Genomic DNA, 57671 nt, shown 5'->3' with positions numbered 1-57671 from the left:
CCAACTGATGAAAATTGGTGGTGCCGGTAGCGAGATGATGTCTCGCTTAGGTGAAGCCCACCATGGCCGCTTAGGGATCCCTACTCCTGTATGCGTGCCGCAGAACAAAGCCGAAGGTAAAGGTATCCTGGTTACCGGTCACGACCTTGAACTGCTAGAGCGTCTGCTTATTGCGACCGAAGGTAAAGGTATCAATATCTATACCCACTCAGAGATGCTACCTGCGCACGGCTATCCGGAACTACGTAAATACAGCCACCTGAAGGGTAACGTAGGTAAAGCTTGGTTCGACCAAAAGCAGCTATTCCAAAAGTGGAACGGTACCATTATCGTGACCACTAACTGTATTGTTCCGCCAACAGGCCGCGCAGATTATGCCGATCGTCTATACAGCTACGGTATTGTCGGCATCGATAACTGCCGCCAGCTTGAAGACGACTTCGGTCCACTGATCGAACAGACACTGAGCCTACCGGATATCGAAGGTTTCGACAGTGAAGAAACCCTGATGACCGGCCATAACTACAAGACGATCCTTGGTTTGGCACCGCAGATCCTGGAAGCGGTCAACGAAGGTAAGATCAAGCAGTTCTTCGTCGTAGCAGGTTGTGATAAGCCAGGTAAACCTAATGATTACTTCCGTGAATTGGCTCTGTCGATCCCGGACGATTGCATTATCCTGACCTCTTCATGCGGTAAGTTCCGTTTCAACGACCATGACTTCGGTACCGTCCCGGGTACAGAGATCCCACGCTATCTAGACCTTGGTCAGTGTAACGACAGCTACGGTGCCGTAATGATCGCGCTGGCACTGAGCGATGCGATGGGTGTTGCCGTTAACGATCTTCCGGTGAATATCGTTCTGTCTTGGATGGAGCAAAAAGCAGTACTGATCCTACTGGCCCTGTTCAACTTGGGTATTCAGAATATTTACCTTGGTCCTAACCCACCAGAATTTGTTAACGAAGATATCTTTGCCTTCTTGCAGCAGCAGTTCAACCTGCAGCTAACAGGCGATGCCAAAGATGACTTGGCCCGCATGCTAAACCCTCAACCACAACTAGACGTGGTTGAAGTGTAAATCGCAGTAATGCCCTCGGGCCGGCCCTCTGCTACCACTAGGGGTCGGCCCACCCTATTAAAAAAATCAAAAAACGCAGCAACCTGTTTGCCTGTGTCGATTACCTGTACCTGTTAGCCCGATGGAGCTAGTCATGTCTACTCATCAAAAAAGCCAATCGCAGTTTGTTACCATGGACGGCAATGAAGCCGCCGCGTCTATTGCTTATCGCTGCAATGAAGTGATCGGTATCTACCCTATCACTCCATCTTCTCCAATGTCGGAAGCCTGCGAGACATGGGAATCCCAGCAGCAAGAAAATATCTGGGGCCAAGTACCCCGAGTGATCGAAATGCAATCCGAAGGCGGGGCTGCCGGTGCCGTTCACGGTGCCTTGATGGCTGGCGCCATGTCGACCACTTTTACATCATCACAAGGGTTACTGCTTAAGATCCCTAACATGTACAAAATTGCCGGGGAGCTTACCCCCTTTGTCATGCATGTTGCCGCCCGTACTCTTGCTACCCATGCATTATCGATTTTCGGTGATCACTCAGATGTTATGGCAGTACGTCAGACAGGTTTTGCTATGTTGGCAGCAGGTAGTGTCCAGCAAGCCCATGACTTTGCACTCATAAGCCAAGCGGCAACATTGGAAAGCCGAGTCCCTTTTGTGCATTTCTTCGATGGTTTCCGTACCTCGCATGAAATCAATAAAATCAAACTGATTGATGATACGACGCTGCACACCATGGTGGACAACGAGCAGGTCAATGCCTTCCGCGAACGCGGGCTAACTCCTGATGCGCCGAGCATCCGAGGCACCGCGCAAAATCCAGATACTTTCTTCCAGGCCCGAGAAGCATCAAATTTGTTCTATCAGGCATGTCCTGATATCGTGGCGAGCAAAATGGCCCAGTTTGCCGAACTAACCGGCCGCGAATACCGTCCATTCGATTACTACGGCCATCCGCTGGCCGATAACGTTATTGTGGTAATGGGATCAGCCTCTTCAACGGTAAAACAAGCCGTTGACCACCAGCTTGCCCTTGGCCAAAAAGTCGGCGTGGTCACCGTACACCTATACCGACCGTTCTCTTTAGCGCATTTGATCGAGGTGCTACCTACCTCAGTCACGAACATTGCCGTGCTTGATCGCACCAAAGAACCTGGCGCGATGGGCGAACCACTGTACTTGGATGTCATGGCCGCCTTGCAGCAAGCCGTTGCCAACCAGCAGTACCCACATATGCCAGCAATTGTGGGCGGCCGTTATGGGCTTTCTTCCAAGGAATTTACCCCATCCCATGCCGCGGGTATTTTCAATACCATGCTTGACCAGCAACTCAAGCATTCATTTACCGTGGGGATCGTCGACGATATCACCCACCTGTCACTGCCGCAGCCAGCCTCTATTGATGTCGAGCCGGCAAGCCGTTTACGTGCATTGTTCTATGGTCTAGGTGCCGACGGTACAGTCAGTGCCAATAAAAATACCATCAAGATCCTCGGTGAAAATACCCCGCTGCACACCCAGGGGTACTTTGTCTATGATTCAAAGAAATCAGGTGGCATTACTACCTCACACTTGCGAATCGATCCTCAGGCGGTTGAAGCACCCTACCTGATTGAACAAGCAGACTTTATTGCCTGCCATCAGTTCCAATTCATCAACAAATTGGAAATGTTCGAAAAGTCCGCACCCAAAGCGACCCTGCTTCTCAACAGTCCATACGATGCTGAGAACATATGGCAACACCTGCCGCGTGAAGTCCAGCAGGTCATCATCGGTCGCCAGCTTAAACTGTATGTCATTGATGCTGTTAAACTCGCCCGCGAACTTGGGCTGAAAAACCGCATTAATACCATCATGCAAGCGGGCTTTTTTGCCCTTAGCAACCTCATGCCTATTGATGACGCTTTGAGCCAGCTTAAAACGGCTATTGAGAAGAGTTATAGCAAACGCGGACCGGCCATTGTTGAGGCAAACCACGCTGCCGTTGATGCTGCAGTTGCCCATCTGCAGGCCGTAGACATTCCTGATGGCGTCACCAGTATTTTCCGCCGCCCGCCGATAGTGAGCGAAAACGCACCAGAGTTAGTCAAGCGTGTCAGCGCAATGATGATGGCCGATAAAGGTGATCAACTGCCGGTCAGCGCCTTCCCGGTAGACGGATGCTGGCCAACGGCCACAACCCAATGGGAAAAACGCAACATTGCGCAGGAAGTACCGGTTTGGGAAGAAGATTTATGCACCCAATGTAATATCTGTACCTTAGTATGCCCGCATGCCGCCATCAGAGCTAAGGCAGTCGCCCCCGGTGAACTTACCGATGCGCCTGACGGTTTCAAGCATACCGACTACAAGCAACGTGATTTCAAAGGCCAAGCCTATACCTTGCAGGTGTCGCCGATGGATTGTACCGGTTGTAACCTGTGTACTACCGCGTGTCCTGCCAGTGACAAAGACAACCCGGCCCGCAAGGCCATCAACATGGTACCGAAGCAGCAAGTCATTGAGCAGCAAAGCACAAACTATGATTACTTCCTACAGCTGCCGGAAGTAGAGCGGATCGACATCAAGCGTATTGATGCCCGTACCAGCCAGCTTCTCCAGCCGTTATTTGAGTATTCGGGTGCTTGTTCGGGCTGTGGCGAGACATCGTACGTCAAGCTGCTCACTCAGCTGTTCGGTGACCGGTTACTGATCGCCAATGCGACCGGTTGTTCGTCGATCTATGGCGGTAACCTGCCGACCACCCCTTATGCGGTTAACAGTGAGGGACGTGGTCCGGCTTGGGCCAACTCACTATTTGAAGATAATGCCGAGTTCGGCTTGGGGATGCGTCTGGCATTAGACAGCAAACGCCACCACGCCCTGTCACTGCTCGACACTGCCCGCGATATTATTCCTGCAGATTTGATTGAACAGATCCGCAAGGATGCCTTCGACAGCAGCGAAGCAGCTGTCGTCCGCCAGCGTAGTAACCTAACCCGCCTGCGGGCAGCACTGCCTTATTCGCTGCGCCAGCTTGATACCTGTGCGGATGATTTGGTTGCCAAAAGCAATTGGATTGTCGGTGGTGACGGCTGGGCCTACGACATCGGTTATGGCGGTCTGGATCATGTCCTTGCCGGGGGTGACAACGTCAACGTTCTGGTAATGGATACCCAAGGCTACTCCAATACCGGTGGCCAGCAATCCAAAGCCACACCGACCGGTGCCGTTGCCAAGTTCGCAACCCAAGGTAAAACCAGCCAAGGCAAGGATTTGGCGCTTAACATGATGATGCACGGCAACGTCTATATCGCCAAAATCGCGCTGGGCGCCAATATGAACCAAACCATCAAGGCCCTTCAGGAAGCTGAAGCCTATCCGGGGCCATCCCTGGTGATCGCCTACTCGCCTTGCATCACCCATGGTTTTGACATGGCGGAAGGTGTTGAGCATCAGCAACTGTTGGTCGACTCCGGCCTGTGGCCATTGTTCCGCTTTGATCCTCGCCGGATAGCCAAAGGACGCGCAGCACTGCAAATGGACTCGAAGCCAGCGAAAAAAGACATCGAAGAGCTGATCGGCCGTGAAGCCCGCTTCACCCAGATCAAACGAAGAGATCCGGCGCGCTATGAGCAGAACCTCAACCGCCTTCGTCAGCAGGTCAGCCACAAACATCAATTGCTTGAACAGCTAGCCCAGTGGAAACCGGCGCAAGACCAAGACGCAAGCAATTAAGTAACCAATACAAAATTATTAGCAAACCCAAAGAACACAGTGCGGCTGGCCAAACAGTTTTACAATTTGAAGCCAGCCTGCACCAAAAGTTAGGAGACATAAATAATGGCTAACATCGGTATTTTTTTCGGTAGCGACACCGGCAACACTGAAAAAGTCGCAGAGAAAATCGCAGCGAAACTGGCATTAGACCCTCAGGATATTGCAGGTAACAGTAGCGATATTTTTGATGACTATGACCTGCTTATTCTTGGCACACCAACAGCTAACTACGGTGAAATGCAGCCAGATTGGGACTATTTTGTGCCGGAAATGGAAGATGCCGACCTTACCGGTAAAAAAGTGGCGCTATTTGGTCTTGGCGATCAGGTAGATTACCCAGATAGTTTCCTTGATGCCATGGGCGAACTGGCAGAAATGGTCGAAGAAGCCGGTGGTGAACTGATTGGCGAATGGCCGACTGACGGCTATGAATTCAATCATTCCCGAGCAGTGAAGGATGGAAAATTTGTCGGCCTGGCCCTTGATGAAGACCGTCAACCAGAGCTTACCGATGATCGCATAGCAACTTGGCTTGCAACTCTTGGTCTGTAGGACAGCGTCGGCAATAGCTTTAAGATAATAAGGGCTGCACTGTGCAGCCCTTTTTAGATCGGGTTGTCCAACGTCTTAGCCAATAGCAAGCAAAAAGGTTATGTAAACGTAAGCTACTGCTGCAAAGAAGATGAAGAAGTATCAACCTGCTCGCCGCGACGCAAACAGTCAAACTTGAATTTTAATGTTTGAAGTGGACGCCGCCATACCAGTTTAGGCATAGCCCAACGCGACACATGGTTGAAGTGCAAACGTTTAGCAGGTTGATAGCAGTGGTTTTTACACTGGGCGCAGCTAGGCTTTTCATTACCGAGACGGCATTTTTGTACGCGGTGTTCGACATATTCAATTAACCCTTCACATTCAGGGCACATAATGGCACCACGGTGCAGCGTTTTGCAGTAAAGGCGAATCATCGCCTTTGCGGTATCCAACTCACGCTGCTGTCGAGCTGGACCAGAAGTTTGAACGATCATAGGGGCGCTATTATCCACTGCCGCGACTGCATTTATATGATCTCGATCAATTCAGGCTGGCGAACCAAACAATCACCAGTCTAAAGTGAACTTAACTAGCACAATAACCTGCTAGTAAAGTTTTCACCCGATACCTAAACACCGATCGTCGTTTTGGCAAGATAAGCCTCGGCACTGGCAATCGTCTGGTTCAATACCATCTCTATCTCCCGACACTCTTCGACTGATACCGGCTCATTATTTTTGAATTTCGTCTCTGCCACCCCGCAGCACCTACGCAACGGTTCCGCGCTCAGGTTTGCCGCCACCCCCTTCAATGCATGAACAATATTCAGTGCATGCTCTTGCTGCCCAGCCTCTGACACTGCCGCCACCAACACCTGCCCCTTACCGGCGTTATCCTCAATGAAGATTTCCAGTAACATGCACACCGTCTCTTCATCACCGTCCATTGCTTCGCGCAGTGCGTTGACATCCAACCACCCCTCAGGCTCTGCACCGTTATCAGAGCTCTCTTCCTGAGTCTGTTCTTGTATGGAGCCGCTATCCGATACAACGACATCGACTATCTCTTCTTTAACCGGTCTTGAAACTATTGTTGACTTGTCTTGCTGGGGTATCTCTTGGCTGACTGCTCCTGAGACGGATGTTTCTTGGGTGAGAGTTTCTTGGGTGAGAGTTTCTTGAGTGAAGGTTTCTTGGGTAGATGTATGTTGACTGGGTACCATTTGGCTCAGTGCTGCTTTGTGATTTTCCTTTAGCGATTGGATTTTGGCACCTTCATCGAGAAAAGATTGGATTTCCAATGCGGCTGGCGTGAAGACCATCTTCAATAGCTCACACAAATTTTCCAGCTTTTCACTATCAGCCTGAGTTTTGACCTCACGCTCAACCTGCTCGGCCAATGCATGGATCTGCTCGGTGCCTAAACTGGCGGAGACCCCTTTCAGGCTATGGGATAGCATCTGAACTTGATCTATATCGCCGGCTTGGAGTGCCTTTACGATTTTATGACCATCATCAAAATGCTCATCGACAAACACCTCTAGTAGCATAGTAACCATATCACGGTCACCATCCATGGTATCAAGCAGGTAATCACTATCGAAAACCGTCAAGGACTCAACTTCTGTGGAAAGACTCAGTGTTTCATCTGCCGTGTTGGGATTGGTCTCTAGCAGAGATTCAGACACGGTTTTCGGATCACCGCTCTCTTCGTCTTTCGGCTTAAGCAGGAAACTACTGCCAATGCCTAACGCAGCAACTAAGGCCATAACAGAAAACACAATCAGAGCATTTCCTAGCACACCAGACAGAGAGATCCCCAAATATAAACTCGGTAATGCCGCGACAATCAATGCAATGCCAATCAAGCTTTTCGTTGAACTGTGGGATTGACTGGTAGATGCCGCTCTTTTGCCTGACGTTTTTTTCATGGTCACTCCTGTCCATTACACCCCATAGCAATACGCCGTACCCTAGCCAAGGTATAAAAAATAATCAGAAAAGTATGGAAAACTATACAAAACTTTAGGCAAAAAAATTAGAGAGGTACAACCAAAATCAGGAATTGGTTAAAGAAGCAGTAAAAAGAAAGCGCTAAAAGCACGAGCAGCGAGAATAGCTGCCCGCACTATCAAAGAGTTAGCTGTCGCTATTTAGACGACGCAGCAGCTGATCCTTCAGATTTGGCGGGGTCCCCTTCAAGGTCAGCGTATCGGTATCCGCATCATAGAAGATACGCTCACCAAGCAGCATGCCATCAAAGTTGATGGTTACGCCGCCACCTGAGCCAACGAACTTGGTCAGTTTACGCATGGCCGTTCTATCCGCAGGAAAACTTTCCTCCAGCTCATAGCCTTGCTGTGACGTGAACTGGTAGAAATCTGTGCCATCATCAGACTCAGGTAATTCAGCGGCCAGTTCCTTGACCGTCACTTCATCGCCTGACTGCAACTGACCGTTGCAGTAATCATAAACCTGCTTGCGATACTCCTGCTTTTCTTCTTTATCCATGCGCGAATCGGCACAGAAATCTTCCACCGCCTGCATCAATACCTGATTCTGCTCTTTAACGTCCAGACCTACTTCGGCCTGCAGGAAGTCGAGGAAAAAGTCCGCAATCTTGCGACCAACGCGCCCTTTAATGTAAGTCAGGTAGCGGTTCGAATCCGCGTCGGTTTCCCACGATGACAAATCAATACGGGCAACAATATCCATTTTCGACACATCAAGATAATCGGTCGCACTGATATCCAACTGCTCAGTCACCTTCATGCTGTGACAGGTAGGAAGCAGGCCAATAAAGAGGTAATCCGTGGCTAAAGATTGGTACTCTGCAATGACCAAAGTGCCGGATTCTGCGAACGGATATTTCACCAACTCAGCCTGAAGACGCTGGGCTGATTGGTTAGAAAATGTAAGAAAGTCCAACTCGCCACGACGAGACTGTTTCAGCCAATGGCCAAATTCGCTATCTTCAGAGAAGTGACCAAACCCTTTTGCTCCCTTGCTACTGTATACTCGATGTAGCTCAGAAACCAGTTCCTCGGTTGCGGTATTGTTTTCAAGGGATTGTTTTCTAAGATGAATTTCCAATTCATCGTTTTCATTCTTAACTAATTGATGAAGAATGACGTTGGAAAGTGTGAGGCTCATAATGGAAAAATTTCAGTTAATCTAAAGTGTAGGTTATTATAAGTCGCTTTCCTTAACATTAAACAAGATTAAACAAGACTTCCTATGCCAATTACTTCAAAATACACCAATAAAAAAGTTGAACAAATCATTGATGATATGTTCGATGTATTAGAGAAGCATGATGCTTCTGCAGAACTCGCTCTGATGATCGTGGGCAACATTGCGACTAACATCATCAATGCCGATGTTCCTGCATCGCAAAGGAAAGCAATTGCAGAAAAATTTGCGCACGCTCTACAGTCTTCAATCAAAGAAGACTAATCTTGTTTGCTGTGCCACAGCTATATAGGACTGGGAAACACTGACATCTATGGTCTCCAGCGGTAACAATTACAAAGACAAAGTCTCTCAGCTTATCAGCTGGGGACACTGGTTCAGTTTTTTCAATATTATCGCCGCCATGCTTTTGGGGTCGCGGTATATTGTCCATTCCGAGTGGCCAGCGTCTCTGATTGGCCAATTCTACCTGCTACTTAGCTGGGTTGGCCATTTTGGCTTTTTGGTATTCGGATTTTACATCCTGATACTCTTCCCAGCCAGTTTCCTGATCCCATCACAGCGCTTGATGCGGCTTTTTGCCGTGCTGGTGGCCACCACCGGCCTGACTGTATTGCTGCTCGACACCCACGCCTACGAAACGCTGGATCTTCACCTGAGTCCTCTGGTATGGGATCTGCTGCTGAGCGGAGAGCGCACCGAGCTCAACGCCCGCTGGCAATATCTGTTTATTACCGTTCCGGTGATATTCCTGCTCCAACTCGTGCTTTCTGAGTGGCTGTGGCGCAAACTCAGAAAACTTACCCGCAAACACGTCGGGGTACCTATCGCAACGGTCTTTGGGATCTGCTTTATCAGCAGCCATTTAATGTACATCTGGGCGGATGCCAATTTGTACCGTCCCATCACCGCACAACGATCTAATTTCCCGCTGTCCTACCCAATGACAGCGAAAACCTTCATGGAAAAGCATGGCTTGCTTGACCGTGAAGAATATGCCGAACGCCTCAATGCCCAGGGGGTGGAAACCAGTGAACAGCTGCGCTACCCACTGGAAAAAATGACATTTGATGACCCTGGTACTGGCAAAAACCTGTTGGTCGTGGTGATTGATGGGCTACGAAGCGATATGGTCGAAGCAGAAACCATGCCTTACCTGTCGGCTTTTGCCACCCAAAATATGGATTTCGAGAACCACTACAGCAGTAGCAACGAAAATACAGCGGGTATCTTTGGCCTGTTTTACGGTTTGCCAAGCAGCTATATCAACAGTGCCCGTTCGAGCAATACCAAACCACTGCTGGTCAGCACGCTTGAAAAACGCGGGTACCAATTCGGCTTATTCGGCGGCGATAATCTCAGCCAAGATCCCATTTATACCGAAGCAATCTTCAACGGCCTAGCGCTGGAAGAAATAACGGCTACCAATAAAGATGCCGAAGCCGTGGATAACTGGGCTTCATGGCTGGAATCTGAAAAGACCAACACCCCATGGTTTAGCTATATCGAGCTAACCTCAGTACAAAACTTTGAGGAAGGCGGTGATTACACACCAAAATTTGAACCGTCTCTGGGCTCAAATAATATCTCGGGCCAGAACACGAATCTGATTTTGAAAAATAGCTATCGTAATGCCGCCTATTTTATTGATGAGCAGCTGATCCGTATTTTTGACCACTTAGTCGGCCAGCAACTGATGGACGATACCATTGTCATTATTACGGCCAATCACGGAACGGAGTTCAACGAAACCGGTAGCAATAGCTGGGGTGCCAACAGCAACTACAGCCAATATCAATTAAAAGTACCATTGGTGATCCATTGGCCCGGCAGCGTCTCGTCAGTCAGTGATAGGCTAACCAGCCACCTCGATATCGCGCCAACACTGATGGAGTCAATGTTTAATACCACCACGCCAGCGACTGCCTACAGCAGTGGCAACAGCTTGTTTAGCAATTCGACCAAGCGTCGCTGGATCTTAGCCGGTAACGAAAAAGATATTGTGATGATCCAACCTCGGTCCACGACTGTTATCGATAAATACGGTAACTACTTGGTGTATGATCAAGACTATAAGCGGTTGGATTCGGCCAAGCCTAAGCTCTCCACACTGATGCAGGCAATGCACGAGATGAAGCGCTTTTATAACGCTGACTAATCACGCCTCAACAAATGCAGAGGGCAGCCATTGGCTGCCCTTTTTCTATATCGACTACTGGGTACTAGAGGTAATCTTTGTTGTCGGCATAGCATTGCTCGTAACCATCCAGCCAACCGTAAGCATATTTATTTTCCGCTTCCATCCTTTCCGGATCTTGACGAAAGCCGTCCAGATGCGTAGCCGGCTCATTCGTGCGGCTATAACATCCATCTTGATAACCATCTAGGTATGGTCGGGTAAAGCCCAGCTCGGACAGTGTCTCATGGCGGGTATCAGCACAGCCGGCAAGTATCGTGACAGTGAAGGCGACACCCACATACTTTAGTGAAAAAATCATAAATATCCATATATGAATATAAACACCTAAAATGTAGCGGAGCACACCGTTTAGCCCTGTCTTAGATCCGATACTTTCGCTATCTTAATAACAAGCTGAGCTATATTGTCGTTGGCAAGCCAGAACATTAGAGCTCTCGGTACTGTCCCTCTACGCTGTATATTAAGGATAAAAAATGACCAAGACCGTCTTAATAACTGGTGCAAACCGTGGGGTGGGACTGGCACTCACCGTGGCCTACCTAGAGGCTGGCTGGCTGGTGTATGCCAGCTGCCGCGACATTGCCTGCGCAGATGAGTTAACTCGCAGGCAAAACATATTTCCTAACCTAACCATCGTTGAGCTGGATGTCACCGACCATGACGCGATTTTGCACTTAGCGCAATCGATGGAAACGACTCATCTCGATCTCCTTATCAATAACGCGGGTTATTACGGCCCCAAAGGATATGGCTTTGGTAATACCGATGCCGATGAATGGCGAAAGGTATTTGAAATCAATACGATTGCGCCGTTAAAAATGGCAGAGGCTTTTTATCCCCAGCTCAAACAAGGCTCGCCCGGTGTCATTGCTTGCCTCTCCTCAAAAGTTGGCAGCATGGCCGAAAACACCAGTGGTGGCGGTTATATCTACCGCTCTTCCAAAGCGGCGCTCAATTCCGTGGTCAAGAGCCTGTCTAACGACCTGCAGCCTGAAGGCATTATTGTTATTGCTCTGCACCCGGGCTGGGTGCAAACCGAAATGGGCGGGCCCAATGCACTTATCGAAGCCCAGGCATCAGCCGCGAGTCTGAAAAAAGTCATCGATAACCTCACCTCGGCTGATTCGGGTTTATTCATGGATTATCAAGGTAACTATTTACCTTGGTAAAACTATTAACCTTGATAATCCTGATGTTGCCTTGACCACAAAGGTGGCGACGACTTAACCCGTGCCATTGTCACAATCTCCCTTACTTTTAGCTGGCTGAGCAATTAGCCAGTTGCACCTAGCCGTGTAGTTCGTCGCATTTTCTGCAACCAATCCATAAAAAACCACTAATTTGCTGTATCCATAAGCCTTTTATCGCAAAAATTTCGTAACAATAGTATGAAACAAACTGCAATAGCGGCTATATAAGCCCATAGCCACGCCGAATACACAACTTCAGGGGCACCTAGAGTGCTTCAATGTGGTTATGTAACAAATCGATATCAACTATTTGGGAAGGTCACTTGACTCAAGGTTCTCACATTCAAGACTTTTACGACCGGGTGCTCTCCCTCTCAGGAAAGTCACACGGTTTAAGAGCTACCTGTGAACAAATTTGCAGAAACCTTCTGCTAAGCTTTTCCGTGCAGGAGGCCACCTTGGTTATCGCAGACGGCGCAGAATGGAAAAAGCTGCTGACCATGGATGATGCTGGGATCAATTACCTATCCCCGCCCATTGAGTACCCAGAAAGCAATGAGTATCAAGATACAAGGGCATTCCCGCTTTATAAGATCACCGAGGCCGTACGGCTCCAAGTGGCCACCATTACCGAGCTAGACAATGCCTACCGGCTTTCTCTCCCGCTGGAAAGACGTTCGAGGATCATCGGCTGCTTCATGGCCGATTTTCCCAAAAACGAGGTATCCAAGCACTTTAACGCCAAGGACTTCAGCTTTCTGGGCGTTTTGCTTGCATCTGAACTCAATGCCTCGATGACCGATGCCATCATCCAAGATGAGCACAGTGGCCGGCGTATTGCAGAACGTGAGCTGAAAATTCGTCAGCACGAACAGCACAGTTTGCAGAAACAACTCCAAGCCCTACATGATATCTCGTTCAGGCTATGGCGTGCAGACTCTATCAACCGCATGCTATTTACTGCTGTTGATGAGGCCAAAAAGCAACTCAATATCGACAGGATGGCGATATTTCTATTCAAACCTGGCAACCGGATGCAGGGCACTTATGGTACCGATATCCATGGGAAAACAGTCAACGAGTATTATTTCGAGACAGAAATTCCAGACCTGTGGTTTTCGGTCCATGCCCTACAGAAAAATGAAGAATATTTGGCGATAGAAGAAAACACCCCGCTGTACCATAACCTAAAGGTGGTTGGGTTTGGCTGGAGCGCCTATATCTCACTGTGGGATGAAGACACGCCAATTGGTTGGATTGCCTGTGATAACTTACTCAGTGGGATGCCGCTGCCTTCCCATTTACACCAACTGTTCAAGCAATTTGCCTTCATTGTCTCCCAGCACTTGGTCAGACGACAAGCAGAAGAAAAGCTTATCCAGCTCAATACCGAACTGGAGTTAAGGGTGGCCGAGCGCACCCGCGCGCTGCAACAGGCCAATGAAAAACTAGAAAAAGTCTCCCGTGAAGATCCGCTGACCCAAGTTGCCAATCGCCGCCAGTTTGACGAACGTTTTTCTGATGAGTGGCGACGAGCCGAACGCCATAGTCTACCTATCTCATTGCTTATTATTGATGTCGACCACTTCAAGGACTACAACGATAGCTTCGGCCACGCAGCGGGCGATCAGTGCTTAAAAATCATTGCTACGGCACTTGCTCCGCTGGAGCGTCGGGCCGGCGCGCTTTTTGCCCGCTATGGCGGCGAAGAGTTTGTCTTGCTACTGCCGGGTCAAGACCAGCATGCAGCGCAATATGCCGCCGAACGGGCCTTGGAAGCCACTAGGGCACTCGCCCTACCTAGGGGGGCACCAAAGCGAGACATCGCCGATATTGTCACCATCAGTATCGGTGGCTGTACCCTTATACCTTCAAGCAGCAGTTCAGCCGATGCCTTCTTCAAGTTAGCCGATAATGCCCTGTACGAAGCTAAATCCTGCGGACGAAATCAACTATTTATGATGAATGAATAGCCCGCGCCATGCCAGCCACGGCTATCTTAGTCCGATTTTTTCGCAGCACGGCGACGAGGAGCCCGAGCTTTACCAGATGAAGAATTTCCCGAGGCAGCCTTACCACCACTAGTGCCAGCAGACTTACGGCTTCCCTTGCCGCCACCTTTGCTATAACGGCGCTTCTTAAAGGGTTCTGGAGATTTCAAGTCACGCAGGCTCTGGGGAACCTCACTGGTTTTCACCTTTTCCATCAATTGTGTTACCTGCCCTTCCAAAGCGTCCATAAAGGGCTTGTAGGCGCATTTCTTATCGGCCATATCCTGCAACTGGTGCTCCCAATGTGCCGTCATATCCGGATAAGTCGCTTCATTGGGTAGAGCATAGATTAACCCTTTACCCGCCTCCGTCGCATGGATGCTTTTACCTTGCCGCATCAACAGTTGCCTTTTGAATAGAATATCGAGGATCCCGGCACGGGTTGCCTCCGTGCCCAGTCCATCGGTATCACGGAGAATTTTTTTCAGCGAACTGTCAGAAACAAAGCGGGCGATCCCCGTCATCGCCTGTAACAAGGTGGCTTCGGTAAACGGTTTCGGCGGCTCCGTCATCTTGTCCAATATCTCGCCATCGCGGCAGGTCAATACCGTCCCCTTATCCAGCGGCGGCACTTTATCAGCCAAATCTGCCTCTTTATCCGTAGGCTCATCCCGCCCCAGTAATGCACGCCATCCAGCAGACATCAACTGGCGACCGCGAGCAACAAACAGCCCGCCGGCAATGGTAAATTCCAACTTGGCCTCGCTGTATATCGCCGCCGGGTAAAACTGCATCAGGTATTGTCTCGCGACCAACTGATACACTTTCTGCTCGCTGCCACTGAGGCTGGTACTACTGACCGATTTAGGGGTCGGAATAATGGCATGGTGAGCATCGACTTTTTTATCATTCCACGCTTTCGACTTCAAACTAATATCCGCCCCCTCCACCGCATTGACCAGCTTATTATCGGTGTTGGCAATCGCTTGGCACACATCCCCAGCCTGCTTGAAATGATCCATTGGTAAATAACGACAGTCAGAACGCGGATAAGTGATCACCTTGTGCTTCTCATAGAGCGACTGACAGGTGGCTAGAACATCAGCGGCACTCATGCCAAAACGCTTGGCGGCATCAATCTGAAGGGCCGACAGCGAATAAGGTAAGGGAGGAGCCTGACGGGTTTCCTTGCGCTCGGACGCTGTGACTTCTGCAGGCTGGCCTTTTATTCGGCTGACCACGTTTTCACAAAGTTTGCGGTTCAGGATCCGGCCATCTTCATCCTGCCAGGGTTTGCACGACTCACTCGGCTTCCATCTCGCCCGGATCTCTTGCTGCTGGTAAGGGAGCAAGGCAAACAACTCATAGAAGGGCTTCGGTACAAAATTGGCAATTTCATCATCGCGACGAGTCACCAAGCCGAGTACCGGGGTTTGTACTCGGCCAACCGATAACACACCTCGATAGCCTCCTTTCTGGCCGAGCAAGGTATAAGCGCGCGTCATGTTCATGCCATACAGCCAGTCGGCACGGGATCGGGCCAGCGCTGATACGGATAGCGGAATAAAATCGCGGTTACTACGCAGTTTCCCCAGCGCACGCTTCACCGCGGCAGGGTTGAGATCTGAAATCAGCAGCCGTTGCATGGCTGCCTTTTTGCCTTGGGCTAACTTGACATAATCAATTACCTCATCCACCAGCAACTGCCCTTCCCTGTCCGGGTCTCCCGCGTGGATCACTTCGCCGGCCTGCTTGCACAGTTTGCGAACCACACCCAACTGTTTCTTGGCTGTTTTACGGGGCGTCAACTGCCACTGCTGCGGCACTATCGGCAAATCGAGGATATTCCATTTTTTGTATTTCTCGTCATAAGCATCCGGCTCAACCTGTTCGAGCAAGTGGCCGATACACCAAGTGACGATATCACCGTTGCCCGCCTCAATATAACCATCATGGTTCTTGTGGGGCCTGGGCAACACGGCGGCAATGGCACGCCCTAAGCTGGGCTTTTCTGCAATATATAGACGAGACATAGTTGGAATTCAGTTGAATAGCGTTGGCAAGTATTGGCTGAACTATAAGAAAAAAGTACGGAGAGAACAAGAAAATACTGGATATAGATACAGTCTTGGCTTTAATGAAAAGGAGCCCAGTCGCAGGTACTGGGCTCTTGCTTATGAAGTTAGGCGCAATTTTCCGCCAACCAAGCTTTAACCTCGGCATATTCACCACGGTAGGCAATGCGGTCTGCTTTTTTGCTTAGCTGATAGGTATACATCGGATCGTAGTACTGCTCGAGCAACAAGCTAAGCCAGTCATAATGGCCTGACAGTTCACCGCTGGACTGCATAGCTTTGACGGCCTGTTGCTGCACCAATAGCAGCTCCTCGTAGCGTTGATAGCCAAGGCGCTTGCGGATACTGAACATACCGCGCTCAAGGTACTGGGCAAAACGCTCCCAACCTTCCTGTTCACCGAATTCAGCACAGTAATCACGCTGCATTCTTACCACGTAGTCGTCCAGCAAGCGCTCGAGCCTAACATCAAGCGGGTCGTCAACAATCGCTATCGGTGCCTCCTGCATCGCCTGGACAATAGGTAGAGGTACACCGACCGAGCCGATGATCTTCCCTTCATCTTCATAGACAAAGTGCGACACGCCGGTAGCCTGCTTCTTTAGCATCGATATCGCCAGCACATTTTCGAAATTAATCTGGGTACGCTGGGCTGATACGTAGCGGCCAAACGATGAACCACGGTGATTCGCCGCACCTTCCAAATCGATACCATTTGCCAGCTCATTGACCATGATCGTCTTGCCGCAACCGGTATTGCCGCCAATCAAGGTCATCGGCTTGGTGGCAACATCATCGATAGTCTCGATTAAGAAACGTCTTAGCGCCTTGTAGCCACCCTCGACAAACGGATAGTCAATTCCCGCTTCTTTCAGCCACTGCTGGGTAATGCGCGAGCGCAACCCGCCACGGAAACAGTACAGATAACCGTTTGGGTTAGCCTCACAAAATGCTTTCCACTGCGCGATACGCTCGGCTTTGACCTCACCGTTAACCAATTCATGGCCGAGTGAAATCGCCGCTTCCTGACCTTGTTCTTTATAACAAGTCCCCACCGCTTTGCGCTCTTCGTCCTGCATCAAAGGGAGGTTGAGGGAAGAAGGGTAAGCACCTTGTGCAAACTCCACTGGCGCACGCATATCCATCAACGGGGTATCGTTAATGAATAGCTGGCGGAAATCTTGGCAATTAGGACGCGACATATTTAGCAGATCTCGATCAATACAGTGTCATCGGCTGCGGCTGCAATCAACTCACCGATAGCATTGAGTTCAATGTCATGTTGTTGTGCTAAAGCTTTCACCTCAGCTTCAGCATCAGGCGTCACAGCCAATAACAGACCACCAGATGTCTGGGGATCACAAAGCAGGGCTTTTTGCTGGTCGGTCATGTTACCCAAACGGTGACCGTAACTCGCAAAGTTACGCTCGGTCCCCCCCGGGACACAGCCTTGCTCGATATAGTCAAACACATTCGGCAAGTGTGGCACCTGAGCGAAGTCCAGCTTAGCTTTCAGACCACTGCCTTCACAAATTTCATTAAGGTGCCCCATCAAGCCAAAGCCCGTCACATCAGTCATGGCTTTCACGCCTTCGACGTTGGCAAAATCAGCGCCGGGCTTGTTCAGCTGGCACATCCAATCGCGGGCCAAACCACGGTGTTCATCACGCAATTTGGATTTTTTCTCAGCGGTTGTCAGGACACCAATGCCCAGCGGCTTGGTCAAATACAGCTTACAGCCGGCTTCCGCTTGGTTGTTGCGCTTGACGCGATCAGTATCGACAATACCGGTCACCGCCAAGCCGAAAATAGGCTCCGGTGCATCAATCGAGTGGCCACCCGCCAATGAAATCCCTGCTTCGCGGCAAACCGCACGTCCGCCTTCAATCACTTGTTGGGCAATTTCAGGTGCCAGTACATTGACCGGCCAGCCAAGAATCGCAATCGCCATAATTGGCTTACCGCCCATGGCGTAGATATCGCTAATTGCATTGGTTGCAGCAATACGGCCAAAGTCATACGGATCATCAACGATCGGCATAAAGAAATCAGTGGTACTGACCACTGCAGTACCATTACCGAGGTCGTATACCGCGGCATCATCCTTACTTTCATTACCCACTAGCAGGTTAGGGTCGGCAAACGGAGCGAGCTGCGTTCGTAGGATAGTATCAAGAACTTGAGGAGAGATTTTACAACCACATCCTGCTCCGTGGCTGTATTGAGTTAGGCGAACATTTTCCATGACACGCTCCGATAATTTTACAAGAGCGATGGATTCTACTCCTGCTGTCAGATCCTGTCATCAACCTGGATCAAAAAGGGAAGCCTATTGGCTCCCCCTCTTTAATCAATCAAATAGCGGCTACAGGTATTCGACAAATTGGGCAAGATCCCGCTCTGGCGCTTTTGCATCGCGGCAACCGGGAGTTCCCAGATACAAAAATCCGACAATCATATCATCACCCTGTACCCCCAAAGCCTGACGAACAACAGGGTGATAGGCCCATTTCCCGGTACGCCAAAATCCAGCATACCCCTGAGCTACCGCCGCCAATTGCATCGCCTGTACCGCACACCCCGCCGATAAATGCTGTTCAACCACAGGTACTTTGTCATGCTCACAGACTTTAGCGACGACAGTAATGACCATCGGCGCCCTAAAAGGGGCTTTGCTCGCTTTCTGCAAGGTAAGCTCATCGGCCCCCTCACTGTTCGCCGCCTCAGCCAAGATTTCAGCAAGCTTTTGCCGGCCATCGCCTTGCGCACCGTCTTCTTGAGAAATAATAAACCGCCAAGGCGTCAAGCCGGCATGGTCCGGTGCCCGTAGGCCAGCTCGGAGAATTGCTTCCAATGCTTCTCCCTGTGGTGCGGGTGCCACCATTTTGGGCAGCGACCGACGGTTGAGCAATAAGGTAAGTGCGTCCATAACAACCTCGTAGAAATCTATTTCTTATTATGACGATAGCATAGTTTTGATGCGGTAAATCCATGGTAAGCATGCGGGATTATGGCGTTGAGATCCTAGAACCTAGATCCTGGTTCCTAGAGAGCAAGGAACATGCTTTGCTCTTCCTAGGAACTAGGATCCAGGAACTCGTTTCTGATGTTAAAGCTTCGCCGCGAGCTCAACCCCTTGGCGGATCACCCGTTTGGCATCGACTTCGCCGGCGACATCGGCACCACCAATCACATGAACATTGATATCCTTGGCCTTGAGTGCTTCGGAAAGTTCGTCTACCGACGTCTGCCCGGCACACAACACTATATGGTCAACATCCAACACCCGCGACTGACCTTCGACAGTAATGTGCAGGCCCTGATCATCCACCTTGTCGTAACTCACTCCGCTGAGCAGTTCAACCCCACGCTTTTCCAGCACTTTCTTGTGGATCCAGCCAGTGGTTTTGCCCGGCCCTTTCCCCATCTTGCCCGGACGACGCTGCATCAACCACACCTGCCGCTGGCTGACATACTCTTCATGCGGATACAAGCCACCGGCATGTTCAATCGACTTATCAATTCCCCAGTCTTTCAGCCAGTCGTCCAAGTTCTGGTGCTCAGGCTCCGTCAACATCGTTGACACATCAACGCCGATCCCCCCAGCACCAATCACAGCAACTCGCAAACCCAACTCGACCTTGTCACGGATCAGGGTCTGGTAATCAACCACCTTTTCATGGTCGATACCCGGGATCGGCGGACGGCGTGGCTGAACACCGGTGGCAACAATCACTTCATCATAACCGCTCAGCTCATCAACCGAGACCGCTTGGCCTAGCTTCACACTCACGCCCGTTTGTTCAAGACGACGAGTGAAATAGCGGATTGTTTCCTTGAACTCTTCCTTGCCCGGGATCTGCATCGCCAAATTGAACTGGCCGCCGAGGTGATCATTCTTCTCGAACAAATCAACATTAAAGCCCCGCTCGGCAGCTGCAACTGCCGTTGCCATACCAGCCGGCCCCGCTCCGACAATCGCAATACGGCGCTGGCTCGCCGCTGGAGACAATACCAATTCGGTCTCGTAGCACGCCTGCGGGTTGACCAAACAACTGGCTCGCTTTCCAACAAACACATGATCCAAACACGCTTGGTTACAGCCAATGCAAGTATTGATGTCATCCGCCCGATCTTGCTCAGCCTTCACAACGAAGTCCGGGTCAGCAAGAAACGGTCTTGCCATCGAGACCATATCAGCCTGGTTACTCGACAAAATATCTTCGGCCACCTGCGGGTTGTTGATCCGGTTGCAGGTCACTAACGGAATAGAAATTTCAGACTTGAGCTTTTCGGTTACCCACGCAAAAGCGGCTCTTGGCACCTGGGTCGCAATCGTTGGGATCCTGGCTTCATGCCAGCCAATACCGGTATTGAGGATCGTCACACCCGCTTGCTCTAGCTGTTTGGCAAGCAGCACCACTTCCTCGTGGGTACTGCCCTGCTCGACCAAATCGAGCATCGACAAACGGAAAACAATAATGAAGTCGCGACCAACCCGAGCGCGTACTGCCTTGACTAATTCTAGAGGGAAGCGCATGCGGTTTTCATAACTGCCGCCCCATTCATCGTAACGGTGATTCGAGCGTTTACAGATAAACTGGTTGATTAAGTACCCTTCCGATCCCATCAACTCGACCCCGTCGTAACCCGCCTCTCGAGCCAGCTCTGAACTGCGGGCAAAGGCCTCAATGGTTTTATTTATTTGTCGGGTACTCATTTCCTTAGGCGTAAATTTCGAGATAGGCGCCTTAATCGCCGAAGCACTGACGGCGAAAGGGTGCATGGCATAGCGACCGGCATGGAGCAGCTGCAAGGCAATTTTCCCACCCTCTTGATGCACGGCATCGGTGATCGCACGGTGTGCCCTTGCGGCCCGACCCGAGCTAAACTCAGCACTTAGCGGGTGAAGGCGACCGCGGAAATTCGGCGAAAAGCCACCAGTAACAATGAGTCCGACACCACCCTTGGCCCGGGCTGCGTAGAAAGCAGCCAGTTTTTTGAATCCATCACGGGATTCTTCCAGACCAGTATGCATCGATCCCATCAACACACGATTACGTAATTGAGTGAAACCAAGTTCTAGCGGCGCTAACAGATGAGGGTAAGATTTATCGTCCATGGCTTCCATTCTTTATGTTGTTATGGTCAGACCAGTATACGAACCCATCAAACATATTTCAAACAATCGTTTACATAAATGCAACAATATATTGATTTAGATCTAACTCTCTGTATAAAAACACTCCGTTATCATTTTACTGATGACTGCCACGCATTTGTACGGCTAAGTCTTTAACCTAATTCGATTACTTACTGTAATTACTCGTTTAGTCGGTTAGCATATACAGTTATAGACATACCCAAGCCACTTGGGTACAGAACTAAATCAGTATTATTACGTCCAATCTTATATAAATTGAGAAAGAAGCAGGCCACTGGCCCTTGCGAAATATCAGGAACCTTCATGAAAGTGATCTTTAAAGGAATTGGAAAACTCTTCCGTTGGATATGGAAACTGCTCAGCTTTACCCGCCAGCTGATCATCAACTTACTTTTCCTCATTATCATCGGCGCACTTTTCTTCGCCTTTACCGAGAGTAGCAAAGAGCCAGAACTCCCTGAGCAGGCAGCATTAGTCTTGGATATCTCAGGACCAATCGTTGAGCAACGCAGCTATTCAAGCCCGCTAGATAGCCTCACTAGCAGTGCCTTTGGCAATGAGCAGACACAAGAAAACGTGCTGTTCGATATTGTCGACACACTGCGCACCGCAGCCACTGACGAGCGTATCACCGGGCTGGTGCTCAACTTGCGTGATATGAACGAAACCAATCTGACCAAGCTGCGCTATATCGCCAAAGCGCTTGAGGAGTTCAAACAATCGGGCAAACCTGTCTATGCAATTGGCGATCATTACAAGCAGAGCCAGTACTACCTGTCGAGCTATGCCGATAACATCTTCATGTCACCGGATGGTGGTGTGATGCTAACTGGTTACGGCAGCTACACCCTGTACTACAAAAGCCTGTTCGAGAAACTGGACGTCAACACTCATGTATTCCGTGTCGGCACCTACAAATCCTTCGTTGAACCTTACACTTTGGACGGCATGTCTGACGAAGCCCGAGAGGCAAACACCGCGTGGCTCAACCAGCTCTGGGGAGCCTATACCTCTGACGTTGCCAGTAATCGTCAGATTGAAGCCAGCACGCTGACACCTGAACTTGATCAGTTCGTGACCGAGCTGAAAAGTGTCGACGGCGATTTTGCAAAGCTGAGCAAAAAAATGGGCTTGGTCGATGAACTGGTCAACCGTCCGCAGCTGCGCCAGCAGCTCATCAACGCCTTTGGCGAAAACGACGATCACAGCTTCAACCAAATCAGCTACTACGATTACCAGCCAACCATAGGTGACATCCAGCTACCGAGCGACAACCAAATTGCGGTTGTAGTAGCCAGTGGTGCCATCATGGACGGCACCCAACAGAGAGGCAATGTCGGTGGTGATACCACGGCAGCCCTATTACGCGAAGCCCGCCTTGATGACAAGGTGAAATCAGTGATCCTCCGTGTCGATAGCCCAGGAGGCAGTGCCTTTGCCTCGGAAGTGATCCGCAACGAGGTTGACGCACTGAAAACGGCCGGCAAACCTGTTGTGGTCTCGATGTCGAGTGTCGCAGCATCGGGGGGTTACTGGATTTCGGCCTCTGCTGACAAAATCATGGCCCAGCCAACCACGATCACCGGTTCGATCGGTATTTTTGCTATCCTGACCACTTTCGAGAAAGGGTTGGAGAAAATGGGGATTTACAGCGATGGTGTTGGCACCACCCCATTCACGGGCGTCGGTGTCACCCGTGAGCTGCCGCAGGGCATTGCCGACATCTTCCAGCTTGGTATCGAAAATGGCTACCAACGTTTCATCGGTTTGGTCAGCCAATACCGCGATATGACACTAGAGCAAGCTGATAGCGTAGCGCAAGGCAGGGTCTGGACCGGCCAGGATGCCCTTGCACTTGGTTTGATTGATGAACTCGGCGACTTTGATGATGCCATTACCAGTGCTGCAGAGCTTGCTACCCTCGGTGACGATTACGAGGTTCGTTGGATGGCCAAGCCATTGAGTACCGCCGAGATGTTCATGCAACAATTCAGTTCTGAAGCCAAGGTATTCTTCCACCAGCTCGTGTGGGGAGAGCTACCTGAAGCAATGCAACCTGTTACACAAAAAGTAGTAACAGATCTCTCCACCCTTAGTAACTTCAATGATCCAAAAGGGCAATATACCTTCTGTGTAAACTGCCCGGATCTATAAAAGTGAGATCAGCCCGGCGTCGCCGGGCTTTTTTTACGCTACATACCCCGTATAATGCGCCCACCAAACCGATAATTCTGTACCCTCATATGGAAAGAAAACACATTTACATCGCCTACACTGGCGGCACAATTGGTATGCAGAAGTCAGACCATGGCTACGTACCCGTTGCTGGTTTTATGGAACAGCAATTGGAAAGCATGCCAGAATTCCATCGTGCAGAAATGCCAAAGTTCACCATCCACGAATACGATCCCCTGATCGATTCGTCGGATATGACGCCAGCGGATTGGCAGCGCATTGCTGATGATATTAAAGCGAACTACGACAAGTACGACGGTTTTGTGATCCTACATGGTACGGATACCATGGCATACACCGCCTCAGCCTTGTCTTTCATGTTCGAAAACCTCGACAAGCCAGTGATTGTCACCGGATCGCAGATCCCGCTTGCGGAACTGCGTTCTGACGGCCAGAGCAACCTGCTCAATGCCCTTCACGTTGCGGCAAACTACCCGATCAATGAAGTCACTGTGTTCTTCAACAACAAACTGATCCGCGGTAACCGCAGCACCAAAGCCCATGCAGACGGATTCGGTGCCTTTATTTCACCTAACCTACCGCCACTGCTGGAAGCGGGCATTAACATCCAAACCAATAATGTTGAAATCGACAAGAAACCAGAAGGGCCGTTCAAGGTTCATAACATCACGCCTCAACCGATTGGCGTGATCACTATGTACCCGGGGATCTCACCAGAGGTGATCCGTAACACCTTACGCCAGCCAGTCAATGCAATGATCCTGCTAACATTTGGTGTGGGCAATGCCCCGCAAAACAAAGAATTGCTGGAGCAGCTAAAAGAAGCTAGCGAGCGTGGTGTTATCGTGATGAACCTGACCCAATGTCTATCGGGCAAGGTCAACATGGGCGGCTATGCAACGGGCTGTGCCCTTGCCGATGCCGGTGTCCTTAGCGGATATGACATGACACCAGAGGCCGCATTGGCCAAGCTACATTTCCTACTGAGCCAAGATCTACCAGTAGAAAGCGTACGCAGCCTGATGCAGCAAGATTTGCGAGGCGAGCTAACGCTCTAAGCCTCCATATCGCATTCGTTCTGAATAAAACCGGCAGCCATTGGCTGCCGTTTTTTCTAGTTCTTCCCGCATAAACAGCAACTCGGCTACACTTTGACTATTCCTGTCAGCGAAAGGCCGTACGCACATTATGATCCTACATGGCTCCTCGATTTCACCCTTTGTTAGAAAAATCATGCTGGCCCTTGCCTATAAAGGGATCACCTATGAGCTGCAGCCCCTCAACCCTTATGTCGAAAAAGAGCTGGCACAAAAGCGCCATCCGCTGGGGAAAGTGCCGGTACTGGAAGTCGAGCAACACAGCATCATGGACTCCACGGTGATTGCCCATTACCTCGATGACCAATACCCTGTCCCACCATTGTACCCCGGAGATGCTATCACCAGAGCCAAAATCCGTTGGCTGGAAGAGTATGCCGATACTCGCCTCACCTCACTGATTGGCGGTGTGCTGTTCTACCAAAAAATACTCAGGGGAAAAATGCTCGATAAAGACGTCGATGAAGAGGCTGTCGAGCAGTGCCTCGAAATCCACCTACCGAGGGCAATACAATACCTCGAAGAACAACTGCCAGAACAAGACTACATTGGTGATCACCTGTCGATGGCTGAGATAAGCCTATGGAGTGTATTGCGGAGTGGTTGGATGGCAGGGCTGAGGTTTTCGCATTACCCGCGGTTAGATGGCTACCTCTCACGCATTGAGCAAGAGCCTTGGGTTGCTAATCTTATCGGCGAGGAAGACCACGAGCTAGCAAGCTTCTATTGCCCGCCCGTGGTACTCGCCAGCATCAAATAACGCAGTTTGGGTATAGGGCGATACCTCAAAGTTGATCGTGGTCGAAGCGAGCAATATCGTCTGCCGCCATGTCAGCGGTTGCTGCATTATCGCCTGCAAATTCCTTTTTCAATTCGGCCTTCGACTTAAATTTTATCTCCCCCCCTTTCTCAACCGTCATATGGGCCGCATCGGCATTATGACGCGACTGGTATAACATTACCGCCTGCATTGAATAGTCGCGCTGTTCTGGGGTCAATGGCGTCCCATCAGGCCACTTACCCGTTTCAACCGCAGATGACAGTCGTTGGTAAACCTCTGGGGTCATGGCGTTGAGCAAAATTTCAAGATCCATTGCGTTTCACTTTTTCCATTAAATATTGTCGTTGCCCGCAGTAATAACAGTTTCTATTAAAGCTCGCCAAGGATACGTCGATAAACTGCTTGGGGGATCACACTGCTGAAAACCGGCGGCCCGCCGCAATCTTTTATCTCTTTTTTGATAAACTCGTTAATTAAAGTCACCTTTGCCGAAGTCACTGAAAAGCCGAATGAGAAAAGCCACGTTAAAACTTAGCCTACTGCTGGCCAGCATTGCATTCCTTAGCGGGTGCTTTGAACGCCACCGCTCAACCGACAGCCTGTGTCAGGCCGAGCCACAGCTTTGTGCCGATACCAACCTCAATGATGGCCAGTGCCGTCTGCAACGGGTCAACCTCATTTGGCAACGCTACGATGTACTAAAAGATCCCACCGACAAAGAGAAATTTAAAGAGCTGCAATATACCTATGCTTATCAAAAGTGCCTCGAATATGCAGCTCGGATCGAGCCTACGGAATTGAAAGAGCGCAAAACCCACCGCACCCAAGCCATGCTCAGTGCCTATGCCTCGATCAAACGGCTCAATGATGAGCTTGCCGAATCGAACGATCCTGAAATCCTATATTTTCGTTGGAGTCAGGGAGATAAAGAAGCGCTGCGGAAATTCTTGAGGCTTGAGGGGTCTTCAGAAATGGAAACACCGGAGATGCAGCTGGCATTAGCCACTTTCTATACGTCGAAGGATCAGGAGAAAACCATTCGTCTGCTCAAACGAGCGCTTGAGCTCTATTCTCGCCAGCCGAAGATAAAACCAGAAATCCTCCAAGGCTTGGCCACTTTATCTCATCAGCAAGGTGCTACGGAACAAGCTTACCTTTGGGCCAAAGTCGGGGAAGCGTTGGCGATGCCGGTTGCCAACCAGGACAAATTGAATGCGTTCTACCCGATGAGCGACGAGCGACGTAATGAATTGAACGGCCAGGCAGAGAAGATTGCTCAGGCACTTTATGACGGCGATTTCAGCGCCAGCATGGCTGAGTAGCACCAATCCGCCGACTGACTATCAGGTATTTCGCAACGACGCCCCGCGTAGGATGCAGGGCGTCGCATTGAGCATTGGCATGAATACTCAACAGATGACTACTCACCCTGCTGTTCGGTATCCGCATTCTCGTTATTAAAAATTAAAGAGACCGAATTAACGCAATATCGCTCCCCTGTGGTTTTTGGCCCATCAGGAAAAACATGGCCAAGATGGCTATCGCATTGAGCACAGCGGATCTCAATCCGGTGCATGCCGTGGCTGTTATCTTCAATATATCGAATCGCATCACGCTCAGCCGGCGCATCGAAACTCGGCCAGCCGCAGCCGGAGTCATATTTATTGACCGAGTGGAACAATGGGGCCTGACAACACGTACAGCTATAAACACCGGTTTCACGGTTGTGCAGTAACTTGCCCGAGAAGGGCGCCTCCGTACCTTGTTCCCGACAGATGCGATACTGCTCTTCCGACAGCTTATCACGCCAATAAGAATCTGATTTAACTGACATTATATTCCCTTCACTGAATTTTCACGTTATCTATCTGAAAAATGGTTGCCATTTACATCAACTGTGGCACATACTTTCTGCTCGAAAGGATTTTACATCTTCACTGCTCATTTAAGCATATTTTGGGTGAGCTTCGTGTTGATATTAAAAGTTAATAACAGCAATGATTGATATTCATACAACTTCTGTACGAATTTGCAGCGTTGTAGTGGGAATGTAAAAAAGATCCGAACTTTTTTTTGACCTCACGCAATTTAAGTTCGTTTTTCACTTGCAGGGTCACGTTATATTCTGTAATTTTACTACCAGTTATCTTTCATTAGAAATTAAGTTGTGGAGCAACTGTAATGACTATCAAAGTAGGTATTAACGGTTTTGGCCGTATTGGACGTTTTGTTTTCCGTGCTTCTGTAGAGCGTAACGACATCGAAGTTGTTGGTATCAACGACCTAATCGACGTTGAGTACATGGCTTACATGCTTAAGTACGATTCAACTCACGGCCGCTTCAACGGTACTGTTGAAGTTGAAGGTGGTAACCTAATCGTTAACGGCAAAACAGTTCGCGTAACTGCAGAGCGTAACCCAACGGACCTTAAGTGGGACGAAATCGGTGTTGACGTTGTTGCTGAAGCAACAGGTATCTTCCTAACTGACGAGACTGCTCGTCAGCACATCACAGCTGGTGCGAAGAAAGTAGTTCTTACTGGTCCATCTAAAGACGCAACTCCAATGTTCGTTATGGGTGTTAACCAAGAGTCTTACGCTGGTCAAGACATCGTTTCTAACGCTTCTTGTACTACTAACTGCCTAGCGCCAATCGCTAAAGTTCTTAACGACAAGTGGGGCATCGAATCTGGTCTTATGACTACTGTTCACGCTACTACTGCTACTCAGAAGACTGTTGACGGTCCTTCTGCTAAAGACTGGCGCGGTGGCCGTGGTGCTTCTCAGAACATCATCCCATCTTCAACTGGTGCTGCTAAAGCTGTAGGCGTTGTTCTTCCAGAACTAAACGGCAAGCTAACTGGTATGGCTTTCCGCGTACCAACTGCTAACGTTTCTGTTGTTGACCTAACAGTTAACCTAAAAGAAGCTGCTTCTTACGACGAAATCTGTGCTGCTATGAAAGCTGCTTCAGAAGGCGAAATGGCTGGCGTTCTTGGTTACACTGAAGATGCAGTTGTATCTCAAGACTTCATCGGTGAAGTTCAGACTTCAGTATTCGATGCTAAAGCTGGTGTTGCTCTGACTGACAAATTCGTTAAAGTTGTATCTTGGTACGACAACGAAATCGGTTACTCAAACAAAGTTCTAGACCTAATCGCTCACATCTCTAAGTAATGTAAGCTTTTAGCTAGATAATAAAAGGCGACGCTACGGTGTCGCCTTTTTTGTATCTGGCTTTATAACCAACCTCAGCCTTGATAACAGCACTTTTTAAACACAAATACTTGATCAACTGCTTATCTAGGTTGGTTTTCGTGTCCCCCGGGCTTAGAAGCAGCAAATACCCGCTAAAATTTAATTACAAATTTAACAAATATTTTTTAATAGTCATTGTTAATTTTTAAATAAAAATAAGTGTGCAAATAACTGTTACTTTTACGTCAAAGTGGCAATTATTTATACATTGCTACAACCAAAGGATAGTCTGATGGATTTGAAAACTCTTCCAGCAGTGGCAGCCTTATCGGATGCTGTCACCATCTGTGAATACCAAGGGATCAAGATTGTTAGAATCAACCATGCCCAAGCAGAAGCCGGGATTTCCCTTCATGGCGGCCACCTTATTTGGTTTAAACCGCAAGGTGAAGAAGAAGTAATTTGGCTGAGCGAAAAAGCAGAATTCGATACCGCCAAAGCAATTCGAGGCGGGATCCCTGTCTGCTGGCCTTGGTTTGGCAAAGCCGCAGCACCGTCTCACGGTTTCGCCCGTAACAGCGAGTGGACGCTTCACGAACACCGTGAAAATGACAGCGGCGTGATTGTCGCCCTGACGCTGTCCGACTCAGAAGCAACCCGCGCTATCTGGCCACATAAATTTAATAATGTGCTGACCTTCGAAATAGGTACGACCCTGAAAGTCTCTCTGACCTCGACCAATACGGATGATGCAGCATGGCACTTCTCAGGTGCGCTACACACTTATTTCAGTGTTGCAAATATCCGCGAAACCCAAATTACCCAGGTGGGAAGCGAGTACCTAGACAGTACTCAGTCAGGCCTGGCCTGTCAGGGCGACGCACAGCTAAGCTTCGACGGAGAAGTGGATCGCGTCTATACCCAGCCAGAGTCAACGGTAATGATCCATGACGACGGTAATAACCGTAAACTTGCAATCACCAATAGCGGCCACAATGCTGCGGTGATCTGGAATCCGTGGCAGGCGCTGTCAGAAAGCATGGGTGACATGGCCAACAACAGCTTTGAAACCATGGTATGTGTTGAGTCAACCATCCATAACAGCCAAAGCATAACCCTTGCACCAGGTGAAGCGCATACGCTTACCACGGAAGTCAGCGTAAAGCGCTAACAACCGTTACAGGCTACCGAGCATGATCGGCATATTGAATACCTGTACGGCACTTTGCCGTCAGGTATCTTTCGCGGCGAAAACAAGCCCCGCGAAACCAAGTCAGTAAGATCAAGGGCTTTAATCCCCTGATGCTGTTGTGATGCATCAAGCTAGCATCTGCGAGTTCGCTTCAATGAGTACCCAGCCATTACCATCAGGATCGGCAAAGGTCGCAAAACGCCCCCCAATCAGGGTCACAATCTCCGACAACGGCACTCCCCGGCTTGATAGCTCATCATAAGTCGAGTGGATATCGTCTGTCTGCACCACCAGCCCCTGTACAGATCCGGCTTTCATCCCTCCAAAGGGCATCACCAAGCTGATTGTCGTCTCTGCCCCTTTCGGTGCCAGTTGGATCCAACGCTTATGCTTATCCGCTTGGTGATCACGTATCAGCTCGAAGCCCAGTGCATCACGATAAAACGTCAATGACTGGCTTTGATCAGATACCGGGATCGAAACAGTATCAACACGAGAAATACTCATTAATTAGCCTCCCCCCAAATATCGGCACTTTTTTAGCTTAAGCCAGAGTTTTTGATTTAGCTCTCAAAATAACTCCCGATCGCATTATTTTGACACTTACGCTAGACGAAAATACCACCACATAATTACTTTGGACTTCCCGCTTTTTTGCAAGAATCAGCACGGTAAATCTGTCATTTTGCAAAAAAGCCACCATGCACTGCCCAGACATCATTTATTACCCGTTTGCAGTAATGAAATCCTTTACATTCAGTAAATAGCTCTGCATTGGAAATAAAATTCACCATTTATGACTGTCTATTTTGGCAAGCTGGAGAGATCACAACATATCAACATTTTTGTGATTTTTTTTAAACACACCCTCTTGCAGAACCTGATTTATAGGAGGATAGTAAACAAATGAGCAAAATTTATTCAGCTTGTAAGGAACACCGAAAAAGGAAATTTAGTTTATAAACCAACAACTCAGTCAAGCACTTTAATCAGTTAGGTCTAGTCTTAAGATATGGGGGATGTGAAAGATTTGTGTTTTCGTCCTTTCTAATTGATTAAAGAACGATTCAGGGGGCATACCATGAGTATTTTTGACCACTATCGTCAACGCTATGAAGAATCCAAGGATGAAGAGCTTTCATTGCAAGAGTTCCTTGAGATCTGCCGTAACGATCGAAGCGCTTATGTCAACGCAGCAGAACGTCTGTTGATGGCTATCGGCGAACCCGAAATGATTGACACCGCTCAAGATCCGCGCTTGAGCCGCCTTTTCTCCAATCGCGTAATTTCCCGCTATAAAACCTTTGAAGATTTTTATGGCATGGAAGAAGCGATTGAGCAGATCGTTTCCTATTTAAAACATGCCGCACAGGGCTTGGAAGAGCGTAAACAGATCCTCTATCTATTAGGTCCTGTGGGCGGGGGTAAGTCATCACTGGCTGAAAAACTTAAAAGCCTAATGCAGAAAGTTCCCGTTTATGTACTGACTGCAAATGGCGAGAGCAGCCCGGTAAACGACCATCCATTCTGCCTTTTCGATAAAACGGAAGATGGCGATATCCTCAAGAAAGAATACGGGATCCCCGAACGCTACCTCAACAATATTATGTCTCCTTGGGCTGCTAAGCGCCTTCATGAATTTGGTGGCGATATTACCAAATTCAAAGTAGTGAAAGTACGACCATCCATTCTTGATCAGATTGGTATCGCCAAAACCGAACCAGGCGATGAAAACAACCAAGATATCTCCTCGCTGGTGGGTAAAGTGGACATTCGTCAGCTTGAACATTTTGCCCAAGACGACCCAGATGCCTATAGCTACTCAGGTGCACTGTGTAAGGCCAACCAAGGCTTGATGGAGTTCGTCGAGATGTTCAAGGCACCATTGAAAGTTCTCCACCCGTTGCTAACCGCAACGCAGGAGGGTAACTACAACGGTACCGAAGGCCTCTCTGCCCTACCCTTTGACGGCATTATCTTGGCTCACTCCAATGAATCCGAGTGGCAGACGTTCCGCAATAACAAGAACAATGAAGCCTTCTTGGACCGAGTCTATATTGTTAAGGTTCCATACTGCTTACGGGTTTCAGAAGAAATTCGAATTTACGAAAAACTGCTGCAAAGCAGCGAGCTATCAGCAGCACCTTGCTCGCCAAGCACACTGGAAATTCTGGCCCGCTTCACCGTACTCTCTCGCTTGAAAGAGCCTGAAAACTCGAGTCTGTACTCGAAGATGCGAGTCTATGACGGCGAAACACTCAAAGATACCGATCCAAAAGCCAAGTCTTACCAGGAATACCGCGATTACGCCGGTGTCGATGAAGGGATGGCCGGGCTATCAACCCGTTTCGCGTTCAAGATCCTATCACGCGTGTTCAACTTCGATCATTCAGAAGTGGCTGCCAACCCTGTTCACCTCTTCTACGTACTGGAACAGCAGATTGAGCGTGAGCAGTTCCCGCAAGAACTGGCTGAGAAGTACCTTGAGCACCTAAAAGGCTACCTAACACCGAAATACGTCGAATTTATCGGTAAGGAAATTCAAACCGCTTACCTCGAATCTTACTCCGAGTACGGCCAGAATATCTTTGACCGCTATGTCAGTTATGCCGACTTCTGGATCCAGGATCAGGAATACCGTGACCCAGAAACTGGCCAGCTGTTCGACCGCTCTGCATTGAACAACGAATTGGAGAAAATCGAGAAGCCCGCCGGGATCAGCAACCCGAAAGATTTCCGAAACGAAATCGTCAACTTCGTGCTCCGTGCCCGTGCCAGTAACGCAGGTAAGAACCCGAACTGGACCAGCTACGAGAAGCTACGTACGGTCATCGAGAAGAAAATGTTCTCGAATACCGAAGAGCTACTTCCAGTTATTTCATTCAATGCCAAAACATCAACGGATGAGCAGAAGAAACACGACGACTTCGTTGCTCGTATGATGGAGAAAGGCTATACCCGCAAACAGGTCCGCCTACTTTCTGAGTGGTACCTGCGCGTTCGTAAGTCTTCATAAACTGAGTGGATGGGATGAATAAGGGGAGAGCTTATGGCGCATTTTATAGACCGCAGGCTCAACGGTAAAAACAAAAGCACGGTAAACCGTCAGCGTTTCCTGCGCCGTCACAAGCAACAGATTAAAGAATCTATTGCTGACGCGGTAAACAAACGCTCGATTACCGATGTGGAAAGCGGTGAGGATATTACTATTCCAAACCGCGACATCCGCGAGCCAAGCTTTCACCAAGGCCGTGGTGGACAACGTGAAGTTGTCCACCCGGGCAATGACCAGTTCAGCCCCGGAGACCGTATTGAACGCCCCCAAGGAGGGGGCGGACAAGGCGGCGCCGGTGAAGGACAGGCCAGCCCCGATGGTGAGGGCCAGGATGAATTCGTGTTCCAAATCTCCAAAGATGAATATCTCGATCTACTCTTTGAGGATTTGGAGCTGCCCAATCTTGAGAAAAACCAGCTCAACAAAATTGTTGAATGGAAAACGTTCCGCTCGGGCTACAAGTCGTCCGGCGTACCAGCCAATATTGCCATTGTAAAATCGCTCCAGAACTCACTGGCGCGCCGTACCGCAATGACAGCAGCCAAACGCCGCCAGCTGCGTGAGCTTGAGAAAACACTGGATCTATTAATGAACACCGAACCAGCCCAACCTTTCGAGGAAGAGCGGGTGAAAAACGAGATCCAGGGATTACGCCAGAAAATTAGCAGCGTACCGTTCATTGATACCTTTGACCTACGCTACAAAAACTACGAGCGTCGGCCACTGCCTAGCAGCCAAGCCGTTATGTTCTGCTTGATGGATGTATCCGGTTCGATGGATCAGGCAACCAAAGATATCGCCAAGCGCTTTTATATCTTGCTTTACCTGTTCCTCAACCGGACCTATAAAAATGTCGACGTGGTCTTTATTCGCCACCACACACAGGCTAAAGAGGTAGATGAACATGAGTTCTTCTACTCTCAAGAGACTGGGGGAACCATAGTGTCGAGTGCACTAAGGTTAATGAATGAAATTGTGAAGAAACGCTACTCCCCTGCCGAATGGAACATCTATGCGGCACAAGCATCAGATGGGGATAACTGGGCAGATGATTCACCGGGCTGCCGTGAGCTATTGGACAAAGAGCTCTTGCCGGTAACCCGTTACTACTCATACATCGAAATTACACGCCGGGCACACCAAACACTGTGGCGGGAATATGAGGCGCTACATGCCAGCCACAGTAACTTTGCGATGCAGAACATAAGGAGTGTGGAAGACATTTTCCCTGTATTCCGGGAGCTTTTTAAAAAGCAAGTCAGTTAACGTCGCTTTAGGGGGAATGTGCTATGGAGACAGTCGCTAAATCAAAGACACTCAGTGACGGCCCAGATTGGACATTCGATTTGTTGGATCAGTACCACAAGGAAATCAAGCGGGTAGCCGACCACTACCGGCTTGATGCCTACCCCAACCAAATCGAGATCATCACTGCCGAACAAATGATGGATGCTTATTCCAGTATTGGTATGCCTATCAACTACCATCACTGGTCATTTGGTAAGCGCTTCATCGAAACCGAACGAGGCTACAAACACGGTCAAATGGGCCTTGCTTATGAAATCGTGATCAACTCTGATCCCTGTATTTCATATCTGATGGAAGAGAATACCATCACAATGCAAGCGCTCGTTATGGCCCATGCGTGCTACGGCCATAATTCGTTCTTTAAAGGTAACTATTTATTCAAGACATGGACAGATGCCAGCTCCATCATCGACTACTTGTTGTTTGCCCGTAAATACATCACCGAGTGTGAAGAGAAATATGGCGTAAATGACGTTGAAAGGTTGTTGGACTCCTGCCATGCATTAATGAACTATGGCGTCGACCGCTACAAGCGACCACAGAAGATCTCTATGGTCGAAGAAAAGGCGCGCCAGAAAGCCCGGGAAGACTACTTGCAAACGCAAGTCAACTCATTGTGGCGTACCATTCCGGTTCACCATGAGGAAGAAGTCGAAACGGAAGAGGTTCGATTCCCAGCGGAACCGCAGGAGAATATCCTCTACTTCATCGAAAAGCATGCCCCTTTACTGGAGCCATGGCAGCGTGAGGTGGTCAGGATTGTGCGGAAAGTAAGCCAGTATTTCTACCCGCAGAAACAGACTCAGGTGATGAATGAAGGGTGGGCAACATTCTGGCATTACACCATTCTAAACCACCTCTATGATGAAGGCTTGGTAACTGACCGCTTCATTATTGAGTTTTTGCACAGCCATACCAACGTGGTGGCACAACCGGACTACAACAGCCCGTACTACAGTGGTATTAACCCCTATGCGCTGGGGTTTGCGATGTTCCAGGATATCCGCCGGATCTGCGAGAACCCAACCGAGGAAGATAAATACTGGTTCCCAGATATTGCTGGCACAGATTGGCTAGATACCCTTCACTTCGCGATGGAGAACTTTAAAGACGAAAGCTTTATCAGCCAGTTCCTGTCACCGAAAGTGATGCGTGACTTCAAACTGTTTGCGGTCAATGATGACGATCGACATAACTATGTCGAAGTCAGTGCGATCCACAATGAGGAAGGTTACCGGGCTATCAGGGAGAAGCTCTCGTCACAATACAACCTCAGCAACAATGAGCCGAATATACAAGTATGGAATGTCGCCCTGAAAGGTGACCGCTCGCTAACCCTGCGTTATGTACCGCATAATCGCATCCCGTTAGCCGACAGTCACCAAGAGGTTCTGAAACACATGCACCGGCTATGGGGCTTTGACGTCACACTAGAGGAAGAGCTCGCCGATGGCCGTTCCCATATATTAGGGACCTGCCCAAACCGCGCGCAGTATAATACGGAAATCTGATCTAAAGATTAATTTGCCTGTCTGCTTTTCTAAACAACGCAAAATAATCACCGTATAATTGCTACATACTTTTTAATACTTAGAAACAAAAAGGAGATGCCTTGGCATCTCCTTTTCTTTCTTCCGTCTTGATTAGCTTGGCTTACTGTTCTTCTTCGTACAAGTAGCGAGCAATTTCAATGCGGTTTGCGTACCAAATCGCCCCACTCTCACGACCGTATTTGCGGATACGATCAGCGACCATCTCAGGCTGGCTGTTATCACAGTATGACTTCATGTCACGGTAGAATTCGAGAGCAAGCTCACATGCTTCTCGCGACATAAAGTAGTAACCACCGACACGGGTATAGATTTTGCGTAGGCCATTGATTGTGAGTACGTACAGGGTATTGCCTGATTTCGTCGCCAACCCTTGGAACATACGGTAATCGAAGTAATTGAAAGCACGGGCACGGCTAATAGCCTCGCACAACTCAGGATCGTCTTTACCATATTTATCAACGATCTTTTTCACTTCCTGCATCAAGTCAGTTTTATCTTCACTTTGCTCAATATAATCAGCAAAGCTATCAGCCTTCAGCAAGGCTTCACACTCTTCGATGACATGGTTAATCAAAGTAGAAGATTCTTCCGGGTTACCCTTGATGGCATAGCGCATGTATACACTACTGATGTCCGTGCGCGCCGAAAGAAGATCTTCCATCACACCTTGAACATCTTGGCCATCAAGTGTAATTAAGGTATCGAGAATACTCAGCCCAGAGGTGTCCATGTAGTTGTTCACCCGGGTCGGTTTACCATGTTGGATAGTAAGCCAGCCATCACGGGCTAGACGCTGCAATACTTCACGAAGGGTTGTTCGAGTAACACCAATTAGTTCTGACAACTCTCGTTCTGCGGGAAGAATTGAGCCCTGAGGGAAGTGATTATTCCAGATACTCTCAATAATGTATTTCTCAGCAAATGTTGCTGGGCTATCAGCCTTTATAACCATCTGATCAGTTTTCCAGTTGCTTCTTGCTCTATTTTTATTAACTCATCATACCACCAGTCTTTACCTAATGCCTACCTAATTACCAAAAGAAGTATCTCGGCTGTCTATTTATAACCATGCATAACAGCGTGATTGATATGCACGCGACATATCCATTGCACGTAAAATTCCGCTCAAAGATTCGTCGAACCAAAACTTGACGGAGCTCAACGTAAAATGAAAATTGTAAGCATATATTTCAATGCAACGTGGGAAATACCTATACAAGCCGTGTTTTGCGATGAATTTTCACAATCTTAAATAAGTTCATCTCTAAGCACTTGACTGCGATGGATCACGCGGTAGAGTTAGCACGTTTTCACTCTGGGAGCTGAATGGATGCTGCTGCCTGCTTTAAGTTAAACACCATCAAGGAAATGGTTTTTAGCTTAGAGGGTCTCTAAAGAACAATTAACCAGAACAATAATATAATGGTTATCCTGCTCTCGGACTTCAAAGGCAAGATAGCAACGCAGCTCATTATTATTAGTATTTGCGTATATCAAGAGACTCGAACACATGGCAATTTCGCTAGGGAACGCTTTTATAAAAAACTTCCTCGGTAAAGCACCCGACTGGTACAAGGTCGCTATCATTGCTTTTCTGATCATCAATCCCCTTGTTTTCTTTCTGGTTGACCCCTTTGTTGCAGGTTGGCTACTCGTTATCGAATTCATCTTCACCCTGGCGATGGCACTGAAATGTTATCCACTACAGCCAGGTGGTCTACTCGCTATCGAGGCGGTCGCTATCGGGATGACCAGTCCTGAAATGGTCAAACATGAGCTGGTTGCCAACATTGAAGTTATGCTGCTGTTGATCTTCATGGTCGCTGGCATCTATTTCATGAAACAGTTGCTGCTTTATATCTTCACCAAGATACTGATCGGCATCCACTCCAAGACTTTACTATCACTCGCGTTCTGTGTGATGGCCGCATTCCTATCAGCTTTCCTTGATGCGCTGACCGTTATTGCCGTTGTGATCAGTGTCACCATTGGCTTCTATAGCATTTACCACAAGGTCGCTTCTGGTCAGGAGCCCCATTCCTCGCACGACCATACTTCAGATTCGAATATCCTTGAAGTCAGCCGTGACGACTTGGAAAACTACCGTGCATTCCTGCGCAGCCTACTAATGCACGCAGGTATCGGTACTGCACTCGGTGGTGTAATGACCATGGTCGGTGAGCCGCAAAACCTGATCATCGCCGATCAGGCCGGTTGGCTGTTCGGTGAGTTCATTATCCGCATGTTGCCAGTGACCCTGCCAGTGTTCCTGTGCGGTATCGTTACCTGTGCGTTGGTCGAAAAATTCCAGATCTGCGGCTATGGTGCGCGCCTGCCAGAAAACGTCCGCCGTATCTTGGTTGACTTTGATAATGAAGAGCGCAAGCGCCGTACCAACTTAGATTATGCCAAACTGATCATCCAAGTCGTGATCGCTATCTGGTTGATCGTCGGCCTTGCAATGCACTTAGCTGCAGTGGGACTGATCGGTCTTACCGTGATTATTCTGGCGACCTCGTTCACCGGCATTACTGAAGAGCACGCACTGGGCAAAGCGTTTGAAGAAGCCCTGCCTTTTACCGCCCTACTTGCTGTTTTCTTCTCGATTGTCGCGGTGATCATCGACCAGAAGCTGTTCGCCCCTATTATCGAAATGGTGCTGAGCCTAGAGGGTAGCGCCCAGATGACCATGTTCTACATTGCCAACGGTCTGCTGTCGATGGTATCTGACAATGTGTTCGTCGGTACGGTATATATCAATGAAGTTAAGTCAGCACTTATTGACGGCATCATTACCCGTGAACAATTCGACATGCTAGCTGTTGCTATCAATACCGGTACCAACCTGCCATCTGTCGCTACGCCAAACGGTCAGGCTGCATTCCTGTTCGCATTGACCTCGGCATTGGCTCCGCTAATCCGCCTGTCTTACGGCCGCATGGTTTATATGGCACTGCCATACACTATCGTACTATCGCTGGTTGGCCTGGCTTGTATCGAGTTCACATTGGTCCCAATGACACAGTGGTTCTATGACCTAGGTTGGATCACACAGACTGCTGTGGAGGCGAGTTCACATATTGCCCCGGCTGTTGGTCATTAATTGAATTTTTCTAACATCTGATTGTCTGTATTAAAGCCCTGAATCATCAGGGCTTTATTGTATTTTTAGTCAATCTTTGATGCTAATATTTATTTTTTAGCCACAAAGAGTGACAATAAACGGCATTTTCTTGGTCTTTATATAACCCAGTGACAGATAAGTGCTAAGCCGACTGAAACCTTTGCTGCCATCAGTAATCTAACGAAGTCGTTTTAGCAGTTAACCTTTCAATCAGGAACACCGTATGTATTTTCTAAATACTTTTTCGAAGAGTCGACTTTCGTGGGCTATCTTACTGGCTTTCATCATCTTTTTTGAAGCCTGTGCCCTATTCTTCCAGCACGTGATGAAGCTCGATCCTTGTGTGATGTGTGTCTACGAACGCGTTGCCATGATGGGGATCGCTTTATCTGCAATCTTGGGGATGATAGCACCAAAGAACAATATCATCCGCTGGGCAGGACTCGCTGGCTGGGCATACAGTTCATACCAAGGCTTGGCGTTGGCTAAGGAGCATGTGGCCTACCAGTTCCCTGAGTTCCCTTGGTCAGCGACTTGTGCGCTGGATGTTAACTTCCCGGCGTGGGCGCCACTCAACCAGTGGGTGCCGTGGTTCTTTGAAGCCTCGGGTGACTGCGGCAAGATTGTATGGCAGTTCCTTGGCCTATCAATGCCACAATGGCTTGAAATTATCTTCGCTGCGAACTTGGTAGCCGTTGCCATTATCGTTGTCGCTCAAATCCTTGGCACCAAGAAAAAATAAGATTAAGTCAATCCAGAAAACGATGCCCAGCCAATGTGCTGGGCATTTTATTATGGTGCTTGAGAGTTAACGCTCAATCAACCCTTCATTAAGCGCTTCATTGGCGATTTGTCCCTTGTGCTGCAGAAACAGGCTGGCTTGATTAGCCACTTCCTCAGCCGCAGCATTCACCGTTGCAAAATCTGCCGAGCCATAGGATGTTGAATCGGTGAGCGTACCCACGCCGATATTATGGTTGCCCTCAGTCAAGCGGCTGTATGAACGTGCCGTATTATTCAGTACCGGGTTGAGCCGCAATGCCTGCTCCAGGGGTTGAGCCCCCGCCAGCGGAAACTCCGTCACATCCAACGCATAATAAGGTTTATGCTGCGAGCCAACAAAGCAGTTCATGCTTGAGCTGAAGGCTTCGTAAGTCGTACCGGCTTGGATACATTGCTCAAAGGTTGTCGTGCCATCCAGCTCAACCTTGACCGGTACGGTCTGATCTGCCGCCGTTAACATTGCGGCTTCGGTATCTTTTAGCTCTGGGTGGCTGCTAATGTTGCCAACCGTGGTAATAGACAGGATCGGCGCTTCGTCTTCGGCCAGTGACGCGGCATAGTTGAGCGGGTCAACCGTATCGACTACCGACTGGATAATGTACTGGAATTCACTCAAGAAAGCGGGAGCCGCCGCATTAGAAACCGCCAAATACGCCTCAGGATCCGCTTCAGCAAAGGTACGTACTGCGTCCAGTGTGGCTTGTTCATCTCCGCCTACCGTCAAGTCCAGCAGTTCAGCCATGCGCAGGCGATATTCCGGCAAGAACTTGATCGCCGGTGGCACTTCATCTTTTCCGAGCCAAGTGGAGTTCATGATCACCCCGCCTATCGCACCGCCTGGGTTAGCCAGAATAGTCCCCGTCAGTGATTCACCCGCATTGGTCATCACCCCGCTGAACGTCGCGCTGGCTATCGCGCCCATCGAGTGACCCATAACTGACACATCATCCAATGCGAGTTTTAACGACTCCTTATCTGGATCAACCAAGCCATCAGTCGTGTTCTGGAGCGCATGGTGGAGGTTAATCATGTCTGCGACACTCTGACGAATATTGTCACGCGAGGTCAACAGGGCATCAGCTTTGAGGAAGTTCTTGGTATCGGCCGCATCAAAACCGTTGAATAGGCCACGGATAGACTGACTGGTAGAAATGTCATAGCTGCCGCCGAGTTGTACAGCAGTACCGTTTTCACTGTTTTTGAAACACCCCTCATCAGCAACACCATCTCCATTACAATCGTAACCCGCCGAGCCATCTAAGCTGATCGAGCGGGTACCGTGCAGCGGATGATCGATGGCAAAGACCACGTGTCCCTTGGCACTGCCAGCAGGTGTATTAGCCATATAAGACTGGACATAGTTATCCAGCCCCGTCATGCCACCGTTACCCATCTCTTTGGAGACCGTGATACCGTGGGAGAAGATGACCGATGGCAATGGCGTTTTGAGCTGGCGAACCGACAAGTTGGGGTACACCATTTGTACTTCAAGCGTTTGGGTAGCGCTAGGGGCCGTCCCCTGCCAGTACGAGAACAGCGCCGGGCATGACTCGCGTGAATAGCGGTAGCTTTCCGAATGGGCTACTGCGCCTTCAAGGCCAAACCAGAACTCGGATTCTTTCTGGTAATCGGCATCAGGTTGGCAGTTGTCGCTATTAACAGCAAGCGAATCAGCCAAGTAATAAGGCAGTTCAACTGTACCCGACTGTTTCTCCACACAACCAAAGACATTACATATCATTGGGATATCATCCAGTAAGGGGTCAAGAGGTAGATCCCGGTTGACAACATATGTCTTCGATAAGCCTGAAGAGAAATCGACACCAGATGCTTGTGTACCGACCAAGCTTTCCAGCTCTAGTCCTATAGACTGGGTGGTAAAGTTTGCCGCATAGACTAACTTACCCACCAAGGCATCATCGGCATCAACAGCCGCCTGCTCCGCCGCCTTGATTGCCTGCTGGTAGGCCAATGCCACAGGTTCTTGCTGTTCGTTATCGCGTAGGCTGACATAATCGGCCGATGGCTTAACAGCGGTGCCTGCCTGATCGGTAAGATCATCGGTGATCACTAAGGTATAAGTCGTCTCAGGGTTCAATACCTTCAAAGGCAACACCATCAAATGGTTAAAATCACTCACCCGCACGGTGTAGTCGACATCAAATACCAGGGGTTTCACCGAACGGTTATCGGCCTGGAACAGTTTTACACTGTCGGCAAACGACGCCGGATCAAGCTGGTTCGCATCACCAGTCAACGGCAGGCTAAACGGCGCGGTAGTCGACCAACCATCTAAATCTTCCAGCGAACACTTGGTGCCATTCTCAATATTTTCCGGCAACTCGTCACCGTCATTGGTCTCACCGCAGCCGAACACAATCAGCTGGTTGTTCGCTGCCATATCGGAGCCGTTGCTGCCGATAAAATACAGATCACTCGGCATCGGGATATTGCTATCGCGGGCAATGTCACGGCTGTTTTCCATGCCGAAGCTAAACTGCAGCCCTGCCGGCAGCGCTTTGCCGTCGCTGCTGTCAGAGCTGTTACACCCCACCAAGGCACTGGCTGACATCGCCGCCAGCATCATTGTTGTAATGAGATTTTTTTTCATGACTAAACTCCATTCATACCCTGCCCATCAAGCAGAGCAAAGCATTACTAGAAGGTGTAGGAATATTGCAGGGCGTACAGCATGGCGCTGCTGTGGGTTGTCTTGAAGAACAGTCCTTCTTCTTCGATGATCTCACCGGTTTCCCCTTCCAGGTATGTCACACCAAAGTCCACCTCGTGGGGGCCACGGTAATAGGACAGCCCGGCGGAATACCACACTCGATCGCTATCAGGGATACTCGCTGTGACATGCTGGTCGGTTGGGGTTTCGTCATAGGCAATACCGGAGCGGATAGTCCAGCTGTTATTGAGCTGGTATGTCGCACCGATGGAATAACGATTGGAGTCTTTCCACTCTTCCGGCTTTTGCAAACAGATCTTGTCATTTTGTCCAGCCGTCGAACACTCATTGCCCTTAGAGGTGGCCTTAATTTCTTCAAACGCGCTCCAGCCGATATGTACCCAGCTATAATGCACGGCAAAAGCGGAGGTCAGTTGGTGGTAACCAGACAGTTCAAGAATCGACGGTAGGCTCAGGGTCAGCTCACCATCGACCCCTTCGACATAATCCAAGAAGCCATTATCAGTCTGCATCTGAACACCATTGAACTCGCCTTCCATGTCGATATCTGAAGCACCGGTGTAGGCCAGCCCCCAGCGGTGGTTCTCATTAAGGTGGTACAGGGCACCGAGCTTATAACCAAAGCCAATACCTCTGCCCTCAAGGTTGGCAAACACATTGGTTTCACCACCGCTCACCATTTCAGCAATGGGTGAAAAGCGATTCAGCTCTGCTTGCGCGAGTAACAGGCTCATACTGGCCCCCACCGCCCAGTGCTCATTAATTTCGTAGGCAAGGCTGGTATTGAGGTTGATCACTGTCACCGACGTATCACCAGCGATAGTACCGAACTCTTCATTCACCTCATCGCTGTAGTCCGATGCCAAACCAAAGTCTGAATAAGAGCCAGTACCGATCGTCAGCCTGTCATTCACTTGGTGGGTCACATAAAAATTGGGAACGAAAGCAGGTGGCGCAGCTTCATCCTCAAAGGCATCAGGCATTGTGCCTTTGCTGAATTCAATTTGGATATCGGGATCAATATATGAGATACCGGTACTCACATTGGTCCCCTCGAGCATGCTCATCGACGCCGGATTACGGGCCAACGTCGATGCGTTATCAGCGATGGCGGCCTCGCCAGCAAAGGCCCTTCCTAGCCCAGCTCCTGAATGCTCAGCTATCTGAAAACCCGCAGCGCTTACTGTACTGCTCCAAAGACCCGCTACGGCCAATGCCACGGCTATTTTGCTTCTTTTCATAATTGCCTCTTGGTAGAGCTATTATTGTTTCAACCACCCAAACCGTATGGGAGACTGTATTTTTCGGCAATTTACCGCACAAAAGACCGTATAACAAATAGTTCATGGCAAAATTGTTAAGTGGAAAATTCTAATTTTACAAATTTTGTTTATTTATCAACAAGATGATAATTTATTGAGTCAAGCACGGAATGGAGTAGCGTACTAAGGGGACGGCATTGGAGAGAGAAAATTAGCAGGCTGGAGGGGATAACTTTTTTACCAGAAAAACAACAGACGAAAAAAAACCGCCTTAAAGGCGGTTTTTTTCAAGAATATGGCGGTGAGGGAGGGATTCGAACCCTCGATACGTTGCCGTATACACACTTTCCAGGCGTGCTCCTTCAGCCACTCGGACACCTCACCAAATTGTTGTGCCAAGGCATGTCGCCTCAACAGGGTCGCTACTATAGGGGCTGGGGCGGTAAAGGTCAACAAAAAACACAGCACAATCAATCGAGTGTTCACAATTGCAGCAAAAGTCTTGATTTGCCGGTGAACAGTCCCACCTTCTTCACGACCCTGTTACAATACATTACATCAAAATCGTGTTCTTCCAGCGACGAGTGACGTTGGACCAACCCAGATACAAAATATACGAGAGCGAATTATGTCTTCATCTTTACGCACACTGCTGGAAAACCCACAACTGGCTCAACAACTGCTTTCTGAAGCCCAGACCCGTGGTTTTGTTACCGCAATGGCTGCAGCACCGCACCTGATCAACCCATCGGAATGGCTTGCTTTCATGTGGGGTGGCGAAGAAGCCTCTCCTTTTACGAGTCAGGAAGAGCTTGAAGTCTACGCCAATGCCATTATCGACCTATGGAACGAAACCCGCGAGTCTTTACTAGAAGGCAGCTGGCAGTGGCCGGAAGGCTGTGCGCTGGATGATAAAGAACTGGTATCTGGCGATACCCGCGATTTTGCCGAGGGCCTACTACAGGGCTGGCAACTGTCTCGTGATGACTGGGAAACTATCATGCCAGAAGAAAGCGAGAACAATGCCCTGCTTGGTGGTGTTTTGCTTTGCTTCAGCCTGCTATACGATCCGGAAAATGCAATGGAAGCCCTTTCCCAGGAAGGTGCTGACGGTCTTGCCCAGTTCGAAGAGATCTTCGCTTCTGTCCCAACCATGCTGTGTGGCCTGACAATCCGCGCCTACCAGCTAGTCAACGGCGGCGAAGAAGACGCTTAGTCTCTCCAGCTCAAGCACTAAAGAAAAGGCGGTAACTTGAATTACCGCCTTTTTTATTTGCCGTCGCCACCAGGCTTCCTAGCGCGCAAAAAGCGAACGCAAACGCCCCCGCTGATGGCGGTAAATCATCACCGCGATCGGAATATTCATCAACACCCCATACAATAATGGCGTCAATGCCAGTTCAGGCTGCTTGAGCTGAACCACGGCAACAAAAATCGCGGTACCCGCATTCTGGATCCCCACTTCTATCGCCAGCGTCTTGGTCAACTTTTCCCCACCTTTAAGCAAACGGGCAACGATGGTCCCCAGTGCCATACCCAACAAGCACAAGGCAATCGCGACAATCGAGGCGCTGGAAAACAACTGCTGGAATACCTGGCTATTCGCAGCCAGGGTGATGGTAACCGTGAACATCAATACCCAAATCGATGAGCGCCCTGCCCATTTGGCAAAGCTCGCAAACCACTTGCCCCGACCAACGTGGTGGCAAGCCATACCGATTGAAACAGGCACCAAGGTCACCATGACCAGTTGTAAGATTGCCGTTTTAAGCGGTAGTACCAACTGGGAGTCGCTCAGTACCACAGGCAGCAGCAGAGGGAGGCTAAAAGGGATAATTAAACTGCTCACGGCGGTCATTGAAATTGACAGTGCGGTATTACCACCGGACAAGTGGGTGATCACATTGGACGATGCCCCGCCCGGTGCCAACGCCAGTAACCACAGGCCAACAGCCACCACTTCCGGCAAGCCCAAAAAGTGTATCAGGCCCAGCGCAATCAGCGGCAAACCAACCAACTGGGCAGCAAGACCGGAAAAAATAAACAGCGGATATCGGCCAACTCGTTTAAAGTCAGCCAAAGACAGTGTCAGGCCAACACAAAACATCATCCATGCCAGCGCTATGGGCAAAGCGACAGCCAGCATTGTCTGTCCCATTTGAAATCTCCTTATTTAAACGTAGAGTCTACTCCAATATGCGCTGTGGCACATAGAAAAAGAGCGACCAACGGCCGCTCTTTCATCTGATCGCTTTACGATTTTATGCATTGCCCTTAACGTTCACCTGCAGCTGGGCGGCAAAGTCCAACATGCGGTTAAGCGGGATCAACGATTTTTCGCGTAGCGACTCATCAACAAAGATCTCATGCTGCTCACCGCCTTCGCGCAAACCCTGCTCAATCGCTTTAAGACCATTCATCGCCATCCACGGGCAATGGGCACAGCTACGACACGTCGCACCAGCACCGGCCGTCGGTGCTTCGACAAGTTCTTTACCCGGTACCATCTGCTGCATCTTGAAGAAGATGCCTTTGTCCGTTGCCACAATCAGCTTCTGGTGAGGTAACGACTTGGCAGCCTTGATCAACTGGCTGGTTGAACCCACCGCATCAGCCAGCGCCACCACGCTTGCTGGTGATTCTGGGTGGACCAAAATCGCGGCCTCAGGATACAAGTGCTTCATATCGCGCAAAGCTTTTGCCGAGAACTCGTCATGCACGACACATTCGCCTTGCCACAACAACATATCAGCGCCAGTTTCCTTTTGGATATAAGAACCTAGGTGACGGTCTGGGCCCCAGATAATTTTCTTGCCTTCGCTATCTAGCTGTTCGACGATTTCCAGCGCGATACTCGAGGTTACAACCCAGTCAGCACGGGCTTTTACCGCCGCAGAGGTGTTGGCGTACACCACTACGGTATGATCCGGGTGATCATCACAGAACTTGCTGAATTCATCAATCGGACAACCAAGGTCAAGCGAACACTCAGCCTCCAGTGTCGGCATCAGTACGCGTTTTTCTGGCGTCAGGATCTTGGCCGACTCACCCATGAAGCGTACGCCACAGATCACAAGTGTCTTGGCTGGGTGCTGGTTACCGAACTTGGCCATTTCCAGCGAGTCACCAACGAACCCTCCGGTCTCTTCAGCCAGAGCCTGAATTTCAGGATCGGTATAATAGTGGGCCACCAGCACTGCATCTTTTTCCTTTAGCAATGCCTTGATTTTTGCCTTGTACGCCTGCTGCTCATCAACAGTTAGCGGCACTGGCTTAGGTGGAAACGGATAGACCATTTCAGAGGGATCAAAAGTAAGACTCATAGCTCGGTTGCTCTATTGCTGTCCATGTACAATCCGCGCATTATACACCGCAAACGTTCAAATATCATGGATCAAAAAAGGCCGGTTAACCGGCCTTCTTCAATATCTGCGGGCAAGTGCTTACAGCTTATCGAGATTACTTTGCGCCTGGCGCGAACTGGTTGAGTTCGGGTAGCTCGAAATAACTTGCTGGTAGTATTTCTTCGCGTCTTCCGGCTTCTTGCTGCGCTCGGCAATAATACCTAGCTTCAACAATGCATCCGCACGCTTGTTGGACTTCTCAACATTGGCAACCTCGGTGAATTGCTCCGCGGCTTCAGAGAGTTGGTTTTGAGTAAAGTAGAGTTGACCAAGCCAGTAATGCGCATTCGGCTTGTAGCTTGATTCAGGATATGTAACCAAAAACGCCTTGAAGGCAGTGATCGCACCGGAGTAATCCTTCTCTTTTAGGATCAGGTTAACCGCGGATTCATACGCTTCGTTCTCGCCCACATTACTGGAGTACACTTCAGTGCTTGCTTTATCCGATGCTGGCTCTTCAGTCACCTTTGCTTGCGGCTGGCGACTAAGGCTGTCAACCTCACGGTAAAGCTCGCGCTGACGTTCAAGCATCTGGCTGAGATCATAGCTGTTTCTTTCTACAATCCCTCGTAGCTCATCCATTTCGGTTGCCAGCTGATCCAGTTGCCGTTGCATATCCAACTGCACCTGGTTGCGTGCCTCAATCATCCTTTCCAGACGTTCTAGGCTACCGCCCTGCGCACTGTTACCGCTGATTTCAGTAACAGGAGCAGGTGCGGCGACCACTTGGGTCGCCGCACCAACCAGCAACGTTAATGCGAGCGTTCGCATTGTGTTACTGTTCATCGTAATTACCTATTATGGCTTAGTAAACCAGAACCGAACGACGGTTCTTGGCGTAGTCAGCTTCAGTATGGCCAAGCACTAGTGGCTTCTCCTCACCGTAACTAACAATTGAGATCTGGCTTGCAGATACGCCTAGCGCCTGAAGGTACTTAGCAACCGCGTTAGCACGACGCTCGCCAAGGGCGATGTTGTACTCAGGTGTACCACGCTCATCGGCGTGACCTTCAACAATCACTATTACTTCTGCGTTATCGCGTAGGTATTCAGCGTGAGCGGTCAGCATATCCTGGTAGTCAGGCTGGATTTCAGCGTTGTCAAACTTGAAGTAAATAGTTTGTTCCTGACGTAGCTGCTGGCTGCGTAGTTCCTGCTCAGAAAGTACTGGCTGTTGCTCAACAGGCGATGTTACTACCGTCGATTGCTCTGTCGTTGAACCGGTGTTGGTCTCTGAAGCTGCTGAGCTATCAGTACTGTCACTAGAGCTACACGCCGCTAGAGTGAACATTGGCAGCGCAATTGCCAAGCCCTTTAAAACTTTGTTCAGTTGCATTTTATTTTCCTTTTTTATTGCTAGTTGCTACTAACTTAGAGGAAAGGTCCCCAGGACGGAGCCCTTACACGCCCATTAGTCGCAGGTAATCTTGCCTTAAATCGCCCATCAATCGACACTAATGACAGCTCGTTAGACTTGTTATTAACCGAACTGTAAATCACCATGCCGCCATTTGGCGCAATACTTGGTGATTCATCCAAAAATGTCTTGGTCAGTACCTGCACGGCATTGGTTTTCAAGTCTTGTTTAGCTATGTTGTAGCCAGAATCAGACCTGTTCACCATCACCAGATACCGGCCATCAGGCGTCAATTGACCACCGAGGTTCTGACTTCCTTGCCAAGTCAGGCGCTTAGTCGAACCGTCAGCTAAATTTACTCTATAAATCTGTGGGTTACCACCTCTGTCTGAGGTAAAAATTAAAGAGTCGCCGCTCGGATCCCAAAATGCCTCGGTATTGTTAGCGCGACCACGGGTGATCTGCTTCAATTCCTTGGTTTCGAGGTCTTTAATGTAGATCTGCAAGCTACCGCTCTTCGACAGTACAATGGCCAACTTCTTACCGTCCGGCGAGAAACGAGGGCTACCATTGTGGCGAGGGAACGAGGTCACCATCTCACGGGTGCCTTTGTAGATATCCATAATGAAAATCTGTGCCTGCTGGTTCTCGAAGCTGACATATGCCAGCTTGCTGCCATCTGGCGACCAAGACGGAGACATCAAAGGCTGCTGGGATTTCAGCACCAAACGCTCGTTGAAGCCATCGTAATCCGCGACTCGCAGCTGGTACGGATACTGTGCCTTGTCGTCAATCACGACATACGCGATACGGGTAAGGAACGCCCCTTTATCACCGGTCAGTTTTTCGTAGACGATATCAGAAATACGGTGGGCATAATGGCGAAGGCGCGACTCTTTGACTGTCGCACGGTTATTAAGTAGAAGGTGATCTTTGGTCATCACCAACTCACCGTTCTCCAAACCACGGCTCTGGCCACTGGTTAGCTGACCGCGCACCACATCAATCAGCTGGTAGTTGATCACATAATTGCCCTGCTCATTCATGGTTACCGTACCGGTCACCAAGGCATCGACACCCATTGACGTCCAGGCATTGTAGTCTACCTGCTCTTCGTTCGAAGGCGTTTGCGGCATGTTACTGGTCGGCACCGGTGAGAACCTACCGCTTCGGCGTAGATCAGAAGCAATAACTGCTGAAATATCCGTCGGCATTTTACCGGCCCCTTCCCATTTGAAAGGAACGACACCGATTGGACGGGCTGAATCCACCCCTTCGGTGATCACCAATTCCAACTCGGCTTGGGCGATTTGGCTGAAACTCAGCAGCGCCACGCACAAACCCATTAACCAACGTTTCATCATTATTCCTTCCTTATTGCGGGCTTACTGTTAGTCTGATATTGCGCAGCTGCTCTACAACCGCTTGGTCTTCTGGCATCGGGAACTGGCTAACCTTGACCACCGCGGCTTTCGCCGCCCGGCAAAGTGCACTGTCACCGCCATCTTCCGACGCATCAAGAACCAAACCATTGCTCGACAAGCGCATGCGGATCACACACTCCTTGCCGATAAAACTTTGCTCAACCAGCAAGTTCTGCTGGATCATCTGTCTATAGATAGCGCCGTAGCGATCTCTTTCGTCAGCCACAAACTGGCCTCGGGCACCGCCACGCTGCTCAGACTCGGCCTCAAGGCCGGCAAACATATCGTTTAATGCCGCTTCCTGCTGGCGTTGAGTTTCACGGGCTTCTGCCGCTTTGCGCTCGGCTTCCTTACGGGCTGCCTCGGCCTTGCGAGCTTCTTCTTCCGCTTTTTTCTTTGCTGCTACTTGCGCCTGGCGCTCGGCTTCTGCCTTCGCCGCTGCCGCTTCAGCTTGACGTTTCGCTTCCTCAGCCTTGCGCTGCTCCGCAACTTGGCGCTGGCGCTCTTGCTCGGCTTTACGTGCCGCTTCCTGCTTCACCTTGCGGTCTGCCTCGGCCTTGGCCGCCTGCTCTCGGGCAACACGTGCCGCCTCATCGGCTTTACGCTTCTCTTCCGCCGCCTTACTCCGTTCAGCCGCCACTCGCTTGCGCTCCTGCTCGGCATCACGGGCTTCTTTCTCGGCTTTGAGTTTGTCCGCCTTGAGCTGACGCAAACGCTGCTCTTCTTCCTGACGCATTTTTTCCAATGCATCAGCTTGTTGCTCTAAACGCTTCAGCCTGTCTTGTTCGGCGGCTTTGGCCGCTTCACGTTGCTGGCGAATACGCTGCGCCTGCTGGTTCACCAACGCAGGATCGACCACCACCGCCTGAACGATGTTGCCCGACGGCTTTGGTTTTGTCATGACGAAATCCGATCCCCACAACAACATCACGACCAGTGAACCATGCATAAGTAACGAAATAATGAAGGCAGCACTGTAATCTTTCTTTTTCATCCTGCCTGCCTACTTATTGCTCTAATGGCTCGGTCATCAGGCCGACCGACCCAACACCAGCTTGATTAAGGGCATCGAGGGTTTCGATGATATAGGCATAGGGAGCTCTCGCATCGCCGCCCACCAGTACCGCTGACTCTGGATTCAGCTGTAACTCGGCACGCACCCGGGTTAGCAGATCATTAAGGCCAAGCCCGCGCTGCATTTCCCTGTCATCCACACTGATGCCGAGGTGCCCATCTTGAGCGACCTCGACAATAATCGGTGGCTTTTCGTTGTTCTCGCCAACCAACTCAGCCGCTGTTTTGGCCGTCGTGGTACTCGGCAAGTCAACATCAACACCCTGGGTGATAAATGGCGCCGTCACCATAAAGATGATCAATAGTACGAACATCACGTCGATATAAGGAACAACGTTAATCTCGCACGTGACTTTACGCTTCTTGGGTTGATAAGACATGCCATTTACTCCTGGTGAGCAGCAAATGCCTGACGGTGCAAGATGCTAGAGAACTCTTCCATAAAGGTCGCATAAGAATGCTCAAGCTTGGACACCTGGTTAGTCAGCTTATTGAAGAACATGACAGCTGGGATCGCCGCAAACAAGCCTATCGCCGTCGCAATCAATGACTCGGCAATACCTGGGGCAACCATCGCTAGGGTTGCCTGCTTCACCGCACCGAGAGCGATAAAAGCGTGCATGATCCCCCATACCGTACCGAACAGGCCAATATACGGGCTGATAGACCCGACGGTGGCCAAGAACGGCAAATTGGTTTCCAACTCTTCCACTTCACGAGAAAGGGCCACGCGCATCGCACGACCGGTTCCTTCCATTACCGCTTCTGGCGCCTTGCCATTGTTACGGTGCAAACGGGCAAACTCTTTAAAACCAGCATGGAAAATTTGTTCAGTGCCGGTCAGGCTATCTTTACGCGCTTCCACTTCTTGGTAAAGCTGCGACAAGTCAACGCCAGACCAAAAACGATCTTCAAAGCGGTCCACATTATTTTTTGCCTGCGACAAGACTTGGGATCGTTTAATGATCATCGCCCAAGACGTGACAGACATACCCAACAAAATGAGTACGACAACCTTACCCAGCAGGCTCGCCTGTAGGAAAAGATCTAAAATCGAAAGTTCAGCAGTCACTTAGTTATCTCCGATAAAATTTGTTCTGGGATCTTGATAGGTTTCAACGTATCGGGGTGGACACAGGCTACCTGAATCGATGATCTACACAAGGTTTGCCCGTTATTGTTAACTAAAACCTGACAAAATTCGATCGATGCCCGGCGTATAGTATTAGGCCAGGTCCGCACAACAAGTTGGTCGTCTAGCTTGGCACCTTTGAGATAGTCGATCTCCAGGTGCCGAATTACAAAACTGGCTTTTTCAGCGAACAAGTCGTTAAGACTGACACCGATGGATCGGAAGAGTTCCGTCCTAGCCCGCTCAAAAAACTTAATATAGTTAGCATGATAAACCAGGCCACCTACGTCCGTATCTTCGTAGTAGACCCTGATCGGCCATTCAAATGGGTGCTCTTCGGTCATTATCATTCCAACCTTGGTTTTCTATCACTCTTGCCAATGTATTCAGGCTTTTACTCAATCGCTTACTATACCTAACTTGGCTACCTGATTGGAATCATGCATTGCTAGTAAACACGCAGAGTTTTACTTTTTGATGACCTTGTCACTGCCTGCTAACCCTCGCCGCTACGCGATTTGGTGGCATTTTATCCAGATATAAAAAAACAGCCCATTACTCAATTGCAATGGGCTGTTTCAATTGTATGTTTTTGTGTCAGCGAATGCAGTTTGAAATCAATTCGCTACGCTAAACGCAGAAACAAAATGTAAGCCAGTATCGGCAACGAAATGTACGGAGTGAAAAACACCTGCCAGTACCAACGGTGCGGCACAAAGCCGACACCGAAGACCATTGCGGCACACGTTGCCCATATCAGGGCTGGCGAGATTATCGGTCCGAATCCGCCAATCGCCTGAGCGAAGAGTGTAGGTTCCCACACCACCAGTCCTGCCGATGCCAATGACATCAGCAGTGCTACTACGCGCAGCAGACCGAAGTCTACTCTCTGGTGGGTACGCTTCACCCAGTGATTGAGGTTACTCACCGGTGTCCTCTTTATCCATATTTTCTGTCGCTTCAAGCCACAGCGCGTTGATGATACCGAATGAGCAAGCAAGAAGCACACCCAGGATCCAAGCGAAATACCACATAGTCTGTCTCCTTAGTACAGTGAGTTCTTGTTCTCTTCGATATATTTCGTATCAAGACGGCCAAACATCTTGTAGTAACACCAAGACGTGTACGCCAGGATAATTGGAACCATCACCGCAGCTACACCTGTCATGATGTTCAGCGTCAGCTCAGAAGACGTTGCATCCCACATGGTCAAGCTGTGGTTTGGAACCAGGCTTGAAGGCATGATGAATGGGAACAATGCAAAGCCTGCTGTCAGGATCACACCCGCCATGGTAAGGCTAGAGGTGATGAACGCCAATGCACCACGGTTACCACGAGAGCACAGTAGTGTAAGTAGTGGCATGAACACAGCCAGTGCAGGTGCAATCCACAATAGTGGGTATGCATCGAAGTTGGCAAACAATGCACCTGTCTCACGCATAACTTCTTTCGTCAGCGGATTTGATGGCGCATCTTTAATGATTTCAGATGTAATCACGTAGCCTTCAATGCTCTGAGCCCAAAGGCCAGCAATTGCAAAGCATACTGCAGTACCCACTGAGGTTAGCATCGCAACACGGCGAGCACGCTCACGGATAGCATCCGTTGTTTTCATCTGCAGGTAGGCTGCACCTTGGGTGGTGATCATCAGGATACTCACGATACCACATAGCAGGGCAAACGGGTTCAGCAGACCAAAGAACGATCCTTTGTAAGTCGGGATCAGGAACTCGTTCAGCTCAAACGGCACACCCTGCATCAGGTTACCAAACGCCACACCGAAGATGACCGGCGGAACGAAGCTACCGACGAAGATGGCTTTGTCCCACGCTTCACGCCATTTAGGATCTTCAATCTTTGAACGGTAATCAAAACCGATAGGACGAAGCCAAAGTGCCGCCAGTGTGATGATCATGGCAAAGTAGAAACCAGAGAACGCTGTTGCGTAAACCAGCGGCCATGCAGCAAACAGGGCACCACCCGCGGTGATCAGCCAAACCTGGTTACCGTCCCAGTGTGGGGCAATTGAGTTGATCATTACTCGGCGCTCGCTGTCTGTCTTACCGATAATACGGGACAGCACACCTACACCCATGTCAAAACCATCTGTAACAGCGAAGCCGATGCATAACACACCGATTAGCGCCCACCAGATAAATCGCAATACTTCATATTCAAACATTGCTTAGCTCTCCCTGATTATGCATCAACCTGACGCGATACCACATTTTGCGGTGCATCATTAGTTTCAAAGTGGTAGCGGCCAGTTTTCAGGCTACTAGGACCTAGACGAGCAAACTTGATCATCAGGTACAATTCAGCAATCAGGAACACTGTGTACAGTGCGATAATTGCCAGTAAAGAAGTAATGATGTCAGAAGGTGTCAGGTTAGACACCGCCATCGACACGGGTAGAATTTCACCAACCGCCCATGGCTGACGACCATACTCGGCAACGAACCAACCCGCTTCTACTGCGATCCAAGGTAGTGGTAGACCGTATAGCGCGGCTTTCAGTACCCATTTGTTCTCTGTGATCTTATGACGGCAAGACTGGATAAATGCTGCACCAATGATACCCAGCATCAAGAAGCCACATGCCACCATGATGCGGAAGCTCCAGAACAGCGGCCATACCGTTGGGATAGAATCATCAGCTGCACGCGCAATGTCTTCATCTGTTGCATCAACAACATTATCTGCATAAGGCTTGACCAGATAGCCGTAGCCTAGGTCGTGTTTAACCTCATCGAATGCTGCGATGTTTTCTGGTGTCTTATCACCGGCACGCAATTTTTCCAGCAGGCCGTAAGCAACCATACCGTTACGGATACGGACTTCGTGTTCATCTTTCAAATCACGCAGACCGGTTACTTCCGTATCGATGGAACGTGTTGCGATAATACCCATTAAGTAAGGGATCTTGATCGCATAATCCGTTTCCATGGTTTCCTGGTTTGGAATACCGAACAACGTGAAGGCTGCTGGAGCTTCTTCTGTGTGCCATTCCGCTTCAATCGCCGCTAGTTTCGTTTTCTGAACGTCACCAAGCTCATAGCCTGATTCATCGCCCAGTACGATAACAGATAGGATTGATGCCATACCGAATGCTGCAGCAATCGCGAATGAACGGCGAGCGAAGGCAATGTCACGGCCTTTAAGCAGGTAGTAAGAACTGATAGCAAGAACGAACATCGCACCGGTTACATAACCAGACGCGACAGTGTGAACGAATTTCACCTGCGCAACCGGGTTAAGTACCACTTCGGCAAAACTTACCATTTCCATACGCATGGTTTCGAAGTTGAACTCTGCACCTACAGGGTTTTGCATCCAACCGTTTGCAACAAGAATCCATAGCGCCGAGAAGTTAGAGCCAAGAGCAACTAGCCAAGTAACAGTAAGGTGCTGACGCTTGGATAGACGATCCCAACCAAAGAAGAACAGGCCGACTAGGGTAGATTCAAGGAAGAAAGCGATAAGCGCTTCGATAGCCAGTGGCGCACCGAAAATATCACCTACGTAGTGAGAGTAATATGCCCAGTTAGTACCAAACTGGAACTCCATGGTAAGACCCGTGGAAACACCAAGGGCAAAGTTAATGGCAAAAAGCTTACCCCAGAACTTGGTCATGTCCTTGTAGATTTGCTTTCCGGTCATTACGTAAACCGACTCCATGATGGCTAGCAGGAAAGCCATACCGAGAGTCAGTGGGACGAACAAAAAGTGATACATCGCAGTTAATGCGAACTGTAACCGCGATAGTTCGACGATATCAGTGAACATTGAGAACTCCTTCTTTCGCCAGGCTGACTGGCGACAGTACAACACAGTGCACTTATGGTTGGGCTTAGCAAAATGTAGCCAAACGTCGTCGCAATTTTGCCACCTTCCTGGTTGCCATCATTTTAATTATCAACGGCATCCTTGATATGTTGCGACACTGTACCAAATTAGTTAATTTGTTGTTAAGCTACAGCTAATAAAGTCATTGCTAATATTACTGACATTCGCTCTCAGGCTCAATGGATTTATCGCACAATTTGCTTTGATAAATATCAATAAACTCTGTTCATTTATTAACCACCCGCACCTTACTTGACTCAGATCAAATTCTCACCAGCCGTTTAGGGTGCTGAGAGTAAGAGAATAAAACTTTGGTTTTTTAAATCATGAATCGCACTATTAATGCCACTTCACATTCTGTTTTATCCATTCATATACGGGCGACTTATCCTTAGAAAAAAGAGGATTGAATATGCATGAACGGGTTATTAAACCACCAACAATCATCACCCATTACTGATAAATCAGTAGTTACAGTCAGTAACAAGTATAATTTCTAATTAGATTAAGTAATCCGAATTGTAAATTTAACTCGCTTTAGGATAAGTAAAAAATGCCTATAATCAGCCTCAGAAACAGATAAGGCCGCCCAGAGACTAAAAGTCTTCTTTTTGGCGGGTTGTAGGCTGTTTCCCCAACCATTTTGATTTAGATTGAGGAAGTAGATATGGCTCGTATTTTTGAAAAAATCGTTGCGCTTTACCAACCAAGCTTTGCTGAAATGTATAAAAGCAATTGCTAATTAGCGCTCATAAAGCAACCGAGCACTCTAACGACTGTTAAATGTACGATATTTTATTTCTGTGATACCCGCTTAAATTGTCACAGGCTCGTTACGATAGAAACAACAGTTAAACAAAAGTCGGTTGTGCTAAGTGTTAAAAACAAAACGAGGCCATATGGCCTCGTTTTGTTTTTCCGTCAATTTTAACGTTTTATTCAAACAAATGACGGTGAACCTTTACCACCGCCTTTTTAATTGCCAGTGGCATTTGGACCTGACATCCCGGCTTATGGGGCTGGTTCGGCAGAAAAATCGCAAACATCCCCGGCGCCATCACTACCTCAGATTCCGTATCCAACGGGCCGGCTAGCCAGTAATCGTTATCAGCATCATATGGTTTATCAACCGTATGACCATCATTTGCTAAGGCAAAGCCTATGCGCTCCTCACCAGTGATCAAATATTGAATATCCAAATATTCTCGATGGACTTCGTGCAACTTGCTGTCAGCGTTGGCCGTGTCAAAGGCCATCACATTGACAAAAATATTGTCACCATCGATATCATGGCGACCAATGGCTAGCTCCGCCATATTTGTCTCGGCCAAAAAAGCCAAGCTACGGTGGACGGCTTCAGGCAGGTAGGAATAAGTCTCTAGCTGATCAATATGACCGACAATCATAAGTACTCTCTTCAAAAATAAAGGCCCGGCCTTTGCGGCACGGACCTTGAGGGGGAATAGGATTTGGTACAGTTTGGGTAAGGGCTAGATAGTCAGCGCTTTAACTTCTTCATCGGTGTGGCTATTTTTGAACAGAGGTGCTGTCACAAAGCCCACGATAACCACGACCAAGGTACCAATAACGCCGTAGAAGAAGAAGTTCAGGTCGGTACTGGCACGCACCCACAAGATAGCGGCTACTGCGGCCACAACACCCAGCAAGGCGCTGTTCGCATTGGCGCGGCGTACAAATACTCCGAGCATGAACAAACCAGTCATTGGGCCGCCCATCAAGCCAATCAAGCTGTTGAAGGCATCCCACAACTCACTTTCGTTCGACATGATGAGGTAGGTCGATGCAATCACACCGAACACACCCGCAGCCACTGTCACCAAACGGCCGACTTTCAGTTTTTGCTCAGGCGTTTTCTCGCTGCTGAATCGGGTATAGATATCTGAAGTAAAGCAAGCAGAAATACTATTGAGGCTACTTGAAATACTGGATTGCGACGCCGCGAAAATAGCAGCAATGATCAAGCCTGCAATCCCTGCTGGCATCTGGGAAATA

General features: G+C 49.2%; 49 protein-coding genes and 1 tRNA gene (2 of these 50 only partly in view). 19 read left to right on the top strand and 31 right to left on the bottom strand.

Annotation, left to right across the window (positions count from 1 at the left end; all coding sequences use genetic code 11):
- The 3 genes from hcp to fldA all read left to right on the top strand — a co-directional run.
- Window positions 1-1081 carry the 3' portion of a hydroxylamine reductase gene (gene hcp / locus L4D79_RS19805; RefSeq protein WP_428653528.1) on the top strand. 269 nt of this gene lie to the left of the window's left edge, so the window shows 1081 of its 1350 coding nt (coding positions 270-1350); the start codon falls outside the window, past its left edge; the stop codon is at window positions 1079-1081.
- A gap of 133 nt (window positions 1082-1214) precedes the next feature.
- Window positions 1215-4793 (top strand): pyruvate:ferredoxin (flavodoxin) oxidoreductase, encoded by a 3579-nt coding sequence (nifJ, locus tag L4D79_RS19800; RefSeq protein WP_428653525.1) that lies wholly within the window; start codon window positions 1215-1217, stop codon window positions 4791-4793.
- Between the two features lie 105 nt (window positions 4794-4898).
- Entirely contained in the window at window positions 4899-5387 is a 489-nt protein-coding gene (gene fldA, locus L4D79_RS19795) for a flavodoxin FldA (protein ID WP_428653523.1), read from the top strand.
- A gap of 113 nt (window positions 5388-5500) precedes the next feature.
- On the opposite strand, the gene L4D79_RS19790 is transcribed toward fldA, so the two are convergent.
- The 3 genes from L4D79_RS19790 to yejK form a co-directional block, all read right to left on the bottom strand.
- On the bottom strand, window positions 5501-5863 hold the full coding sequence (locus L4D79_RS19790; protein WP_428653521.1) for a nitrous oxide-stimulated promoter family protein: 363 nt from the start codon (window positions 5861-5863) through the stop codon (window positions 5501-5503).
- A gap of 134 nt (window positions 5864-5997) precedes the next feature.
- A complete protein-coding gene (locus tag L4D79_RS19785) occupies window positions 5998-7299 on the bottom strand; it encodes an Hpt domain-containing protein (RefSeq protein WP_428653518.1) in 1302 nt (433 codons plus the stop codon).
- A 208-nt stretch (window positions 7300-7507) separates the two neighbouring features.
- On the bottom strand, window positions 7508-8521 hold the full coding sequence (gene yejK / locus L4D79_RS19780; RefSeq protein ID WP_428653516.1) for a nucleoid-associated protein YejK: 1014 nt from the start codon (window positions 8519-8521) through the stop codon (window positions 7508-7510).
- An 84-nt stretch (window positions 8522-8605) separates the two neighbouring features.
- Between yejK and L4D79_RS19775 the strand changes: the two genes are divergently transcribed.
- Both L4D79_RS19775 and L4D79_RS19770 read left to right on the top strand, forming a co-directional pair.
- Entirely contained in the window at window positions 8606-8824 is a 219-nt protein-coding gene (locus L4D79_RS19775; protein WP_107350142.1) for a YejL family protein, read from the top strand.
- 49 nt (window positions 8825-8873) lie between these two features.
- Complete coding sequence (locus L4D79_RS19770) at window positions 8874-10718, top strand: DUF3413 domain-containing protein (protein ID WP_428653513.1); 1845 nt, start codon at window positions 8874-8876, stop codon at window positions 10716-10718.
- Between the two features lie 64 nt (window positions 10719-10782).
- On the opposite strand, the gene L4D79_RS19765 is transcribed toward L4D79_RS19770, so the two are convergent.
- The gene (locus tag L4D79_RS19765; RefSeq protein ID WP_428653511.1) at window positions 10783-11058 is read right to left on the bottom strand and encodes a hypothetical protein; all 276 of its coding nucleotides are present in this window, start codon (window positions 11056-11058) and stop codon (window positions 10783-10785) included.
- A gap of 175 nt (window positions 11059-11233) precedes the next feature.
- Between L4D79_RS19765 and L4D79_RS19760 the strand changes: the two genes are divergently transcribed.
- The gene (locus L4D79_RS19760) at window positions 11234-11929 is read left to right on the top strand and encodes an SDR family oxidoreductase (protein WP_428653509.1); all 696 of its coding nucleotides are present in this window, start codon (window positions 11234-11236) and stop codon (window positions 11927-11929) included.
- Between the two features lie 479 nt (window positions 11930-12408).
- A complete protein-coding gene (locus L4D79_RS19755; RefSeq protein ID WP_428653507.1) occupies window positions 12409-13923 on the top strand; it encodes a GGDEF domain-containing protein in 1515 nt (504 codons plus the stop codon).
- A gap of 26 nt (window positions 13924-13949) precedes the next feature.
- On the opposite strand, the gene L4D79_RS19750 is transcribed toward L4D79_RS19755, so the two are convergent.
- From L4D79_RS19750 to L4D79_RS19730, 5 genes are all read right to left on the bottom strand, one after another.
- On the bottom strand, window positions 13950-15974 hold the full coding sequence (locus L4D79_RS19750) for a DNA topoisomerase III (protein WP_428653505.1): 2025 nt from the start codon (window positions 15972-15974) through the stop codon (window positions 13950-13952).
- A gap of 149 nt (window positions 15975-16123) precedes the next feature.
- Window positions 16124-17218, bottom strand: coding sequence for a tRNA 2-selenouridine(34) synthase MnmH (gene mnmH / locus L4D79_RS19745; RefSeq protein WP_428653503.1), 1095 nt, complete (start codon window positions 17216-17218; stop codon window positions 16124-16126).
- Between the two features lie 2 nt (window positions 17219-17220).
- Window positions 17221-18261 carry a selenide, water dikinase SelD gene (gene selD, locus L4D79_RS19740; protein WP_428653501.1) on the bottom strand — a complete coding sequence of 347 codons (1041 nt, stop codon included), beginning with the start codon at window positions 18259-18261 and terminating at the stop codon, window positions 17221-17223.
- Window positions 18262-18381: 120 nt separating this feature from the next.
- A complete protein-coding gene (locus tag L4D79_RS19735; RefSeq protein ID WP_428653498.1) occupies window positions 18382-18945 on the bottom strand; it encodes an NAD(P)H nitroreductase in 564 nt (187 codons plus the stop codon).
- A gap of 180 nt (window positions 18946-19125) precedes the next feature.
- Complete coding sequence (locus L4D79_RS19730) at window positions 19126-21138, bottom strand: NADPH-dependent 2,4-dienoyl-CoA reductase (protein WP_428653496.1); 2013 nt, start codon at window positions 21136-21138, stop codon at window positions 19126-19128.
- A gap of 345 nt (window positions 21139-21483) precedes the next feature.
- On the opposite strand from L4D79_RS19730, the gene sppA reads away from it, so the two are divergent.
- The 3 genes from sppA to L4D79_RS19715 all read left to right on the top strand — a co-directional run bounded on the left by sppA (window position 21484) and on the right by L4D79_RS19715 (window position 25233).
- Window positions 21484-23334, top strand: coding sequence for a signal peptide peptidase SppA (gene sppA, locus L4D79_RS19725; RefSeq protein ID WP_428653494.1), 1851 nt, complete (start codon window positions 21484-21486; stop codon window positions 23332-23334).
- Window positions 23335-23423: 89 nt separating this feature from the next.
- Window positions 23424-24434, top strand: coding sequence for an asparaginase (gene ansA / locus L4D79_RS19720; protein ID WP_428653491.1), 1011 nt, complete (start codon window positions 23424-23426; stop codon window positions 24432-24434).
- A 130-nt stretch (window positions 24435-24564) separates the two neighbouring features.
- Entirely contained in the window at window positions 24565-25233 is a 669-nt protein-coding gene (locus tag L4D79_RS19715) for a glutathione S-transferase family protein (RefSeq protein ID WP_428653489.1), read from the top strand.
- A gap of 25 nt (window positions 25234-25258) precedes the next feature.
- Here the strand turns inward: L4D79_RS19715 and L4D79_RS19710 are convergent, their stop codons facing one another.
- A complete protein-coding gene (locus L4D79_RS19710) occupies window positions 25259-25567 on the bottom strand; it encodes a YeaC family protein (protein ID WP_428653487.1) in 309 nt (102 codons plus the stop codon).
- A 196-nt stretch (window positions 25568-25763) separates the two neighbouring features.
- Here L4D79_RS19710 and L4D79_RS19705 point away from each other — a divergent pair, with 196 nt between their 5' ends.
- A complete protein-coding gene (locus L4D79_RS19705) occupies window positions 25764-26576 on the top strand; it encodes a DUF2989 domain-containing protein (protein ID WP_428653485.1) in 813 nt (270 codons plus the stop codon).
- A 98-nt stretch (window positions 26577-26674) separates the two neighbouring features.
- Here the strand turns inward: L4D79_RS19705 and msrB are convergent, their stop codons facing one another.
- On the bottom strand, window positions 26675-27088 hold the full coding sequence (gene msrB / locus L4D79_RS19700; RefSeq protein WP_428653483.1) for a peptide-methionine (R)-S-oxide reductase MsrB: 414 nt from the start codon (window positions 27086-27088) through the stop codon (window positions 26675-26677).
- Window positions 27089-27435: 347 nt separating this feature from the next.
- Between msrB and gap the strand changes: the two genes are divergently transcribed.
- Both gap and L4D79_RS19690 read left to right on the top strand, forming a co-directional pair.
- Window positions 27436-28431, top strand: coding sequence for a type I glyceraldehyde-3-phosphate dehydrogenase (gene gap, locus L4D79_RS19695; RefSeq protein ID WP_428653481.1), 996 nt, complete (start codon window positions 27436-27438; stop codon window positions 28429-28431).
- A 313-nt stretch (window positions 28432-28744) separates the two neighbouring features.
- Entirely contained in the window at window positions 28745-29623 is an 879-nt protein-coding gene (locus tag L4D79_RS19690) for a D-hexose-6-phosphate mutarotase (RefSeq protein WP_428653478.1), read from the top strand.
- A 147-nt stretch (window positions 29624-29770) separates the two neighbouring features.
- On the opposite strand, the gene L4D79_RS19685 is transcribed toward L4D79_RS19690, so the two are convergent.
- Window positions 29771-30151, bottom strand: coding sequence for a VOC family protein (locus L4D79_RS19685; protein ID WP_428653476.1), 381 nt, complete (start codon window positions 30149-30151; stop codon window positions 29771-29773).
- A 574-nt stretch (window positions 30152-30725) separates the two neighbouring features.
- On the opposite strand from L4D79_RS19685, the gene L4D79_RS19680 reads away from it, so the two are divergent.
- From L4D79_RS19680 to L4D79_RS19670, 3 genes are read left to right on the top strand one after another with little or no spacing between them, the layout of a single operon-like run.
- The gene (locus L4D79_RS19680) at window positions 30726-32660 is read left to right on the top strand and encodes a PrkA family serine protein kinase (RefSeq protein ID WP_428653473.1); all 1935 of its coding nucleotides are present in this window, start codon (window positions 30726-30728) and stop codon (window positions 32658-32660) included.
- Window positions 32661-32693: 33 nt separating this feature from the next.
- Window positions 32694-33965, top strand: coding sequence for a YeaH/YhbH family protein (locus L4D79_RS19675; protein WP_428653471.1), 1272 nt, complete (start codon window positions 32694-32696; stop codon window positions 33963-33965).
- A 23-nt stretch (window positions 33966-33988) separates the two neighbouring features.
- The gene (locus L4D79_RS19670; RefSeq protein ID WP_428653468.1) at window positions 33989-35518 is read left to right on the top strand and encodes a SpoVR family protein; all 1530 of its coding nucleotides are present in this window, start codon (window positions 33989-33991) and stop codon (window positions 35516-35518) included.
- 142 nt (window positions 35519-35660) lie between these two features.
- Here the strand turns inward: L4D79_RS19670 and fadR are convergent, their stop codons facing one another.
- The gene (gene fadR, locus L4D79_RS19665) at window positions 35661-36512 is read right to left on the bottom strand and encodes a fatty acid metabolism transcriptional regulator FadR (RefSeq protein ID WP_428653466.1); all 852 of its coding nucleotides are present in this window, start codon (window positions 36510-36512) and stop codon (window positions 35661-35663) included.
- A 558-nt stretch (window positions 36513-37070) separates the two neighbouring features.
- Here fadR and nhaB point away from each other — a divergent pair.
- Together nhaB and dsbB are read left to right on the top strand one after the other, a co-directional pair.
- On the top strand, window positions 37071-38663 hold the full coding sequence (gene nhaB / locus L4D79_RS19660) for a Na(+)/H(+) antiporter NhaB (protein ID WP_428653463.1): 1593 nt from the start codon (window positions 37071-37073) through the stop codon (window positions 38661-38663).
- Between the two features lie 244 nt (window positions 38664-38907).
- A complete protein-coding gene (gene dsbB, locus L4D79_RS19655; protein ID WP_428653461.1) occupies window positions 38908-39426 on the top strand; it encodes a disulfide bond formation protein DsbB in 519 nt (172 codons plus the stop codon).
- Between the two features lie 66 nt (window positions 39427-39492).
- On the opposite strand, the gene L4D79_RS19650 is transcribed toward dsbB, so the two are convergent.
- The 3 genes from L4D79_RS19650 to L4D79_RS19640 all read right to left on the bottom strand — a co-directional run bounded on the left by L4D79_RS19650 (window position 39493) and on the right by L4D79_RS19640 (window position 43805).
- Entirely contained in the window at window positions 39493-42078 is a 2586-nt protein-coding gene (locus tag L4D79_RS19650) for a hypothetical protein (RefSeq protein ID WP_428653459.1), read from the bottom strand.
- A gap of 47 nt (window positions 42079-42125) precedes the next feature.
- Complete coding sequence (locus L4D79_RS19645; protein WP_428653457.1) at window positions 42126-43400, bottom strand: OmpP1/FadL family transporter; 1275 nt, start codon at window positions 43398-43400, stop codon at window positions 42126-42128.
- Between the two features lie 317 nt (window positions 43401-43717).
- A tRNA-Ser gene (locus tag L4D79_RS19640) sits at window positions 43718-43805 on the bottom strand.
- A gap of 244 nt (window positions 43806-44049) precedes the next feature.
- Here L4D79_RS19640 and L4D79_RS19635 point away from each other — a divergent pair.
- The gene (locus L4D79_RS19635) at window positions 44050-44637 is read left to right on the top strand and encodes a UPF0149 family protein (protein WP_428653455.1); all 588 of its coding nucleotides are present in this window, start codon (window positions 44050-44052) and stop codon (window positions 44635-44637) included.
- 78 nt (window positions 44638-44715) lie between these two features.
- Here L4D79_RS19635 and L4D79_RS19630 read toward each other — a convergent pair whose 3' ends face one another.
- The 15 genes from L4D79_RS19630 to L4D79_RS19560 all read right to left on the bottom strand — a co-directional run.
- Entirely contained in the window at window positions 44716-45579 is an 864-nt protein-coding gene (locus tag L4D79_RS19630; RefSeq protein ID WP_428653452.1) for a bile acid:sodium symporter family protein, read from the bottom strand.
- Window positions 45580-45682: 103 nt separating this feature from the next.
- Window positions 45683-46744: a quinolinate synthase NadA gene (gene nadA / locus L4D79_RS19625; protein WP_428653449.1), complete on the bottom strand. Its 1062-nt coding sequence runs from the start codon at window positions 46742-46744 to the stop codon at window positions 45683-45685.
- 120 nt (window positions 46745-46864) lie between these two features.
- Window positions 46865-47611 carry a tol-pal system protein YbgF gene (gene ybgF / locus L4D79_RS19620; protein WP_428653446.1) on the bottom strand — a complete coding sequence of 249 codons (747 nt, stop codon included), beginning with the start codon at window positions 47609-47611 and terminating at the stop codon, window positions 46865-46867.
- 19 nt (window positions 47612-47630) lie between these two features.
- Entirely contained in the window at window positions 47631-48161 is a 531-nt protein-coding gene (pal, locus tag L4D79_RS19615) for a peptidoglycan-associated lipoprotein Pal (RefSeq protein ID WP_428653444.1), read from the bottom strand.
- Window positions 48162-48196: 35 nt separating this feature from the next.
- A complete protein-coding gene (tolB, locus tag L4D79_RS19610; RefSeq protein ID WP_428653442.1) occupies window positions 48197-49546 on the bottom strand; it encodes a Tol-Pal system beta propeller repeat protein TolB in 1350 nt (449 codons plus the stop codon).
- 10 nt (window positions 49547-49556) lie between these two features.
- Window positions 49557-50600: a cell envelope integrity protein TolA gene (gene tolA / locus L4D79_RS19605; protein WP_428653440.1), complete on the bottom strand. Its 1044-nt coding sequence runs from the start codon at window positions 50598-50600 to the stop codon at window positions 49557-49559.
- A gap of 13 nt (window positions 50601-50613) precedes the next feature.
- Window positions 50614-51060: a protein TolR gene (gene tolR, locus L4D79_RS19600; RefSeq protein ID WP_428653438.1), complete on the bottom strand. Its 447-nt coding sequence runs from the start codon at window positions 51058-51060 to the stop codon at window positions 50614-50616.
- Window positions 51061-51065: 5 nt separating this feature from the next.
- Window positions 51066-51752 (bottom strand): protein TolQ, encoded by a 687-nt coding sequence (gene tolQ, locus L4D79_RS19595; protein WP_428653436.1) that lies wholly within the window; start codon window positions 51750-51752, stop codon window positions 51066-51068.
- Window positions 51749-52156, bottom strand: coding sequence for a tol-pal system-associated acyl-CoA thioesterase (ybgC, locus tag L4D79_RS19590; RefSeq protein WP_428653434.1), 408 nt, complete (start codon window positions 52154-52156; stop codon window positions 51749-51751). Before ybgC ends, tolQ begins: the two co-directional genes overlap by 4 nt.
- 281 nt (window positions 52157-52437) lie before the next feature.
- The gene (gene ybgE, locus L4D79_RS19585) at window positions 52438-52740 is read right to left on the bottom strand and encodes a cyd operon protein YbgE (RefSeq protein ID WP_428653431.1); all 303 of its coding nucleotides are present in this window, start codon (window positions 52738-52740) and stop codon (window positions 52438-52440) included.
- Window positions 52733-52846: a cytochrome bd-I oxidase subunit CydX gene (cydX, locus tag L4D79_RS19580; RefSeq protein ID WP_317523376.1), complete on the bottom strand. Its 114-nt coding sequence runs from the start codon at window positions 52844-52846 to the stop codon at window positions 52733-52735. Before cydX ends, ybgE begins: the two co-directional genes overlap by 8 nt.
- A gap of 11 nt (window positions 52847-52857) precedes the next feature.
- Window positions 52858-53994, bottom strand: a complete 1137-nt coding sequence (gene cydB, locus L4D79_RS19575) for a cytochrome d ubiquinol oxidase subunit II (protein WP_428653428.1) — start codon at window positions 53992-53994, stop codon at window positions 52858-52860.
- A gap of 17 nt (window positions 53995-54011) precedes the next feature.
- Window positions 54012-55598, bottom strand: a complete 1587-nt coding sequence (cydA, locus tag L4D79_RS19570; protein ID WP_428653426.1) for a cytochrome ubiquinol oxidase subunit I — start codon at window positions 55596-55598, stop codon at window positions 54012-54014.
- Between the two features lie 995 nt (window positions 55599-56593).
- Complete coding sequence (gene nanQ / locus L4D79_RS19565) at window positions 56594-57064, bottom strand: N-acetylneuraminate anomerase (RefSeq protein ID WP_428653424.1); 471 nt, start codon at window positions 57062-57064, stop codon at window positions 56594-56596.
- A gap of 84 nt (window positions 57065-57148) precedes the next feature.
- On the bottom strand, window positions 57149-57671 hold the final stretch of the coding sequence (locus L4D79_RS19560) for a sodium:solute symporter family protein (RefSeq protein ID WP_428653422.1). The gene runs 959 nt beyond the window's last position; 523 of the gene's 1482 nt are visible here — the last part of the coding sequence; the start codon falls outside the window, past its right edge; it ends in the stop codon at window positions 57149-57151.

It is taken from the genome of Photobacterium satsumensis (assembly GCF_050336935.1).
Taxonomy (GTDB): Bacteria; Pseudomonadota; Gammaproteobacteria; order Enterobacterales; family Vibrionaceae; genus Photobacterium; species Photobacterium satsumensis.
This window is presented reverse-complemented; position numbering and strand designations above follow the sequence as displayed.

Bases quoted from the DNA above. Each gene is read 5' to 3' on its own strand.
- gap (WP_428653481.1), top strand. From the start codon at position 27,436: ATGACTATCAAAGTAGGTATTAACGGTTTTGGCCGTATTGGACGTTTT.
- fadR (WP_428653466.1), bottom strand. From the start codon at position 36,512: ATGGTTATAAAGGCTGATAGCCCAGCAACATTTGCTGAGAAATACATT.
- L4D79_RS19730 (WP_428653496.1), bottom strand. From the start codon at position 21,138: ATGGACGATAAATCTTACCCTCATCTGTTAGCGCCGCTAGAACTTGGT.
- dsbB (WP_428653461.1), top strand. From the start codon at position 38,908: ATGTATTTTCTAAATACTTTTTCGAAGAGTCGACTTTCGTGGGCTATC.
- L4D79_RS19650 (WP_428653459.1), bottom strand. From the start codon at position 42,078: ATGAAAAAAAATCTCATTACAACAATGATGCTGGCGGCGATGTCAGCC.
- L4D79_RS19690 (WP_428653478.1), top strand. From the start codon at position 28,745: ATGGATTTGAAAACTCTTCCAGCAGTGGCAGCCTTATCGGATGCTGTC.
- L4D79_RS19635 (WP_428653455.1), top strand. From the start codon at position 44,050: ATGTCTTCATCTTTACGCACACTGCTGGAAAACCCACAACTGGCTCAA.
- L4D79_RS19750 (WP_428653505.1), bottom strand. From the start codon at position 15,974: ATGTCTCGTCTATATATTGCAGAAAAGCCCAGCTTAGGGCGTGCCATT.
- L4D79_RS19770 (WP_428653513.1), top strand. From the start codon at position 8,874: ATGGTCTCCAGCGGTAACAATTACAAAGACAAAGTCTCTCAGCTTATC.
- pal (WP_428653444.1), bottom strand. From the start codon at position 48,161: ATGCAACTGAACAAAGTTTTAAAGGGCTTGGCAATTGCGCTGCCAATG.
- cydA (WP_428653426.1), bottom strand. From the start codon at position 55,598: ATGTTCACTGATATCGTCGAACTATCGCGGTTACAGTTCGCATTAACT.
- L4D79_RS19645 (WP_428653457.1), bottom strand. From the start codon at position 43,400: ATGAAAAGAAGCAAAATAGCCGTGGCATTGGCCGTAGCGGGTCTTTGG.
- tolB (WP_428653442.1), bottom strand. From the start codon at position 49,546: ATGATGAAACGTTGGTTAATGGGTTTGTGCGTGGCGCTGCTGAGTTTC.
- nanQ (WP_428653424.1), bottom strand. From the start codon at position 57,064: ATGATTGTCGGTCATATTGATCAGCTAGAGACTTATTCCTACCTGCCT.
- nifJ (WP_428653525.1), top strand. From the start codon at position 1,215: ATGTCTACTCATCAAAAAAGCCAATCGCAGTTTGTTACCATGGACGGC.
- nadA (WP_428653449.1), bottom strand. From the start codon at position 46,744: ATGAGTCTTACTTTTGATCCCTCTGAAATGGTCTATCCGTTTCCACCT.
- L4D79_RS19705 (WP_428653485.1), top strand. From the start codon at position 25,764: ATGAGAAAAGCCACGTTAAAACTTAGCCTACTGCTGGCCAGCATTGCA.
- L4D79_RS19765 (WP_428653511.1), bottom strand. From the start codon at position 11,058: ATGATTTTTTCACTAAAGTATGTGGGTGTCGCCTTCACTGTCACGATA.
- selD (WP_428653501.1), bottom strand. From the start codon at position 18,261: ATGGAAAATGTTCGCCTAACTCAATACAGCCACGGAGCAGGATGTGGT.
- L4D79_RS19715 (WP_428653489.1), top strand. From the start codon at position 24,565: ATGATCCTACATGGCTCCTCGATTTCACCCTTTGTTAGAAAAATCATG.
- L4D79_RS19675 (WP_428653471.1), top strand. From the start codon at position 32,694: ATGGCGCATTTTATAGACCGCAGGCTCAACGGTAAAAACAAAAGCACG.
- ybgC (WP_428653434.1), bottom strand. From the start codon at position 52,156: ATGACCGAAGAGCACCCATTTGAATGGCCGATCAGGGTCTACTACGAA.
- L4D79_RS19735 (WP_428653498.1), bottom strand. From the start codon at position 18,945: ATGGACGCACTTACCTTATTGCTCAACCGTCGGTCGCTGCCCAAAATG.
- fldA (WP_428653523.1), top strand. From the start codon at position 4,899: ATGGCTAACATCGGTATTTTTTTCGGTAGCGACACCGGCAACACTGAA.
- L4D79_RS19710 (WP_428653487.1), bottom strand. From the start codon at position 25,567: ATGGATCTTGAAATTTTGCTCAACGCCATGACCCCAGAGGTTTACCAA.
- L4D79_RS19685 (WP_428653476.1), bottom strand. From the start codon at position 30,151: ATGAGTATTTCTCGTGTTGATACTGTTTCGATCCCGGTATCTGATCAA.
- L4D79_RS19670 (WP_428653468.1), top strand. From the start codon at position 33,989: ATGGAGACAGTCGCTAAATCAAAGACACTCAGTGACGGCCCAGATTGG.
- L4D79_RS19630 (WP_428653452.1), bottom strand. From the start codon at position 45,579: ATGGGACAGACAATGCTGGCTGTCGCTTTGCCCATAGCGCTGGCATGG.
- L4D79_RS19760 (WP_428653509.1), top strand. From the start codon at position 11,234: ATGACCAAGACCGTCTTAATAACTGGTGCAAACCGTGGGGTGGGACTG.
- cydB (WP_428653428.1), bottom strand. From the start codon at position 53,994: ATGTTTGAATATGAAGTATTGCGATTTATCTGGTGGGCGCTAATCGGT.
- msrB (WP_428653483.1), bottom strand. From the start codon at position 27,088: ATGTCAGTTAAATCAGATTCTTATTGGCGTGATAAGCTGTCGGAAGAG.
- L4D79_RS19775 (WP_107350142.1), top strand. From the start codon at position 8,606: ATGCCAATTACTTCAAAATACACCAATAAAAAAGTTGAACAAATCATT.
- yejK (WP_428653516.1), bottom strand. From the start codon at position 8,521: ATGAGCCTCACACTTTCCAACGTCATTCTTCATCAATTAGTTAAGAAT.
- nhaB (WP_428653463.1), top strand. From the start codon at position 37,071: ATGGCAATTTCGCTAGGGAACGCTTTTATAAAAAACTTCCTCGGTAAA.
- ansA (WP_428653491.1), top strand. From the start codon at position 23,424: ATGGAAAGAAAACACATTTACATCGCCTACACTGGCGGCACAATTGGT.
- mnmH (WP_428653503.1), bottom strand. From the start codon at position 17,218: ATGTCGCGTCCTAATTGCCAAGATTTCCGCCAGCTATTCATTAACGAT.
- L4D79_RS19680 (WP_428653473.1), top strand. From the start codon at position 30,726: ATGAGTATTTTTGACCACTATCGTCAACGCTATGAAGAATCCAAGGAT.
- tolR (WP_428653438.1), bottom strand. From the start codon at position 51,060: ATGTCTTATCAACCCAAGAAGCGTAAAGTCACGTGCGAGATTAACGTT.
- tolA (WP_428653440.1), bottom strand. From the start codon at position 50,600: ATGAAAAAGAAAGATTACAGTGCTGCCTTCATTATTTCGTTACTTATG.
- L4D79_RS19785 (WP_428653518.1), bottom strand. From the start codon at position 7,299: ATGAAAAAAACGTCAGGCAAAAGAGCGGCATCTACCAGTCAATCCCAC.
- cydX (WP_317523376.1), bottom strand. From the start codon at position 52,846: ATGTGGTATTTCGCTTGGATCCTGGGTGTGCTTCTTGCTTGCTCATTC.
- sppA (WP_428653494.1), top strand. From the start codon at position 21,484: ATGAAAGTGATCTTTAAAGGAATTGGAAAACTCTTCCGTTGGATATGG.
- ybgF (WP_428653446.1), bottom strand. From the start codon at position 47,611: ATGAACAGTAACACAATGCGAACGCTCGCATTAACGTTGCTGGTTGGT.
- L4D79_RS19790 (WP_428653521.1), bottom strand. From the start codon at position 5,863: ATGATCGTTCAAACTTCTGGTCCAGCTCGACAGCAGCGTGAGTTGGAT.